Here is a 42067-nt window from a genome sequence, read left to right on the forward strand (position 1 = left end):
AGCCGAGCTGACCCAAGCCGAACCGGCCCAAGCCGAGCCGCCCTAAGCCGACCGGCCCAAGTCGAGCTGACCCAAGCAGAGCCGGCGCAAGCAGAGCCAAGCAGCGCCGAGCCTGGCCGAACCGAGTCTGGCCCTAGACCGCGTCCGAACAGCTCCTGGCGCTCAGACTTTCCGCACTTCAACCCCATAGACGGATTACGGACCCCCTCATGCTCGATCTCGAACTTCTCAGGACGCTCGTCTGCGTAGTGGATGAGGGCAGCTTTACGCGGGCCGCCGGCAGGGTGCATCGTACGCAATCGACCGTCAGCCAGCAGGTGCGCAAGCTGGAGCAGACGGTGGGCAAGACTCTGCTGCTGCGCGATCGTACCGGCAACCAGGTGGCGGCGACCGAGGAGGGCGAGCTGATGCTGGCCTATGCGCGCAAGCTGCTGGCGATGGCGGATGAGGCCGAACTGGTGTTGTCGGCGCCTCGACGGGCGCAGGTCATCCGGTTGGGCGTGCCGGAAGATTTTGATGTGTCGCGGCTGACGACGTTGCTGGCGGGATTTGCCGCCAGCCATCCGGATATACGCCTGGAGACGGGTAGCGGCATGAGCACCGACCTGAAGGCCAGGCTGGCCGCGGGCGAGCTGGACTTGGCGTTGATCAAACGCGAACCGGGCGACGGCGCGAGCCTGGCAGCCTGGCCGGAACGGTTGGTGTGGGTGGGCGACAAGCGCTTGTTGCAGGGGCAGGATGCCGTGCCGCTGGTGTTGTTTCCGCAGGGCTGCATCTATCGCAAGCGCATGGTCTATGCACTGGAAAGTGCGGGGCGGCCATGGCGCGCGGCCTATCACAGCCAAAGCCTGGCGGGCGTGCAGGCGGCGGTGGCGGCAGGGTTGGGCGTGTCGTTGTTGCCCGCCTTTGCTTGTTTGCCCGAACACGGGGTGCTGGGCGTGGAGCAGGGCCTGGCCGAGGCGCCACCGACGGAATTGGCGATCGTGGGCGATCTGCGGGCCGCGTCCGAGGCGCAGGCCAGCTTGGTGGCGGTATTGAAGGAGGCGGTGGGCGCGGATGCGGCGCCGCCGCCGCGGCGGCTGGTGTCCGCTTAGGCGTTGTCGGCGTCGGGTCAACGCCCGGCGCCAGCTCGGGTTGTGATCGACGTGGAAGCCGTGCGTGGTATCAGCTTGGATCTTGGTTGACCAGGAATCCGCGCCTGGTATCTGCTTGGATCCCTGTACGACGTCGTACTCGTGACCGGCGTCAACTCAGGTCGCCATCGACGTAATACCAGCGTCCGGACTCGCGTACGAAACGGCTGACTTCATGCAGGCGGCTGGCGCGTCCGGCCAGGCGGCTGCGGGCGACGAATTCGACGGTGGCGTGGTCGGCGTCCTGATCGCGGGCTTGCTTGACCGTCAGTCCCAGCCATTTCAAACCAGGCGGGTTCGGTTCGAGCGAGGCCGGACGGGTGCTGGGGTGCCAGGTCTCCAGCAGATAGGGCAGCTTGTCCAGGACGAAGGCGCTGTAGCGCGAACGCATCAGGTCTTGCGCGGTCGGGGCCAGCAAGGCTTGCGGGCCTTCGTGCCAGCGGCCGCAGCAAGCGGCATAGGATTTTGCGGAGCCACAGGGGCAGGCGGCGGGATGGAGCATCGGGTGCTAGGCCAGCAGGTCGTTGTATTCAGGATGGCGGCGCATGTAGACGGCGGCGTAGGAGCAGCTGGGGCGCACTTTCAAGCCCTGGGCGCGGGCGCTGTCGAGCGCGACGCGGGTGAGTTCGGCGGCGATGCCGCGGCCGCCGACTTCGCTGGGAACGCCCGTGTGGGTGATGGTCATCACGCCGTCTTGCAGGTGGTAATCCAGCACGCACAGCACACCGTCGACGGTGGCCGTGTAGCGGGAATGCGCGGTGTCGTGGGTCACGGAAATCATGGGGAAGAATCCTGTGCTTGAGGGGCCAGCGTGGCCGGATGATTCATAGAATACCAGCGGCGTGGCGCGCTTCCGATCGCGTGCCGGCACGCCAGGTCCGGCACGCAAACTGAAGAGACATTCAACAAGGGATATTCCGCAAGGGATATTCAGCAGCGCGATGGCAGATCACCGCCGCAGGATGCGCTGCGGTGTCAGCGGCTGAATGCGGGATGCGTTTCAGGCGTGCTGGAGCAGATCGGTGATCCGAGGGCTTCCTGCATGACCGCTCAGCGCTGCAGGACCTTGAGCAATGCAGTCAGTTGCGCGTCACGGGTCTGAACCAGGTCGGCGATGCTGCGTGAGCCGGCTTCGGCGTTGACGCCTTCGATCAGGCGGCGTTGCAATTCGGGGGTGACGTCCGGGCTACCCAGGTCGTCCCACCAGGTCTGCACGGGGCCGAGCAGGTGGTCCATGAAGTGCGCCAGGCCGCCGGCACCGCCGCCCAGGTTGAAGGTCATGTGCGGGCCGAACAGGGCCCAGCGCAATCCCGGACCTTGCGAGACGGCGGCATCGATGTCGGCGACGCTGGCGACGTTGTCGGCGGCCAGATGGATGGCCTCGCGCCACAGGGCGGCCTGCAGGCGGTTGGCGATGTGGCCGGGCACTTCCTTGTTCAGGCGGATGGGGTGCTTGCCCAACTGGCGGTAGAAGGCGATGCAGCGGTCGATGGTGTCGGCCGAGGTCTGTTCGCCGCCCACGACTTCGACGAGCGGGATGAGGTGGGGCGGATTGAAGGGGTGGCCGATGACGAAGCGCCCGGCGTGGCGGCAACGCGCTTGCAGGCGGGTCATGATGAGGCCCGATGAGCTGGATGCGACGATGACGTGAGGCGGCAGGATGGCGTCGATGCGGGCGAACAGGTCGGTCTTGAAGTCTTCGCGTTCGGGCGCGTTTTCCTGGACGAAGTCGACGCCTTGCAGGGCGGTGGCCAGGTCGGGTTCGAAGCGCAACGCGTCGGGATTGGCGCCGGGGGAGACGCGGCCGAGTTCGGTCAGCACGGGCCAGGCGGCGGCGACGCGGGCGCGCGTCTGGGATTCGGCGTCGGCAGCGGGGTCGCTGACCACGACGTCCAGGCCGTGCGCGAGGAACAGCGCGGCCCAGCTGGCGCCGATGGTGCCCGCGCCGACGATGGCGACGCGGCGGATGGCGGGATGAGAGGACGAGTCGGTCATGCGGCGCTCCGGAAGCAGGTCGGGGAAGGGCCATTGTGAAGCAAACGCGGCGGTGTTGCCACGCGGCGCGGCGGGCGGCAAGATGGGGCTCCTGACATGGACTGGAGCGGTGATGGACGATTCTCGATCGGGCGGGCAGCCAGCGGTGCCTTACTTTTGCCAGTGGGAATCCGCGCATCTGGCGGGCGAGATCATCCGCAAGACGATGCGCCTGGAGGAAGACCCCGCGTGGCGCGGCTCAGGGGCGAACAGCGTGGAGGAATATGCGCGCTGGGCCAGCCACGTCTGCGGCATGGCCTGCCTGAAGATGGTGCTGGCCGCGCGCACGGGCAATATTCATCCGACGCTGGAGCTGGCGCGCCGCAGCCTGCCTTATGGTGCGTATACGGACGTGGATGGCCACATCAAGGGGCTGATCTACGCGCCGTTCGTGCGTTTCGTGGCGCAAGACTTCGGCCTGGAGGCCGACGTGCGGGTGGGCGTGCGCGCCGCGGAACTGCCGGCGCTGATGGCGGGGGCCGAGTACTTCATGGCGTCGGTGCATCCGTGGATACGCTGGCCGGAGCGCGAACCGCCGGCCAAGGGCGGGCACCTGGTGCTGGTGACGCGCGCCACGGCGGATGGCGTGACCTTTCACAATCCGTCAGGCGAACCCGGTGTGCAGGCGGATGCCACGGTGCCGCTGCACGTGTTCGATACGTTTTTCGCGGGCCGGGGCGTGGCGATCCTGCCGCAAGGCGGTCGGCCTGGGCAGGACGCCTGACGCGCGGCCGCGCACGGAGAGCCGATCCGAGCCGCAACGCAATCAGGCGCAACGCGTGGTTGTCGCCGATCAGGCGTTGCGGGCGCGGCGTAGATGCGTCCAGACCAGCATCGCGGCTACCAGATAAGCCACGGCGATGATGCTGTAGGCGGCGGGCAGGCTGGCGTGCCAGTCGGGCAAGAGATGCAGCACGGTACCCATCAGGGCCACGCCGACCAGGGCGCCGGATTGGCGGTTGGCATTCAAGGCGGCCGCGGCGCTGTTGGCATGGTGCTTGCCGGACACTTGCATGACGACGCTGGTCATCGCGGGGACCGCGATGCCCACGCCCAGGTTGGCCAGGGCGACCACGATGGCAAAGGGCCAGTAGGCAATGTCCGGTGAAAACGCGGCCAGGCCGACTGCACTCATGAGGGTGGCGAGCGAGATGCCGCCCAGCAGCGAGGCCGACACGTTCCAGCGCGCGGACACGCGGCCCGAGATCAGGTTGCCGATTGAGAACACGGCCAGCATGGGCACGAGCTGGATGCCGGTCTGCAAGGCGTCGGCGCCGCGGGCGTGTTGCAGGAACAGGCTCAGCAGGAACAGCTGGCCGTACGACGCAAGGTTGATCAGGAAGCCGACGCCGTTGGCCGCGGCGAATTGCGAGGTCTGGAACAGGGCGCGCGGGATGATCGGTTCGGCGTGGCGCCGTTCGCGGCGCACCAGCAGGGCGGCGGTCGCGGCGCACAGGGCGACGGCGGCCAGGATGGGCGTCGACGACCAGCCGTAGGCGTTGCCCTGGATCAGCACGAAGCACAGCGAGGACAAGGCGATGACGCCCAGCAGATGGCTGAGCGGATTGAGCGCGCGCGGCCGGCGCGGGGCGGCCTGGATGCGGCGCCGGGCCAGCCACAGGCCGGCGAGGCCCAGCGGCAGGTTGATGAGAAAGATGCCGCGCCAGCCGAACTGGTGGATCAGCACGCCGCCGAGCAGGGGGCCGGCCGCACCCGCGACGGCCACGATGGCCGACCAGGCGGCCAGCATGCGGTTGCGCACGTGTTCGTCTTCGTAGGCATGGGTCAGCAGGCTGAGCGAGCTGGGCATGAACAGCGCCGCGCCCAGGCCTTGCAACATGCGGGCGGCGATGAGCAGGTCGCCGTTGGGCGCGATGCCGCAGAGCAGCGAGGCCAGCGTGAAGACGCCCAGGCCGGCCAGGTAGATGGTCTTGGCGCCGTAGCGGTCGGCCAGCGCGCCGGCCACGAGCAAGAGGGCGGCGAAGGTCAGGGTGTAGCCGTCGACGATCCAGACCAGGTCGGTGAGCGGCACGGTGAATTGCAGCGCGATGCTGGGCAGGGCGACGTTGACGACGGTGACGTCCAGCATGGCCATGACAAAGCCGATGGCCAGGGTGACCAGGGGCAACAGGCCCGTGGTGGCGGGCCGCAGGGCGGGCTCCGCGACGGCGGGAGTGACAGGGGCGGTGGGGCAGGCGGTGCGCATTGCAGGCATTCCGGGGGGACTTTCCGAGGTGCACAGCTTAGGAGGTTTGGCTGATGCAAAAAAGAGGAATAATTGCTTTATAGTGATGCAAAAATGCATCGATCGACGATCCGGGGGCTGTCATGATTTCGTCGTTCAGCGCCCTGCCTGGCGGGCCTGCGCGGGCATCCCGTCCCCGAAACACGCCGCGACGGCGGCTCAAGGAGCTGACCCATGGATTGGGACAATGCGCGGATTTTCCTGGCCATCTATCGCAACGGCACGCTGCGCGGCGCGGCGGCGTTGCTGCAGATCGACCAGGCCACCGCCGGCCGACGGTTGGCGGCGCTGGAAACCTCGCTGGACGCCCGCTTGTTCCTGCGCACGCCCAGCGGCTACGTGCCGACGGCGGCTGGCGAGCAGGCCTTTGCGGCGGCCGAGCGCATGGAGCAGGCCGCCGATCAGTTGCAGCGGCAGATGCAGGGGCTGGACCATCGGCTGTCGGGCGTGGTGCGGGTGGCGACGTCGGAGACGGTCGCCAGCTACTTCATCATGGAGGCCATTCGCCGGCTGCACACGCAGCATCCGGACATCCGCATCGCGCTGTCGACGTCGATCCAGTTGAGCAACCTGACGCGGCGCGAGGCAGACCTGGCGATCCGCAATATCAAGCCGGACAACCCGGACTTGATCCAGCGCCACCTGGCGCGCAAGGAAGTCGGGCTGTACGCATCCAAGTCGTATCTCAAGACGCATGGCGAGCCCAAGCCCGGCACGGCGTTCGCGGGCCATACGTTGGTGACCTACCAGCAGTCGGTGCTGCCGGGCTGGTCCGATACGTTCTGCGGCGAGCCGACCGGCAACGGCCATATCGCCATGGAGCTCAATTCCGGCCTGATGATCATCGAGGCGGTGGCGGCGGGGCTGGGCATTGGCGAACTGCCGGTGCATATGGCGCCGCAGTATCCGAATCTGGTTCGCGTCTGGCCGAACCGCAGCGAACCCTATGACCTGTGGCTGGTGATGCATGGCGACCTGAACCGCACGGCGCGGGTGCGTGCGGTGGCGGACGCGATCATCGAGGTCTTCGAAGACGAATGAGCCACATCGGCAGGGCCCGCCGCGGATTGGCGGCACCGGGCCGGCCCGGGTTGTGGCGGCGCGCGGCAGGCGCTAAGGTTGACCGTCCGGCGGCCGTGTGCCGCCGCAACGTCTTCCCTGACCTGGAACAAGGAGTTGCGTGTGTCCGAGCTTTGGCGTTTGTCCGCAGTTGAACTGGCCGCGCGTATCCGCCGGCGCGAGGTGTCCGCGGTCCAGGCCGCGCAAAGCGCGCTGGAGCGGTTGCAAGCGGTGAATCCGGCCATCAACGCGGTGGTCGATTACCGCCCCGAAGACACGTTGGCTCAAGCCGCCCAGGTGGACGAAGCCCTGGCGCGCGGCGACGCGCCCGGCCTGCTGGCCGGCGTGCCGGTGACGGTGAAGGTCAATGTGGACCAGGCAGGCTTTGCCACCACCAACGGGGTGACGCTGCAGAAGGACCTGATCGCTGCCGTCAACAACCCGGTGGTGGACAATCTGCGCCGCGCCGGCGCGGTGATCGTGGGCCGCACCAACACCCCGGCCTTTTCGTTGCGCTGGTTCACCAGCAATCAATTGCATGGCCACACTCTGAACCCGCGCAATCCGGCGTTGACCCCCGGCGGCTCTTCCGGCGGCGCGGCGTCGGCGGTGGCCGCGGGCATCGGCCACCTGGCGCATGGCACGGATATCGCAGGGTCGATCCGTTACCCGGCCTATGCCTGCGGCGTGCATGGCCTACGGCCTTCGCTGGGGCGGGTGCCGGCCTACAACGCGGCCTTGCCCGAACGCACCATTGGTGGACAGATCACCGCGGTGTCGGGGCCTTTGGGGCGCACGATTGCCGATGTGCGCCTGGGGCTGGCCGCGATGGCGGCGCCCGATCCGCGCGATCCCTGGTGGGTGCCGGCGCCGCTGACGGGGCCGGACGTGCCGCGCCGCGTGGCGTTGTGCCTGAACCCGGACGGCATGCAGACCGAACCCGCCGTGGTCAAGGCCTTGCAGGAGGCCGCCCGGCGCCTGAGCGAGGCGGGCTGGTCGGTGGACACGCTGGATGCCGTGCCGCCGTTGCAGGAAGCGGCGGACCTGCAGATTCGCATGTGGATGGCCGACGGCTACGCGGGCATGGTCGAGGCCGCCCGCAAGGAAGGCGATGCCGGGGCGATTGCGGCGTTGGCGGGCCAGCGCGAGCGTGCCGCCGGCATGGACCTGGCGCAGTTTTCGGCCATCCTGACGCGCCGCGCGACATTGACGCGTCTCTGGGAACTGTTCCTGGCCGATTATCCAGTGCTGCTGTTGCCGGTGTCCGCGGAATTGCCGTTTGCCGACAACCTGGACCTGCAAGGCGACGCGGCCTATGACCGCGTGTGGCGCGCGCAGATGACGCAGATCGGCCTGCCGTTCATGGGCTTGCCCGGCCTGACCGTGGCCATGGGCAGCGCGGGCGACAGCCCGGTGGGCGTGCAGGTGGTGGCGGGGCGCTACCGCGAGGACCTGTGCCTGGCGGCAGGCGAAGCGATTGAAGCGGCCGGGCCGCCGGTCGACATCGCGCAACCGCGGCCGCGCTGAACGTGTGATGGGTAGCGGGCACGACGCCCGCGGCGCTGTCTGACAGGCCCCGGCATCCGGGGCCTTGCCGTTTCTGGCGTTGTCAGGCGGCCGCCGCTTGGCGCCATTCCGCGCGCAGCAGGCCCATCATGCCCGTATCCCAGCGCACGTCGCCTGCCTGCGTGGACGAACGCCGCACGCCTTCGAACGTGAAACCCAGGGCCTGGTACAGGTGGATGGCGCGTTCGTTGAAGGTGTAGACGTTGAGTTCCAGGCGCTCGATGCCCGGCGTGCGGAAGGCTTCGTCGATCAGCAGCGTCACCATGGGGCGGCCCAGCCCCTGGCCGCGTTGGTCGGGGGCGATGACGACGCGGCCCAGGCGGGCGTTGCCGTCGCGCCAATCGTAGGCCAGTTGCGCATGGCCCACGGGGGCGCCGTCGCGACAGACCATCCAGCAGCGCCGCGAGGGCGGCTGCGTTTCACCTTCCCGCAACATGATGTCCAGGTCGGCCGGCGTGATCGGGTAGGCGACGTGTGATCCGCCCCATTGCACAACGTCGGGCAGGCTCGTGAACCAGCTGGCCAGGAGGGCGTAGTCGGACGGGGTGAACGGACGCAGGGTCAGCATGGAAGTCCTGAAGTCGGGATGCGAGTGAAACGCCGGGAGAATCAGGGAGCCGTGAAGCGCAGGCTCAAGACGCCAAGATCGCCATAGGCGATGTCGATGTCGCGGTTGGCGGGCACGTCCAGGAACCCCGCATACGAGCCCGTGATGACATGCTGGCCCGCTAGCAGGCCCAACCCCTGCTCGCGCAGGAAGTTCGCCAGCCAGTACAGCCCTGCCTTGGGATGGTCGTTGGGGTGGATGCCGGCGTGCTGTTCGACTTCGGCGCCGTCCACCGACAGGGTGAGCGTCATGGCGGCGGGGGCGTCATCGGGCGATGCCAGGCGCGGGCCCAGCACCAGGCCGCCGTTGAACATGTGGTCGGCCAGCAGTTCGGGCAGGCTGGCGTGTTCGGGGGCGGCGTAGCGGCAGCCCAGCACTTCCAGCGCCAGCCGCGCACCGCCGATGGCGGCATCGATCTCGGCGTGGCTGTAGGGCTCGCTGCGGGCAGGCAGGTCGCGTGCCAGTTCGAACGCGATTTCGGGTTCGATGCGCACGACCGGCGTGCGGCTGGCGATGACGCCGGCCTGGGCCACCGTCGAGGCGTAGATGGGGGCGACGACGGTTTTTTCGGGCGAGGGCAGCGCGCTTTTCCAGGCGGCGATGGCGTCCTGCCGGGTTTGCAGCAGCAATTGGGCCGTGCATTGCTGCACGGCAAGGGCCTGGCCCACCGTTTGCGGCCGGCAGGCCACGGGCAGGCGCGGACCGGCCACGCCGGATTCGCGCGCGGCAATCAGGGCGCGCGCGGCGTCGGCGCAGCCGGGATAGTCTTCGATCTGGAGATGCATGCGGGTCAGGCTCCCAGGTAGAGCAGGGTCCACAGCACGATCATGGCGATCAGGCCCAGCCAGCACGATCCCCAGAAGCCGACAATGGGCCATTTCAGGGCCAGCGGCGTCTTCTTGGGATCCACATGGGGGAGCAGGTCGTTGGCGTTGCCGATGAGCCAGAAGCGGGTGCCCGGAAACATCAGGCGGAAAAAATAGTCCAGCATGATCGCGGCCTGGATGGCCAGCGGATACGCCTTGAACGGGCGGTGCTGCAGGTAGGGATGCTTGAGCGCGGCGTTGATCTCTTTGCTTTTGACGAAGAACAACCAGATGCCGCAGAGCGAGCAGGTGATGAAGCACAGCACGAAAAGGCTGAAGGCCATGGCCATGGCGGGTGAATGCATGGAAATTCCGACAAGTGCGCGGCGCCGCCGCAAGGTCAAAGAAAAGGGTTAGCCGCGGGTCTGGCCTTCGCCGGTCAGTACCCACTTGAGGGTGGTCAGGCCCTCCAGGCCCACCGGACCGCGGGCATGCAGGCGGTTGGTCGAGATGCCGATTTCAGCGCCCAGGCCGTATTCGAAGCCGTCCGCAAAGCAGGTCGGCAGGTTGACGTAGACCGAGCTGGAATCGACTTCGCGCTGGAACCGCTGGGCCGAGGACAGGTCTTCGGTGACGATCGCGTCGGTGTGGCCGGAACCCCAGCGGGCGATGTGCTCGATGGCGTCATCGAGCGAGTCGACGATGCGCACCGCCAGGATCGGGCCCAGGTATTCGGTGCCCCAGTCTTCGTCGGTGGCCGGCGTGGCGTGGGGCAGCAGCGCCAGCGTGCGCGGGCAGCCGCGCAGTTCGACGCCGTGTTCGGTCAGGGCCGCCGCCAGGCGCGGCAGGATCGACACCGCGGCGACCGCGTCGACCAGCAACGTTTCCATCGCGCCGCAGATGCCGTACCGATAGGTCTTGGCATTGAAGGCGATGGCGTGGGCCTTGTCGGGGTCGGCGGCCGCGTCGATGTAGATGTGGCAGTTGCCGTCCAGATGCTTGATGAGCGGCACGCGGGCTTCCTGCGCCAGCCGGGCGATCAGGCCCTTGCCGCCGCGCGGCACGATGACGTCGATGTGTTCGGTCATGGTGATGAGCTTGCCCACCGCGGCGCGGTCGGCCGTGGCGACGACCTGCACGGCATCTTGCGGCAGGCCGGCGGCGGCCAGGCCCAGCTGCACGATGCGGCCCAGGGCCACGTTGGAATGCAGGGCTTCGCTGCCGCCGCGCAGGATGGCGGCGTTGCCCGATTTCAGGCACAGCGCCGCGGCGTCGATGGTGACGTTGGGGCGGGACTCGTAGATGATGCCGATCACGCCCAGCGGCACGCGCATCTGGGCCACGCGCATGCCGTTCGGGCGGACGGTGGTGGCGGTGACGCTGCCGATGGGGTCAGGCAGGGCGGCGATCTGGCGCAGGCCCTCGGCCATGTGCGCCAAGGTCTTTTCCGACAGGGTCAGGCGGTCGAGCAAGGCGGCTTCCAGGCCGTTGGCGCGCGCGGCGGCGACATCCTTGGCGTTGGCAGCCAGCAGCTCGTCCTGGTTGGCGGCCAGGGCATCGGCCATGGCCAGCAAGGCCTGGTTCTTGGCGGCGCTGTTGGCGCGCATCATGGCGCGCGAGGCCCGGCGTGCGTTCTCGCCCAGGGTCAGCATGGCTTGTTCGATGGAAGACGAGGACATGACGGCGTCGTTCATAGTGTTGGGGCGGTAGGGAGACCGCCAGCGGAATAGGGATAGTTTATCCGGCCGGGCGGCCGGATGGGACGGGTGGGGCGGCTAGGCCGCCTTCACGGTCGGCCGCCGGCAGCGGCCACGCGCAGGGCCAGGCGGGTCATTTCTTCCCAGGGGTCGGATAGTCGCCCGGGCACGGACAGCCCCTTGATGAGGCGATCGACTTCGTGGGCATGTTGCACCGCGGCAGGCCAGACGGCGGGGTGCACCCGCCCCAGCGCTTGCAGCGCCAGCCGTTCGTGGGCGCCGAAAATGCGCAGGCGGCGCATCAGGCCATTGGCATCCTGGCCCAGGCTGCGGGCTTCGGCGACGCGCGCCAAGAGGCGGATTTCTTCACCCACCGCCCACAGCACCAGCGGCAGGGCTTCGCCTTCGGCGCGCAGGCCGTCGATCATGCGGATGGTGCGGGCGACGTCGCCCGCGAGCATGGCGTCGCGCAGGCCGAATACGTCATAGCGTGCGACGTTGAGCACCGCGCGTTCGACGTCTTCGGCGGCCAGTTGGCCTTCCGGGTAGAGCAGGCCGAGCTTCTGGATTTCCTGGTGGGCGGCCAGCAGGTTGCCTTCGACCTTGTCGGCCATCCATTGCAGGGTGGCGTTGTCGGCCCGCTGGTTCTGGCGGGCCAGGCGCATGCCGACCCAGGCGGGCAGGCGGGTGCGTTCGATGTTGGCGATGTCGACCATCATGCCGCCGCGGCCCAGGGCCTGGACCCAGCGGCTTTCGCGGGTGGCCTTGTCCAGGCGCGGCAGGGCGATGAGGACGAGCGTATCGGGGTTGTCCGCCTGTTTCTCGGCCTGTTCGGCCAGGCGGGCCAGCGTGTCGGCGCCCGTCTTGCCGGGCTTGCCGGTGGGGATCTTGATTTCCAGGATGCGGCGGTCGCCGAACAGGGACACGCTTTGCGTGGCGGCAGTGACCGAGCTCCAGTCGCTGCGCGCGTCCATCACCATCGACAGGCGGTCGGTGTAGCCGGCGTTGCGGCCGGCGGCGCGCAGGGCGTCGACGGTTTCGGTGACCAGGAGCGGCTCGTCGCCGGACACCGTGTACAGCGGGGCCAGGCGGTTGCCCGCCCGCTGCAGGTGATCAGCCAGCCGATCCGCGTCCAGGGGTTGTGCCATCGGTCAGCGCAGGTTGGCCGGATCGGTGGTGGACGGCGTCTGCCACGGGGCCGGCGTGGCGCGTTGTGCCGGGGCGGTCGGGTCGTACAGCGGAATTTCGCCGTCTTCGCCGCGCTGTTCGCGGGTTTCGAACGCCTTGCGCACTTCGGGGGCGGTCATGCGGCGCAGCAGGCGCGCCACGAGATCGCGTTGCATGGAGTTGTACAGGGTTTCGATCTGGCCCTGCTTGGCCTGGACGATCTGGTCGTCGTAGGGCATTTCGCGGAAGATCGACAGCGTGGTGTCCGGGATCAGGGCGCGGCCCTTGTCGTCGATCAGGCGGAAGGTGTAGTTGATGCCGAGTTCGTATTCCTCGACACGGCCCTGGGCATTGAGCGACACCTCGCGCAGCGTGCGGTCGTTGGCGACCTGCTGCAGGATGGCCTGCGCTTCCTTGGGCGAGGAGACCAGCTTGGTGTTGGGCGAGGCCGCGCGCAGGGCGCGGCGCACGTCGGCGCCAAACAGGGTGTTGTCGGGAATGCCGATGTACAGCGTATCGAACGGCAGAGGCGTAACGCCCCGCAGCGTGAAGCCGCAGGCCGTCAGCAGCATGAACAGCGCCAGGCAGGCGCCGCGCAGCAGCCAGGATTGGCGGGGGGAGTGCGTTTGTTGCCCGGCGAAGTACATGCTTGACCTCATCAGCCTACGACGTTGACCAGTTTGCCCGGGACCACGATAACCCGCTTGGGCGGGCGGCCTTCCAGGTAGCGGGCGACTTCTTCCTGGGCGGCGGCGAGCTGTTCGATCTCTTCCTTGGCGGCCTTGGCGGCCACGCGGATCGAGCCGCGCAGCTTGCCGTTGACCTGCAGCATCAGTTCGATTTCGTCCGCCACCAGCGCGGCTTCGTCGACGTGCGGCCACGGCGCATCGAGCAGGTCGCCCAGCTCTTTGGCGTAGCCCAGGTCTTGCCACAGGTGCCAGGTGATGTGCGGCACCACCGGGTACAGCACGCGCAGCAGCACGCCCAGCGTTTCCGTGTAGGCGGCGTCGGCGTGGGCGCCTTCGGGCAGCTTGGCATCGTCGATGGCGTTCAGCATCTTCATGCACGCCGACACGACGGTGTTGTACTGGATGCGCTGGTAGTCGTAGTCGGCCTGCTTGAGCAGGTTGTAGACCTCGCGGCGCAGATCCTTCACGGGGGCGGGCGCGTCGGCCCAGTTGGCGCCGGCCGCCAGGCCGCGGGCGACCGTGTCGCGCTGCGCGTAGCTGATGGACCACAGGCGGCGCAGGAAGCGGTTCGAGCCTTCGACGCCGGAATCGGACCACTCGAGCGTCTGCTCGGGCGGGCTGGCGAACATGACGAACAGGCGTGCGGTGTCCGCGCCCAGCGTGTCGATCAGCGATTGCGGATCGACGCCGTTGTTCTTGGACTTGGACATGGTGCCCACGCCGCCATAGGTGATGTCGGAACCGTCGGACTTGAGCTTGGCGCCGGTGATGGCGCCGCGGGCGTCATAGACGTTTTCGACTTCTTCGGGCCAGAAGTATTCGATGCCGCCCTGGGCGTTCTTGCGCGAGTAGATGTGGTTCAGCACCATGCCCTGGCACAGCAGCTTGGTGAAGGGCTCGTCGAAATTGAGCAGGCCCATGTCGCGCATGACCTTGGTCCAGAAGCGGGCGTACAGCAGGTGCAGGACCGCGTGCTCGATGCCGCCGATGTACTGATCCATCGGCATCCAGTAGTCGTTGCGCGCATCGACCATGGCGGTGTTGTTGCCCGGCGACGTGTAGCGCATGAAGTACCAGGACGAGTCCACGAAGGTGTCCATCGTGTCCGTTTCGCGCCGCGCGGGTTTGCCGCAGCTGGGGCAGGCGCAGGACAGGAAGGCTTCGTTCTTGGTCAGCGGGTTGCCGCTGCCATCGGGGATCAGGTCGTCGGGCAGCACGACCGGCAGGTCTTTTTCAGGGACCGGCACGGGGCCGCAATCGGCGCAGTGGATGATGGGGATCGGGGTGCCCCAGTAGCGCTGGCGCGAGATGCCCCAGTCGCGCAGGCGCCAGGTGGTCTGCTTTTCGCCCAGGCCTTGCGCGCCCAGGTCGACGGCGATGGCGTCCACGGCTTCTTTGTGCGACAGGCTGTCGTACTTGCCGGAATTTATCGTGCGGCCGGCTTGTTTGTCGCCGTACCATTCCTGCCAGCCATCGGTGGAATAGGCCTTGCCGGCCACGTCCACGACCTGGCGGATCGGCAGGTTGTATTTCTTGGCGAAGGCGAAGTCGCGTTCGTCGTGGGCGGGCACACCCATGACGGCGCCGTCGCCGTAGGTGATCAGCACGTAGTTGCCGACCCAGACTTCGATCGCGTCGCCGGTGACCGGGTGGGTCACGGTCAGGCCGGTGGGCATGCCTTCTTTTTCGCGCGTGGCCAGCTCGGCTTCGGTGGTGCCGCCCAGCTTGCATTGCTCGATGAAGGCGGCCAGGGCCGGGTTGGACTGCGCGGCGTGCGTGGCCAGGGGGTGTTCGGGCGCCACGGCGCAGAAGGTCACGCCCATGATGGTGTCGGCGCGGGTGGTGAAGACGTACAGCTTGCCGTCCTGGATCAGCTGGCCGTCCTGGCCGGCGATCTGGTGCGGGAAGGCAAAGCGCAGGCCTTCGGACTTGCCGATCCAGTTTTCCTGCATCAGGCGCACGCGCTCGGGCCAGCCGGGCAGGTCGTTCTGGACGGCGCCGAGCAGTTCGTCGGCGTAGTCGGTGATGCGCAGGTAGTAACCGGGGATCTCGCGCTTTTCAACCGGCGCGCCCGAGCGCCAGCCGCGGCCGTCGATGACCTGTTCGTTGGCCAGCACGGTCTGGTCGACCGGGTCCCAGTTGACGACCTGGGTCTTGCGGTAGGCGACGCCCTTTTCGAGCATCTTCAGGAACAGCCACTGGTTCCATTTGTAGTATTCGGGGTCGCAGGCGCACATTTCGCGCGACCAGTCGATCGCCAGGCCCATCGACTTCATCTGCTTCTTCATATAAGCGATGTTGTCGTAAGTCCACTTGGCGGGCGGCACCTTGGACTTGATGGCGGCGTTCTCGGCCGGCATGCCGAAGGCGTCCCAGCCCATCGGCATCAGGACGTTGTAGCCCCGCATGCGCAACTGGCGGGCCATCATGTCGTTGATGGTGTAGTTGCGCACGTGGCCCATATGCAGCTTGCCGCTGGGGTAGGGCAGCATCGAGCAGGCGTAGAACTTCGGCTTCTCGGAGCCGTCCGGGTTCTTTGCGTGTTCTTGGACCAGATAGGCGTCGCGGGCCTGCCAGTCTTGGTGGGCGGCCGCTTCGACGGTAGTGGGGAGGTAACGTTCCTGCATGGGCTCGTGCGCGATGGCGAAAAAAGGGTGAGCCGCCTTCGCGCACGGGGCGCGGGGGCGGTCAAAACCCCTGATTATAGGAGGTGCTAGGCGCGGATAGGGGACGGGGCCGTTTCCGGGATGCGGGCACTGGCCGCCAGCATGCCATACGCCAGGGTGATGGCCCCGAGAACGGCGCCCGCGGTGACCACGCCGGGCCAGCCAAAATGGGAGTACAGCCAGGACGATACCAGCGATCCGGTGGCCCCGCCGATGAAATAGCTGGTCATGTAGCCGGCCGTCAGGCGGCTGCGGGCTTCGGGGCGCAGGCGGTACAGGGAACTGGTGTTGGTGACGTGAACGCCCTGGATCGCCAGGTCCTGGATCAGGATGCCGGCCAGCAGGGCGATCACCGAGGCCTGGCCGAAGGCCATCAGGCCCCAGGAGGCCAAGAGGAGCAGCAGGCCGACCCGGGTGGCCTGGTTGCCCAGGCCGCGGTCGGCCAGCCGGCCGAAGCGGTTGGCGGCATAGGCGCCGGCAGCGCCGGCCAGGCCGAACAGCCCGATCGTAGTGTTGTTGAACTGGTAGGGCGGGCTGGACAGCAGGAAGGTCAGGGGCGTCCAGAGCATGCTGAAGGCGGCAAACAGCAGAAAGCCCAGCAGCGAACGGCCGCGAAACAGAGGTTCTTCGGCGTACATGCGAAAGATCGAGCCCAGCAGCTGCGGGTAGCTCATGCCGGCCTGGGCCTGGTGGCGCGGCAGCACCTTCCAGAGCGCGCAGGACATGCCCAGCATCAGGATGGCGGCCACCCAGTAGACGGTGCGCCAGCTGCCCAGGTCGGCCAGCGCGCCGGCCACCGTGCGGGCCAGCAGGATGCCCAGCAGCAGCCCGCTCATGACGGTGCCCACGGCCTTGCCGCGCTCGTGCGGCGCGGCCAGCGTGGCCGCGAACGGCACCAGGATCTGCGCCACCACCGACAGCATGCCGGTGATGGCGGTGCCCAGCATCAGCGTCAGGATGTCCGGGGCGAAGGCGGACACCAGCAGCCCGCCGGCCGACAGGAAGCTCATCAGCACGATCAGGCTGCGCCGCTCGAACATGTCGCCCAGGGGCACCAGCAAGAGCAGGCCGACCGCGTAGCTGAGCTGCGCGGTCATGACGATGCTGCCGGCGGCGGCGGTGGACAGCGAAAACTGCTGGCTGATGGTGTGCAGCAGCGGCTGCGCGTAATAGTTGCTGGCGACGGCCAGGCCGGTGGCGACCGACATCAGCAGGATGACGGGCGCGGTGAGTGTGGCGGGCTGAGCGGTGCGGGAGGCGGAGTTCATGCGAAGTAATGCGTGGATGAAGATCCGGGCAAGCGGGGCCCGGTGGAAAAGCGCCGGTTCAGGCGCCGACGCCGCCAGGGGTTTCCTGGTCGTGCGGGATCAGCAGTTTTTTCAGCAGGCCGGCCATCTGGCGGCGTTCGGCGGCGGTCAGCGGCGCGAGCAGGGTGTCGAGTTCGCGCAGGTAGTCCTTGAGCACCAGCTTGATGACCCGCAGGCCTTCGGCGGTGAGCGCCACGATGACGCCGCGGCGGTCTTCGGGGTTGGGCGTGCGCGCCAGGAGGCCGGCCTGTTCCAGGCGGTCCAGGCGGTTGGTCATGGCGCCGGAGGTCAGGAGCAGCGCGTCCACCAGCTTTTGCGGATTCATCGCGTGGGGCGCGCCGGTGCGGTACAGCGTGGCCAGCACGTCGAATTCGCCCTGGTGCAGGTTGTAGCGCTTGAAGGCTCGGTTCACGTCGCGCACCGCGAAGGCGTTGAAACGGAACACGCGGCTGACGACGCTCATGGGGGCGGTGTCCAGGTTGGGGCATTCCTGGCCCCATTGCGACAGCACCAGATCGACCAGATCGTTCATGATGGTTTGATGTGAAGTTTCTTAACGTAAAGATAAATTCTAGCAGCTTGGCTCCGGGTCATGCAAAGCGAGGGGGGGACGGCGACAGCGCCCGGACGGCGCGCGGCGTCAGGGGCAGCGATCTGGCCGCGCAAAAAAAGAAAGGGCCCGCCCCTTGCGGAGCAGGCCCTTTCCGGCTTGACCGGATACTCGCGCGAGAATTACTGCGCGGCGTCCTTCAGCTTCTTGAGCGGGCGAACCTTCACCTTGACCGAAGCCGGCTTGGCGGGGAACCAGCGCTCTTCACCGGTGAACGGATCCTTGCCGAAGCGCTTGGCCTTGGCGGGAACCTTCTGCACGGCAACCTTGAACAGGCCGGGCAGCGTGAATTCGCCAGCGCCCTTCTTGTCCACGGAGCTCAGCACCGAGGTTTCCAGGCTGGCCAGGACGGCCTTGACCGACTTGGCTTCAACGCCGGACTGCTCGACGATGTAGGCGATCAGCTGGGTCTTGTTCAGAGCAGCCTTGATAGCCTTGGGGGCGGCAGCGACCTTCTTGGCGGCAACGACCTTCTTGGCTGCCGGCTTCACTGCGGGTTTGGCGGCGGTAGCCTTCTTTGCGGGCGCCTTGACGGCGGGCTTGGTGACTTTCTTGGCAGGAGCTTTTGCTTTCGTGGCCATGGTCAAAATCCGTATGTTGAGGACATTGGGGCAGCGCGCGCCGAATATCGGCGTTTGACGCTACGCGCCCGATGATAGCGGAACCTCGGCGGTTTTTGCGCCTTTCTACAGGCCTTTCGATCAATGTTTGTTGTTTTCCACGCAGAAAAACCCTTTCTGCAAGGGCTCGCGCAAAATGTCGTGACAATCACAGCGATTTTTTCAATGCCGCGCGCGGCGCGAAAAGTGCTTGATTGAAGGGGTTTTGAACCATCCGGGCGCAACGTGTTCCAATGCATCGCGGCGCGCATCGGCAGGATCGGGCGGCGGCCTGGCGGTTGCCGTCTGCCGGCCACCCTGCGCGTCATCCCCACCCCGCATGGAAGTGAAGCAGCTATATGTTGATGAAGAAGTTGGCGGCGAGCCTGCTCGTTGCGACCGCGTGTATGTCAGGCGCCATGGCGCAATCGATGCCCCAGCCGGCGCTGTCGGCCAAGGCCTGGCTGTTATTGGATGAGACCAGCGGGCAGGTGATCGCCTCGCAAGGCGCCAACACCCGGATCGAGCCGGCGTCGCTGACCAAGATCATGACGGCGTACGTGGTGTTCAGCGCGCTGCACGACAAGGAAATCTCGCCCGACCAGAAGGTGACCATCTCGACGCGGGCCTGGAAGGTGCCGGCGGGCAGTTCGAAGATGTTCCTGGAACCCGGGTCGAAGGTGTCGGTGGACCTGCTGCTGCGCGGCCTGATGATCCAGTCGGGCAATGATGCCGCCATCGCGCTGGCCGAAGCCGTATCGGGCAGCGTCGAGGCCTTCGTGGCCCGCATGAACGACACGGCCGTGAAACTGGGCCTGCACGGCACGCATTTCGCCAGCCCGCACGGCCTGCCGGACCCGGGCACGTATTCCACGGTCAGCGACCTGTCGATCCTGGCCACGCGGTTCATCCGCGACTATCCCGAGCTGTACAAGTCCTACGATTCGGCCAAGACGTTTACGTATAACAATATTACCCAGCCCAACCGCAATCGCCTGTTGTGGCTGGACCCCAGCGTCGACGGCCTGAAGACCGGCCATACCGAGGCGGCGGGCTATTGCATCGTGGCCACCGCGCGGCGCCCGAACGGCACGGACCCGCGGCGCCTGGTGACGGTGGTGGTGGGCACGGCGTCGGACAAGCTGCGCACGCAGGAAAGCCGCGAGCTGCTGGAATGGGGCTTCCAGGGCTTCAAGACCGTCAAGCTGTACGCCAAGGGCCACCCGGTGGCCACGCCCGAGGTCTGGAAGGGCCAGGCCGACACGCTGAAAGCGGGCTTTGCGCGCGATGCCTATGTGACGGTGCCGGCGGGCGCCAAGGTCGAGTCGGTCTGGACGCCGCAGGATCCGCTGGTGGCGCCCATCGCGGCGCAGGCCACGGTGGGCTCGCTGCGCGTGATGGTCGACGGCAAGCCGGCCATGCAATTTCCGGTGGTGGCGCTGGAGCCTGTGGCCGAAGCCGGATTTGTCGGCCGCACGTGGGATTCCCTTCGCCTGTGGTGGCGCGGCTAGCGGCAATATCGATGAGCGGGCGGGGCATTTAGTGTAAAAAATGCCTTGGCCGGGGCACTGTGCGCCGGATCTTCAGGTTGCCCCTCCATGTCCCGCAACGCCCGTTTTCGCCAGCAACTGCAGCATGCCACCCTGATGCACGCCATGTCGGCGCACAATCCCTTGTCGGCCAGGCTGGCGGCCGACGCAGGATTCGACGCGATCTGGGGCAGCGGCTTCGAACTGTCGGCCAGCTATGCGGTGCCGGATGCCAACATCCTGTCGGCCGGCCAGCATCTGGACATGATGCGGGCCATCGCCGCCGTCGTCGATATCCCCGTCATTGCGGACATCGACACGGGTTTCGGCAACGCCATCAACGTGGCCTATGCCGTGCCGCAATACGAAGCGGCGGGCGTGTCGGCCGTGGTGATGGAAGACAAGACCTTTCCCAAGGACACCAGCCTGCGCGCCGACGGCCGGCAGGAACTGGTGCGCACGGAAGAATTCCAGGGCAAGATCGAAGCGGCCTGCGCCGCACGCCGCGACCCGGATTTCTGCGTCATTGCGCGCACCGAGGCGCTGATCGCCGGCCTGGGCCAGGCCGAGGCGCTCGCGCGCGCCTCGGCTTATGAAGCCGCCGGCGCCGACGCCATCCTGATCCATTCCAAGCAGACCACGCCCGACGAAGTGCTGGCCTTCATCGCGGCCTGGCAGGGCCGCGTGCCGCTGGTGCTGGTGCCCACGGCGTACCCGCAATTGCGCGAGGCCGACATCCAGGCGCTGGGCAAAGTCGGGCTGGTGATCTACGGCAACCATGCGATCCGCGCGGCCGTGGGGGCCATGCGCGACGTGTTTGCCCGCATCCGGCACGATGGCGGCATCCATGCCGTGGATGCGGCGTTGCCGACGGTGCGCGATATCATCGCCCTTCAAGGTGACGCGGGCATGCGCGAGCTGGAACGCAAGTTCCTGCGGTGAACGCGTTGCCATTCGAAGAAAAACCAGGGGTGGGGCAATGGGGGCGGTAGGACGCAGGGCGTGGCTGGCGCGCAGGTTTGGCGATTGGGTGCCGGAAGTGGGCGCCGTGACGCTGCGCGCGGACCTGGCCGCCGGCCTGCTGGGCGCCTTGCTGGTGCTGCCGCAGGGCGTGGCGTTTGCCACGCTGGCGGGATTGCCGCCGCAATACGGCCTGTATTCGGCCATCGTTCCCTGTATTGTCGCGGCGCTGTTCGGCTCCAGCCGCCACGTCATGTCCGGTCCCACCAATGCGAATTCACTGGCGTTGTTCGCGGTGCTGACGCCGCTGGCGGTGGCGGGCAGCCCCGGCTATATCGAGCTGGCGCTGGCCGTGACGGTGCTGGTCGGGCTGATGCAGTGGCTGGTGGGCGCCTTGCGCCTGGGCTCGCTGGCGCACTTCATTTCACCGTCGGCGCTGTTTGGCTTCACCAGCGGTGCGGCGTTGCTGATCGCCGTACATGCGCTGAAAGATGCGCTGGGCCTGCCGGCGCCCGCTTCGCACGGGGCCGGCACGCTGCTGGCCAGCGTGGTGGCCAACGCCGATCAGATCCAGATTGGCGCGGTGCTGGTAACGGCCGTAACGCTGGCTGCTGCGCTGCTGGTCAAGCGCTGGGACAAGCGCAAGCCCTACATGCTGGCGGGCCTGGCGGCGGGCGCGCTGGCCGCGGCCGCGTTCAATGCCTTGACGGCGCAGCACGGCGCGGCGCCGGTGCCGGTGCTGGGCGACCTGGCGCAACCCTGGCCGCCATTCCATGTGCCCAGCGTCGACTGGCGCGCGCTACCCGACCTGCTCAGCCTGGCGTTTGCGTTGACCATCGTGGCCCTGGCGCAGTCGATTTCCATCGCCAAGGCGGTGGCCGCGCGCTCGGGTCAGCGCATCGACGCCAATCGTGAATTCGTCGGGCAGGGCCTGTCGAATGTGGTGGGGGGATTCTTTTCCTGCTATCTGTCCTGCGGTTCGTTGAACCGCTCGATTCCCAACTTCGAGGCGGGCGCCCGCACGCCGCTGGCCTCGGTGTTTTCGGCCTTGCTGTTGATGGCGCTGGTGGCGTTGACCGGACCCTTGCTGGCGCAGATTCCCCATGCGGCCATTGCCGGCCTGCTGTTGCTGGTGGCCTGGACCTTGCTGGACGTGCCGCGCTGGCGGCAGTTGATCCGCACGCAGCCGGGTGAAAGCGCGATTGCCGCGGCCACATTGGCCGCCACCGTCACCATTCGCATGGAAGTGGCCATCTTGCTGGGCACCGTGCTGTCGCTCATGGTGTATCTGCACCGCACCTCGCGGCCGGCGATGCGCACGATGGGCTTCGATTCGCGCGGGCTGGACCGCCGCTTCGTGGTGCTGGAGGCGCCGCGCCATGGCACAGGCAATGCGCCGCTCGATACGCTGCCGGAATGCCCGCAGCTCAAGCTGCTGCGCATGGAAGGATCGGTCTATTTCGGCGCCGCCGCGCATGTGGCGCAGCGCTTGCAGGAATTGCGCACGGGGCCGGATGCGCCACGGCATCTGCTGGTCATGGCCAAGAGCATGAACTTCATCGACCTGGCCGGCGCCCAGGTCTGGGACGACGAACTGGCGGCGCGACGGGCCATGGGCGGCGACCTGTATTTCCATCGGCCGCGGCCCGAAGTGCTGGCCATGTGGCGCCGCACGGGCTTTCTGGACAGGCTGGGCGCCGACCACGTGTTTCCCGACAAAGCCACGGCGCTGCACGCCATCTACGCCAAGCTGGATCGCGGCATCTGCGCAGGCTGCCAGGCCAAGGTGTACTGGGAATGCCAGCCGGACAGCCCGCAGTCTGGCGGTTGAGCGCAGGCGCGCCTCAAGCGTGCGGCGATTCGGTACCCAGGTAGGCGGCCTTGACCCGTTCGTCGGCCGCGATGGCGGCGGGCGGGCCTTCGGCCAGCAGGCTGCCGCGCACCAGTACCGCGATGCGATCGGCATGCTTGAAGACGACATCCAGGCTGTGTTCGGTGAACAGCACCGCCATGCGTTGGGTGTCGGCCAGTTCGCGTGTCAGGCGCATCAGCGCATGGCGTTCGTTGGTGGCCATGCCGGCGGTGGGCTCGTCCATCAGCAGCAGGCGTGGCCGGTGCGCCAGCGCCATCGCCAGTTCCACCCGCTTGACCTCGCCATAGGCCAGCACGCCGCAGGGCGTGGCGGCCTGATTGGCCATCTGCACCTGCGCCAGCAGGGCGTGGGCTTCGTCGACCGCATGTGCGGCGGCGCGTCGCCAGGGGCGAAACAGCAGGCGGTCGCGCGACAGCAGCGCGGTCTGCACGTTTTCCAGCACGGTCATCGAACGGAAGGTGGCGGCGGTTTGAAACGTGCGGCCCACGCCCAGCCGGCAGATCCGGCCGGCCGCCAGACCCACCAGTTCGTGGCCGTCCAGGCACACGGACCCGGCATCAGGGCGCAATTGACCCCCCAGCGCATTGAAGCAGGTGGATTTGCCGGCGCCGTTCGGGCCGATCAGCGCCAGCATCTGGCCGGCGTCCAGGTCGAACGAGACATCGGCCAGCGCGTCGATGCCGCCGAACGACTTGCGCAGGTGGCGCACCTGGAGCAGGGGGGCGCTCATGTGGACCTCCGGCGCAGGCGCCGGGCCGCGCCGGCCAGGCCTTCGGGAAAGAGCATGACCAGCGCCAGGATGGCCAGGCCCAATACCGCGTGCCAGTACTCGGTGCTGCGGGCCGCCACGTCCTGTAGCCAGGTGTAGGCCGCGGCGCCGACCAGCGGGCCGGCCAGCGTCTGCAAGCCGCCCAGCAGCACCATCACCAGCCCATCGACCGAGCGGCTGACGCTGAGCGCATCGGGGGCGATGCTGCCCTTCGAGAACGCATACAGCGAGCCCGCCAGCCCCGCCGCCAGCGAGGCCGCGACAAAGCCCGCCCATTGGATGCGGCGCGTATCCATGCCCAGCGCCTCGGCCCGCAAGGCGGAATCGCGCACGCCGCGCAGGGCGTAGCCCAGCGGCGCAAACGCCAGCCGCCGCAGCCACCAGACGCCCAGCACGCACAGCGCCAGCGTCACGTAGTAGAAGCCCGGCCCTTGGGTCAGCCAGCGCGAGGGCCACAGGCCGATCAGGCCGTTGCTGCCGCCAGTCACGTCGTCCCATTGATAGGCCGTTGCCCACAGGATCTGCGCCACCGCCAGGGTCAGCATGGCCAGGTACACGCCCGACAGGCGCACGCAGAACCAGCCGAACAGCAGCGCGCCCAGCGCGGCCGCGAAGGGGCCCAGCAACAGCGCGGCTTCCATCGGTAGCGCCGCCATTTTCAGAAGCAGCGCCGCACCGTAGGCGCCCAGGCCGAACCAGGCGGCGTGGCCGAAGGTGGTCATGCCGGCCAGCCCGGTCAGGAAATGCAGGCTGGCCGCGAACAGGGCGGCGATCAGCACTTCGGTCAAGAGAATGCCCAGGTAGGGCCACTGTGCCGCCGCCAGCGGCGCCAGCACCAACAGCGCCAGCAGCGCGCCATAGGCCAGCCGCACGCGGCGGCCGGCGGGGGCGAGGGGCGGCTCGGCGGCCGGGGCCTGCGACGACGGCGCGGGCGGCTTGCCGAGCAGGCCCCAGGGGCGGGCCACCAGCACCACCGCCATGACGGCGAATTCGGCCAGCAAGGTCAGCTTGGACAGGTTGAAGGCCCACGGCCCGATCTGCACCTGGCCGATGAAGACGAACACGGCCTTGACGCAGCAGATCAGCAGCGCTGCCAGGAAGGCGCCAGGAATCGAGCCCAGCCCGCCCACCACCACGACCACGAAGGCGCTGGCGATGATTTCCAGGTCCAGCCCCAGCGTGGCGGGCACGCGCGGCGCGGCCAGCGCGCCGCCCAGTCCGGCCAGGAACGCGCCCAGGGTGAAGGCGGACGTGAACAGCCAGGCCTGGTTGACGCCCAGCGCGGCCAGCATGTCGCGGTTTTCGGCCGCGGCGCGCAGCAGGCGGCCCCAGCGGGTGCGCATCAGCAGCAGCCACAGCAGGCCCAGCACCACGGGGCCGGCGGCGATCAGCAGCAGGTCGTATTGGGGAAAGCGGCGGCCCAGGATGTCGACGGCGCCGGACAGGCCCGGCGCGCGTGCCGAGAACAGGTCTTCAGGCCCCCACAGCGCCAGCGCGGCGTCGCCGATGACCAGCACCAGGGCAAAAGTGGCCAGCAGCGGAAACAGTTCGGGGGCGCGGTACAGGCGCTTGAGCACCAGCAGTTCGGCGGCCGCCCCGACCAGGCCGGTGGCCAGCGCCGCCAGCAGCAGGCCGGCCCAGTAGCCCGGGCCGTCGCCGAAGTAGCGAGTGAAGGTCCACGCCAGGTACACGCCCAGCATGTAGAACGAGCCGTGCGCGAAATTCACCACCCGCGTGACGCCGAAGATCAGCGACAGGCCGGCGGCCACCAGGAACAGCGCGCTGGCGTCGGCCAGGCCGTTGAGCAGCTGCGAGAGCAGCCCGGACAGGCTCATCGGGGCCGGCGCGTCAGTGGGCGGGGCGCATCTTGCGCACTTGTTCGTCCTGCGGCTGCAGGCGCGCGCCGTCGATATAGGCGAAGTCCTTCATGATGCCCTTGCCGTCTTCCACGGCGGTGACGCCGACGTACACGCCCATGGTCGACTGGTGGTCGATCTTGCGGTACTGGATGGGGCCGTAGGGGGTATCCACCTTCAGGCCGGCGAAGGCGTCGACGAGCTTTTCGGTGTCGACCTGGCCCGCGGCCTTCAGGCCCTGGGCGATCGACATGAGCGAGGCGTAGCCGACCACCGAGCCGACCTTGGGCGTTTCGTTGTAGCGCTTGCGGTAGGCCTCGACGAAGGTCTTGTTGGCCGGGGTGTCGATGGCGTACCAGGGGTAGCCGGTGACGATCCAGCCGGTAGGCGTGTCGGCGCCCAGGGGTTCCAGGTATTCGGGTTCGCCGGACAGCACCGAGACCACGGCGCGATTCTCGAACAGGCCGCGGGTGTTGCCTTCGCGCACGAAGCGCGTGAGGTCGGCGGCGAACAGCACGTTGAAGATCGCGTCCGGCTTGGCGTCGGCCAGCGCCTGCACCACGGCGCCCGCGTCCACCTTGCCCAGCGGCACGGCCTGCTCGGCGACGAATTCGACGTCGGACTGGAACGACTTCATCATGGCCTTGAAGGTGGCCACGGCGGATTGTCCGTATTCGTAGTTGGGGTAGACGATGGCCCAGCGCTTCTTGCGCAGCGCCAGCGCCTTGGGCGCCAGGGCCGCCACGTGCATCCAGGTGGATGGCCGCAGGCGATACGTATAGCGGTTGCCTTCCTGCCAGGTGATCTTGTCCGTCAGCGGCTCGGCGGCCAGGAAGAACACCTGCTGCTGCTTGGCGAAGTCGGTCAGGGCCAGTCCGGTGTTGGACAAAAAGCCGCCGAACAGCAGGTCCACCTTTTCGCGCGCCAGCAGTTCTTGCGCCGCGCGTACCGAGTCGCCCGGATTGCCGTTGTCATCGCGCGAGATCACTTCCAGTTTGCGGCCCAGCACGCCGCCTGCCGCGTTGACCTCTTCCACGGCCAGCTGCCAGCCCTTTTTGTAGGGGCCCAGGAAGGCGGGGATGGCCTTGTAGCTATTGATCTCGCCGATGCGGATCGGCGGTTCCGTGTCTTTGGCGGACGCGACCGGAGTCAGCGCCAGGGCCAGGAGCGCGGGGGCAAGCGCGCGGCGCAGCAGGGTCAGGCAGGGACGGAGCATGGCGGGTATCGCAGGCTGGAGGGCTTGAATGAAGCCGCGCTGGGCAGGGTGACGATGGCCGGCGCGGGGTCGGTTTCGGCCCAATTGAAGCATGGGCGACGCCGCTCGCCAAGGAAAACGGGCCATCCTGGGAAAAACGCCAAGGGGGCGCCGCGCCAGGCGCCAATGAAAAAGGCCCTGCGATGCAGGGCCTTTTCGACTTACGGAATACCGGCTGAATTACTTCAGCTTGGTTTCCTTGTAGTCCACGTGCTTGCGAGCGACCGGATCAAATTTCTTGATCAGCATCTTCTCGGGCATGTTGCGCTTGTTCTTGGTGGTCGTGTAGAAATGACCCGTGCCGGCAGTCGACTCGAGCTTGATCTTTTCGCGGATACCTTTGGCCATGTCGTGCTCCTAGTATGTCAGATTGGCGGGGGGCCGATTAGGCCAGTTCGCCGCGGGCACGCATGTCGGCCAGCACGGCGTCGATGCCGTTCTTGTCGATCGTGCGAATGGCCTTGGCCGAGACGCGCAGACGCACCCAGCGGTTTTCGCTTTCAACCCAGAACCGGCGCGATTGCAGGTTGGGCAGGAAGCGACGCTTGGTCTTGTTGTTCGCGTGCGAAACATTGTTGCCCACCATCGGGCCTTTGCCGGTCACTTGGCATACGCGTGCCATGGATGCACCTCTTTATGTCGTTCTTGCGCGCATCGCCGGGGGGGTAGACAGGGTTTCAGCCGCCGGGCTGTGGACGCTGCATGCTGCAGCATTCTGCCGGCCACCCAGTCTTAGTGGATGAGGGGGAATCTGGAAAACCGGGATTTCGCCCAGTGCCTGGGATTCCGCCCAGTGCTTATACCCGCTGCCTGCCATCCGCCTGCACAAAACGCGGTTTGGGGGTCAGAGTGTTGAACTACAAAGCATAGTAGTCCAGCACGGGAAACTTCATGTGAAGACGTAGATTCTAATACGAAAAAGCCAAACAAATCAAGCGGTAGGGCTAGGCGGTGTGCGATTGCGCCACGCGGCCGGAAATCCAGGACAGGCAGGCGCAGGTCGCCAAGGTGGTCGTCAGGGGCAGCGCGCTGTCGGTCTGCCAGGCGCTGACGGCAAAGCCCGCCAGGGCGCCGCAGGACAGTTGAAGCGTCCCCAATAGCGCCGATGCGGCGCCCAGGCGCTTGCCCTGGTCCGACAGCGCCAGCGCCGCCGAATTGGGATTGACGAAGCCCTGGCTGCCCATATAGCAGATCAGGCAGGCCATCAGCAGCGGCAGCGTCATCCAGCCGACCAGGGTCAGGCCGACCGCAGCCAGGCTGGCCGCGGCCAGCGTGGTCAGGGCGCGGCGCTGCAATTGGCGCGGGGTGTGGGTGCGCAGCAAGCGCGCGCTGATCTGCGAGCAGATGATGAGCGACAGCGCGTTGGTGCCGAACAGCAGGCCGTAGTACTTGGGATCGACGCCGTAGAGTTCGATGAAGACGCGCGGCGAGCCGATGATGTAGGCGAACATGCCGGCCTGGCCGAAGCCGCCGGCCAGGCTGTGCGACATGAAGCCGCGGTGGGCGAACAGCGACCGGTAGTTATGCAGGATGGTCTGCCAGCGCAGCGGCACGACGCGTTCAGGGGCCAGCGATTCCTTCATGATGAGGGTCACGGCAGTCATGAGCATGGCGCCGCCGGCCAGCATGACCCAGAACAGGCTGCGCCAGCTGGTGATGGCCAGCAGTTGACCGCCCGCCAGGGGCGCCAGGATGGGGGCCAGGCCCATGATGAGCATCAGCAGCGACATCGCGCGCGCCGCCTCGTGGGTTTCGTAGTGGTCGCGAATGACCGCGCGCGGAATGACGATGCCGGCCGCGCCGCCCATCGCCTGCACCACGCGCCAGCCGGTCAGCGCTTCGACCGAGCCGGCCAGGGCGCAGCCCAGCGACGCAATCATGAACAGCGCCAGGCCCACCATCAGCGGCGGTTTGCGGCCAAAGCGGTCGGCCATGGGGCCGTAGAACACCTGCGCCAGCGCCAGGCCGATCAGGTAGGCGGCCAGCGTGCGTTCGACATCGCCACGCGGCACCCCCAGGTTCGCCGCGATCGTGGGGAACGCCGGCAGGTACATGTCGATGGCGAAGGGACCGATTGCCGTCAGGGCGCCCATGAGAATGAGCCAGCCCGGCAGGGAGCCGCGGGATGAGAGTGTTGGGGGCATGTGGATCGCGAAGGGTCGCGCGGGGAACACGGCGCGAGGGACAGGGCGCGTCGGGCTTTATTGCACGATTTGCGCCAAGCCAACGACTGTATCACGGGGCACCTTACACGCAAATTGCAATAGATTTCCGATACAGTTCGACGTGTCCGTACGTATTTCAGAGGAGATGCTGTGAGTCCTTTGTTGTCTGTTGTGGAACGCAAGCTCCAGGCCTTGCCCGTGACCGTTCAGCTGGTGCTGCCCGACGGCACCGTGGTGGGGCCGCCGGACCCGCAGGTCCGATTCGTCACGCATGACAAGACGGCGCTGGCCCATCTGGCCGAAGGCGCGGTGGGCGTGCTGGGGCAGGATTACGTCGAAGGCCGCATCGATATCGAAGGTTCGATGCGCAACGTGATGGCGGCGGCGTCGGCGATGCTGCCGGGGTCGCCGGTGGATGCGGCGCGCGGCGGCTGGCTGACGGAACTGGTGCGCAAGGTGATGTCGGTGTGGCGCCATTCGGTCGAGCGCGACGCGCGCCAGATCGAGTTTCACTACGATCTTTCCGACGATTTCTACGCTTTGTGGTTGGACCCGCGCCGGGTCTATTCCTGCGCCTACTACCGCACGGCGGACATGAACCTGGCCCAGGCGCAAGAGGCCAAGCTCGACCACATCTGCCGCAAGCTGCGCCTGCAGCCGGGCGAGCGTTTCCTGGATGTGGGCGCCGGCTGGGGCGGGCTGCTGCTGTGGGCGGCCGAACATTACGGCGTGGATGCCACGGGCATCACGCTGTCGCGCAACCAGCACGCCCACGTGACCAAGCTGATCCAGGACAAGGGCCTGTCGGGCCGGGTGCGGATGGAACTGCTGGACTACCGCAAGCTGGACGAGGCGGCGCCGTTCGACAAGATTGCGTCGGTGGGCATGTTCGAGCACGTCGGCCGAGCCCAGCTGGAAAGCTATTTCGCCAAGCTGCGCCGCCTGCTCAAGCCGGGCGGGCTGATCATGAACCATGGCATCACCGCGGCCGGCGTCTACAACGCCGAGCTGGGCAACGGCATGGGCGAGTTCATCGAAAAGTACATTTTCCCGGGTGGCGAGCTGACGCACATCAGCGTGGTCATGGAAGCCATGACCAACGGCGGCCTGGAAGAGGTGGACGTGGAAAACCTGCGGCCGCACTACGCCCGCACGCTGTGGGCCTGGAGCGATGCGCTGGAAGCGCGCCTGCCCGAGGCCGCGCAGATCCTGAGCGGCGAGCAGGGCGCGCGTTCGCTGCGCGCCTACCGGCTGTACCTGGCCGGTTGCGCCATGGCGTTCGAGCATGGGTGGATCGCGCTGCACCAGATATTGGGTCAGCCGCCCGCGGGCGGACGGTCTGACGAACTGGACAACCCGGCCGACCTGGCCTACCCGTGGCGCCGCGACTATATGTACCGCAGCGAGGGCGGACAAAAGGCCTGAACCGCCGGTGTCGGGGCAGCGTCCGCGCCTCGATCCGTTGGCTTTCGAGGCCGGATTCGATCACGTTATTGATCGAATCCGGCCCGATTTGAAGGCTGATTTGATGCTGAATATGAGCTGAATCTGGCGTGTTTTGGGCCCGATCCGAGCACGATCCAGGGGCAATTCCGGCCCGGATTTGTCCCTCAAATGTATTTATACGAACAAAACATTAACTAAATGTATCTGCATTTTCGACAGGCGATTCCCCAGGGAAAAACGAGGAATCGCCTCTTGGGAATCCGGGTTGTCCCGCACGTTTTTTGCCCGGAATGTATCCGTTTCATTCAGGCTTGGGGTTGGGTCATGCATCAATTTCGTTTAAGATGCTGCCTTCTTCTTTCAGTTTGTTCACTTTCTGTGGGTTCTCGAAAACTCCGTTTTTGAGACTCCTGTCTTGCAAGACCCCGCACCCTGCGGATCCTCTTGTTGCTAGTGTCGGTTTGTATTGGCGGTTCTGCCCGTCTTCCGCACAACCCCCTTAGCTCCATGGCACGGCTGGTTTTCGCGCCGTCGTGTCCCTGAACCTATGGAGGCAAAAGCCAATGCGTTTCACCCCCGTCAAGACCCTGGCCGCCGCGGCCGTCTTGCTCGCCTTTGCTGGCACGGCCCAAGCCGCCGATGCCCCGCAATGCGAACTCAAGCGTCCGATCAACTTCGGCGCCATGAATTGGGAATCCAACCTGATTCTGGTCGATGTTGAACGATTCATCATGGAAAAGGGCTACGGTTGCAAAACCGAAACCCTGCCCACCGAGACCTTGCCCGCCCTGGCCGCGCTCGAGCGCGGCGACCTGGATATCAATACCGAGATCTGGCTGAACAGCGTTGCCGAACCCTGGGAGCGCGCTGAAAAGACCGGCCGCGTCAAGCGGATCGGTGACCTCTACATGGGCGGCGAGGCCTGGTACATCCCCCGCTACACGGCCGAGCGCCTGCCCGAACTGAAGTCCGCGGCCGACCTGCCGAAGTTCAAGGACAAGTTCAAGGACCCCGAGGAACCCGGCAAGGGCCGTTTCTACGGCTGCCCGGCGGGCTGGGGCTGCGAAGTCGCCAGCACCAACCTGTTCCATGCCTTGAAGCTGGATGATTCGTTCACGCTGTACTCGCCCGGCACGGGCGCGGCGCAGAAGGCGGCCCTGATGTCGGCCTACAAGCGCAAGCAGAACGTGGTGTTCTATTACTGGTCGCCCACGCCGCTGGTGGGCGCGATGGACCTGGTCAAGCTGGACCTGCCGCCCTTCGACGCCGAAAAGCACAAGTGCCTGACGTCGCCCAAGTGCGCCAAGCCCGAGCCCAGCGCCTATCCCGACAACCCCGTCTTCACGGCCGTGAACACCAAGTTCTCGCAGGAAGCGCCGGTGCTGACCGAATTCCTGTCCAAGGTCTCGGTGCCGCTGCCCGTGATGACCGAAACCCTGGCCCACATGGAAGAGTCCGGTGACGACGCTGCCGCCGTGGCCAAGTGGTTCCTGAAGACCAAGCCCGACGTCTGGAACAAGTGGGTTCCCGCTGACGTCGCCGGGCGCGTGCAAAGCGCGCTGTAACCGCCCGCCGCCATCCTCGGCGGCGCAGCCGCCCGGGCATCCTCCGCCCGGGCGCGCCGCCAGTTGGACTTTTTCCCCTTGGGATGCCCCCAAGGGGAAAAAGCCCTTCGGCCGGCACAGGGCCCGCATGCGCGGGCAATGCGCAGGAGCATTTTCTCCTGCGCCAGCGGCGCGCCCTTGCGGCGTACGCGCTGAAATGGAGTCGAAAGCATGTTTCCTGAAATTATTCCTGCCCGCCAAGTGCGGGGAGCCATCGACGGTTTCGTCGATCATCTCGTCACCAACTACGCCGACACGCTGGAAACGCTGTCGCAGCCCGTGCTGCACGCGCTGGTCTGGCTGGAGCAGCTGCTGCGCAGCTCGCCCTGGTGGGCGGTCGTGGCCGTCACTGTCGTCATCGCCTGGCTGGTCAGCCGCCGTATCGTGCTGAGCCTGGCCATGGGCGCGCTGCTGTGCGTCATCGGCGTGCTGGGCCTGTGGGACGCCGGCATGCAGACGCTGGCGCTGATGATCATGGCGGCCGGCCTGTCGGTCGTGATCGGCATTCCGCTGGGGGTGCTGATGGCACGCGTGAACTGGCTGCGTTCGATCATGCTGCCGGTGCTGGACGTGATGCAGACCATGCCCAGTTTCGTGTACCTGATCCCCGTGGTGATGCTGTTCGGCCTGGGCAAGATTCCCGCCATCATCGCCACCGTGATCTACGCCGTGCCGCCGCTGATCCGCCTGACCGACCTGGGCATCCGCCTGGTCGACCGCGAAGTGCTGGAAGCCTCGCGCGCCTTCGGCGCCAATCCGCGCCAGCAGCTGTTCGGCGTGCAGCTGCCGCTGGCCCTGCCCAACATCATGGCGGGCATCAACCAGACCACGATGATGGCGCTGTCCATGGTGGTGATCGCCTCGATGATCGGCGCGCGCGGCCTGGGCTATGAAGTCTTGCTGGGTATCAACCGTCTGGAGGTGGGCCGCGGCCTGCTGGCCGGACTGGGCATCGTGGTGCTGGCCGTGCTGTTCGACCGGATCACGCAATCGTATGGACAGCGCATGCGCATGGGAGGCCAGCGATGAGCAAGATCGAAGTCAAGAACATCTACAAGATTTTTGGACCGAATCCGAAGAAGTGGCTGAAGGCCGCCCAGGACGGCATGACCAAGGAAGCGCTGCTGGCCGAAAGCGGCCACACGCTGGGCCTGCGCGACATCAGCCTGTCGATCGACGAAGGCAGCATCTACGTCATCATGGGCCTGTCGGGCTCGGGCAAGTCGACGCTGATCCGCCACTTCAATCGCCTGATCGAGCCCAGCGCGGGCCACATCCTGGTCGATGGCGTGGACGTGGTGAGCCTGAACAAGCGTGACCTGGAGACCTTCCGCCAGAAGAAGATGAGCATGGTGTTCCAGCGCTTCGGCCTGTTTCCGCACCGCACCGTGCTGGACAACGCCGCGTACGGCCTGACCGTGCAGGGCGTGGGCCGCGCCGAACGCGAAAAGCGCGCTCGTGAATGGCTGGACCAGGTGGGCCTGTCGGGCTTCGAGCAGCAGTATCCGCACCAACTGTCGGGCGGTATGCAGCAGCGCGTGGGCCTGGCGCGCGCGCTGGCCACCGATGCCGAAATCCTCCTGATGGACGAAGCCTTCTCGGCGCTGGACCCGCTGATCCGCCGCGAGATGCAGGACCAGCTGCTGCAGCTGCAATCCAAGCTGAACAAGACCATCGTCTTCATCACGCATGACCTGGACGAGGCCCTGCGCCTGGGCAACCGCATCGCCATCCTGAAAGACGGCGAACTGGTGCAGGAAGGCACGCCGGAAGACATTCTGCTGAACCCGGCCAACGATTACGTGCAGTCGTTCCTGCAGGACGTGAACCGCACCAAGGTGCTGAACGCGACCCACGCGGTGAACCCGGCGCGCCTGACGCTGACCATGCGTTCGCGTCCCGCGCATGCCGTGGATCGCATGCGCGCGCTGAACTATGAATACGCGCCGGTGCTGGACGGCAAGCGCCTGGCCGGCGTGCTGACCCTGGTGGCGGCCGAACAGGCCGTGCGCGAAGGCGGACGCGACGTGTCGCGCTTTGTCGAGGACCTGGCGTCGGTGCCGGCCACGGCCGGGCTGGGCGAGGTGCTGGCGCAATTGGTGCACAGCGACCAGCCGGTGGCGGTGACGGGCGAGAACGACGAGTTCCTGGGCATGCTGTCGCGCAAGAAGGTGGTGGAGCTGGTGACGCCGGTGCTGGCGGAATCGTCCACCGAGGCGGCAGGCGACGCGGCGCAAGCCAGTGGCACGGGTCAACCCGGCTCGGGCGAACCGGCCTCGGGCCAGACCGTGGCAGGCGAGGGCGCGGCCAACGCTGCGCCGGCTGCCGACGGCACGCCCGCCAAGGCTGAGCTGGAAGGCCAGCCCCAGCCGGCCAAGCGGGGCGAAGCCGCCTGACGGCGTGGCGGCCGGCGATCCGGCGGCCGGCGACCCGGCGGCCGCTTGCCGCGCGCCAGGGCTTGCCCTGGCGCCGGCTCCGGATATGATGGCTGGCCGGCACGGATCGCCGGTTCGTCCCTATTCGGAACATCGGAACCCGTCATGCCTATTTTGAATGTCCAGATCATGCAGGGCCACTCGGCCGCCCAGAAGACCGCCTTGCTGAAGGCGGCCTCGCAGGCGGTAGTGGAAAGCATTGCCGCGCCGCTCGCCAGCGTGCGCATCGTCTTGCAGGAAGTGCCGGCCGAACACGTGATCGTGGCCGGCGAGATCGGCAAGGCCATGGCCCGCGTGGACGCCGCGCTGATCGAAGGGCGCGACGAGGCCAAGAAATCCGCCCTGATCGCGGCGCTGAACCAGGCCGTGTGCGACAGCATCGGCATTTCGGGCGAAGACGTGCGCGTGCTGATCCGCGACGTGCCCAAGACCGACATGGGCGTGGCCAACGGCCTGAGCGCCAAGGCTGCCGGCCGCTAAAGCCCAGGGCGCCGGTCCGGGCAGGCTCCGGCGCCGGACCGGCGGTATCTTGCCGGGCGTCTGCGCCCGACCCGATCGCCCGCCATTGCCCAGTGCTTCAATCCAGCTTGACGCCGGCCTCCTTGATGACCGCGCCCCAGCGCTGGATTTCGCTCTTGATATAGGCGCCGTATTCCTCGGGCGTCGACCCCAGGGCCTGCGCGCCCTGTACCTTCAACTGCTTCTGCATCTGTTCCGACTGCAACGCGCGGCGGATTTCGGCGTTCAGTTTCTGCACCACCGCGTCTGGCGTGCCGGCCGGCACCACCACGCCTTGCCAGGCCCCCATCTCGAACCCGGGCGCCACCGTTTCCGCCACCGTGGGCACATCGGGCAACTGCTCGCTGCGCGTGCGGCTGGTGACGGCCAGCGCCCGCAGCTTGCCTTCGCGGATGAAGCCCAGCGAATCATTCAACGTATTGGTCATCAACTGCACCTGGCCGCCGACCAGATCGGTCATGGCCGGCGCGCTGCCGCGGTACGGCACGTGCACGGCATCGATCTGCAGCGAACGTAGCAGCAGCAGGGCGCCCAGGTGCGTGACGTTGCCCGCGCCCGCCGAGCCATAGGAGAGCTTGCCTGGATGCTGGCGCGCGTAGTCCACGAAGCCTTGCGCATCCTTGGCGGGCACCGACGGGTGCACCAGCAACACCAGCGGAATCACGGCGGTGGACGAAACCGGCGTGAAATCCTTGACCGGATCGAACGCCAGCGAGCGGTACAGGTTGGGGCTGAGCGCGATGGACGAGGTGTTGTACAGCACGGTATAGCCGTCGGGCTTGGCGGCGGCCGCGTACTGCATGCCGATGTTGCCGTTGGCGCCGCCCTTGTTTTCCACCACCACAGTCTGGCCCAGTTGGTCGGTCAACTGCTTGGCCAGCACCCGCGCGACCAGGTCGGTGGGGCCGCCGGGCGGGAAGGGCACCACCATCGTGATGGGACGTTCGGGCCAGGCGGCCTGGGCGGCGGGGGCGCCGGCCAGCGCCAGGGCGGCCAGCAAGGCCGCGCGCAATGCGTGCTTCATGGTTGTCTCCTTGTGCTTTTCTTGGAATGAGGCCGTTGCCCGCGGCATGCCGCGTGGCGGGGCCTCAGCGCGGCAGCGTCCTCTGGGTGGGGCGCTTGTCCGCTGGGTGCCGGAAAAATGGGCGTTTCAGCCCGGCGTCTGATCCGGCCGGCCCGCCAGCATGCGCGTGGCGGTGTAGGTCATGACGGCCTTGCCGTGCTGGTTATAGACATCGATGGTGGACGAGACGACCGCGCGGTTGTGCTGCGAGGTCGGGCGCACGCCAGTCACTTCGATCTCGGCCCAGACGGTGTCGCCGGCCACGACCGGCGCCAACATCTTCTTGTTCACCTCCAGCAGCGCCAGCCCGGTGCCCTGCACCATGCCCTGCATGATCAGGCCTTCGATCAGGCCGTAGGTCAGCGCGCCGGGCGCGGGGCGGCCCTGGATGGCGCCGTGCGCATAGGTGGCGTCGATGAAGATCGTTTCCAGCATGCCGGTGACGCTGATGAAGTTGACGATATCGGTCTCGGTGACGGTGCGGCGGAAAGTGCGAAAGCGCTGGCCGACGGTCAGGTCCTGCCAGTAGAAGCCCTGGCCGAGCTGGGCGGGGGCGTTGCGGTCTGCGTTCATGCGGGGTCCTTGATGGAAGCGGAGTCGGAAGACGTGTCGGCCTGCTGCGCGGCGCCGCTGTGCAGCAGGGCGTCGATGCCGGCGTCGTCCAGGCCGGCCTGGCGCAGCACGTCGCGGGTGTGCTCGCCCAGCCGCGGCGGCATGGAGGGCGGCACCTCTGAACGTTGCAGCCGCACGGGGTTGCGGGTGAAGCGATAGCCGCTGCCGGATGCGCTTTGCAGCGGCTGGAAGAAATCCACGCTGCGCAGGTGCGGATCGTTTTCCAGGTCTTCCAGGCGATTGACGGGAGCGGCGGGAATTTCCAGCTGTTCGCACAGCGCCAGCCAATGGGCCGTGGGGTGCGCGGCCACGATGCCGGCCAGCAATTCGTACAGGGTTCCGATGTGGCGGGTGCGCGAGGTGATGTCGGCAAAGCGCGGGTCGTCGGCCAGGTCAGGGTGGCCGGTGGCGACAAACAGGTTGCGCCAATGGGCGTCGGTGTAGGGCATCAGGCAGACGTCGCCGTCGGCCGTGCGGCAGGGCTTGCGCCAGGGCGTCAGCACGCGCGGATAGCCGGGGTGGCCGTCGGGCGTATCGGCCAGGTGGCGGCCGTAGTAATGCTCGACCAGCACGTACGACGCCATGGTCTCGAACATGGGTACTTCCAGCTGCTGGCCCTGGCCGGTGCGTTCGCGCTGGAACAGCGCGGCCAGGATGGCGTGCGCGGCGACCAGGCCGCAGGTCTTGTCGGCGGCCACCGTGGGCAGGTAGCGCGGCGTGCCGGTCTGGCGGTCGGCCAGGTCGGCAAAGCCCGCCAGGCCCTGGATGATGTCGTCGTAGGCGGGCCGGCCATCGTAGGCGCCGCCCGCGCCAAAGCCGTACAGGCCCGCATACACCAGCCGCGGATTGCGGGCGCACAGCGTGGCCGGGTCCAGGCCCAGCGCGGCCATCTTGGCCGGCCGCATGCTGTGCATCAGCACGTCGGCCTGGTCCACCAGCGTCAGCAGGGCCTGGCGCGCGGCGTCCTGCTTCAGGTCCAGCACCACGCTGCGCTTGTTGCGGTTCAGGCCCAGGAAGATGGCGGCCAGGCCGGGTTCCTGCGCGGGGCCGGTGCGGCGGGTGGAATCGCCGCCCGGCGCCTCCACCTTGATGACGTCGGCGCCGTAGTCGGCCAGGATCTGCGAGGCGTACGGACCGAACACGACCGACGTCAGGTCCAGCACACGCACGCCGCCCAGCGCGGCGGCGTGGGCAAGGGAGGGGGAAGGGGAGGTCATGGCGGGAATCCTATCGGCGCGGCGTATACGCGTCTAATATGGCTTCGGTATTGCTTGATATGGAATCCGTTATGGCTATCGATCTACGGCAGTTGCGCCAGTTCGTCACCATTGCCGAACTGGGCAGCTACCGCCGCGCCGCCGACGCGCTGCACATCGCGCAGCCCGCGCTGTCGGTGTCGATCCAGAAACTCGAACATGCGGTGGGCGTGCCGCTGCTGGTGCGCGGCGCCAAGGGCGTGACGCTGACGCCCGCGGGCGATGCCCTGATGGCCGATGCCCGCCGCGCGCTGTTCCACACCGACCAGGCGCGCCAGGCGGCGCGCCGCGTGGCGCTGGGCGAGTGGGGCACGTTGCGCCTGGGCTTTGTCGGGTCGGCCACCTACATGCTGCTGCCGCGCTGCCTGCCGGCGTTTCGCGCGCAGTATCCCGACGTGCAGCTGGAACTGCGCGAAGACAGCACGGTGGGGCTGGCGGCAATGCTGCGCGCCAATGAGATCGACGCCGGCCTGGTGCGCGGCCCGCTGGCCGAGGGCACGGCGCTGGAATCCTGGGTGGTCGAGCGCGACGACCTGATCCTGGCGGTGCCGGCAGGGCATCCGCTGGCGGGCGGTGGGGCGGTCGACCTGGCTCGCGCGCGCGGTGAAAGCTTCGTGACGTATGCGCCGGCCAAGGTGCCGGGGCTGCACGGCGTGACGCAGGCGCTGTGCCGCAAGGCCGGCTTTTCACCACATATCAGCCAGGAGGCGATCCAGGTGCAGACGCTGGTCAGCCTGGTGGCCAGCGGCATGGGCCTGGCGCTGGTGCCGGGCGTGACGCGGGCCTATTCCACGCCGCACGTGGCGTTCGTGGCGCTGACGGATACGGAGGCGCGCAATGCGTTGTCGCTGTCGCTGGTGACGCATCGGGGCACCTCGTGCGCGTCGGTGCTGCGGTTGCGCGACAGCATGCTGGGGCAGGCCGCGTAAGGCGTCAGGCCGCTTCCTTGTCGAACAGCGCTTCACGCAGGAACGGCAGCGCATCCAGGCCGCTGGCCAGGGCCTGCGTGCCGATACGCTCGTGCCAGTACGACTCGGTGCCTGCCGCGAGGCGCCATTCGCGCAGCCGCCGCGTATACAGCTGCAGGTCGCATTCGTCGGTGATGCCGATGGCGCCGTGCACCGCATGCGCGATGTCGGCCACCCGCGCGACCGCCTGGCTGGCGCGGGCCTTGCCCAGCGCGGCCAGCAGCGGCTGCGGCAGGCCGCGGCGGGCAAGGCCCTGGAAGGCCAGTTGCGCCGCCATGCGCGCCGCCCAGACCTGCTCGGCCATGACACTGATCTGCTGCTGCACGGCCTGGAAGCGGCCGATGGGCTTGCCGAACTGGCTGCGCGTATTGGCGTAGTCCAGCGTCATCGCCAACACCCGGTCCATGGCGCCGGCGATCAAGCCGGCACAGGCCGTGGCGGCCAGGGTTTCCAATGCGGGCAGGCCGGCGGGCGCGTCGATGCGTTCGCCGTCGTCCAGCGACCAGCGCGCGGGGGCGGCCAGGCTGCCATGCACGCCGTCGGCAGCGATTGCGGCCCGGGCCACCGGCAAAAGCCAGGCCTGGCCGTCGATATGCGCCAGCACGGCATCGGCGCCGCGCACCCAGGGCACCTGGATGCCGGCGACCTCGCGGCCTTGCAAGGTCCAGCCATGCGGCGCCAGCGCGATCGATCCGCGCGATTGCGCGGCGCCCGCCTGCGCCAGCCAGGCGCGCGCCAGCATCGTGTCGACGATGGGGTAGGGGCACAGGTGACGGCCGGCGGCGGTGGCCAGCGGCAGGGCATCGGCCAGCGCCAGCCCCGCGCCGCCCTGCGCCTCGGGCACCAGCGCATCGGCAAAGCCGGCGGCCTCGCAGGCCTGCCAGGCGTCGGCGGGCGCCTGGCCCTGTTCGGCGCGGCGGATCAGGTCGGGGGGGCAGGTCTGGGCGAACAGGCGTTCGGCGGCGTCGCCAAAGAGGGAATCCATGGGGTGTCCTTATCGAAGGCCGAGGCCGCGCGCGATGATGCCGCGCAGGATTTCGCGGGTGCCGCCGCGCAGCGAAAACGTGGGCGCGGCCTGCTCCAGGTAGGCCAGCGTGCGTAAGAGCGGCGCGGGCGGCGGGCGGTCGGGGCGCCGGCCCAGCGCGTCGGCAATGAGGCGCGGAATGTCCTGTTCCAGCTCGGTGCCCAGGTCCTTCACCAGCGCCGCTTCGATGGCGGGGCTTTGGCCCGCGGCCAGCTTGCCCGCCACGGCCAGCGACATCGCGCGCAGCGCCGCCATCTGCGACAGCACGGACCCCAGCAGCGCGGCGTCGGGGCCGTCCGTGCTGCCCTCGCCGCGGCAGTGCGCCAGCCAGCATTGCAGCAGCGCGATGCTGGAATACAGGCGTTCGGGTCCGCTGCGTTCGAACGCCAGTTCGGCGTTGACCTGGGCCCAGCCCGCGCCTTCCTCGCCGATCAGCGCGTCGGGCGCCAGTTCGACGTTGTCGAAGAACACTTCCGAGAAATGCGCGTCGCCGGCCAGGTCGCGGATGGGACGGATGGTGATGCCCGGCAATGACAGGTCGATGATGAGCTGCGACAGGCCCTGGTGCCGATCTTCCGACGTGCCAGACGTGCGCACCAGCGCGATCATGTAGTGCGAGCGGTGCGCTTTGGTGGTCCAGACCTTGCTGCCGTTCAGGCGCCAGCCGCCGGCCACCGGTTCGGCCCGGGAGCGGATGCTGGCCAGGTCCGAGCCCGAGCCGGGTTCGCTCATGCCGATGCAGAAAAAGGCCTCGGCGCGGCAGATACGCGGCAGGTAGAAGGCTTTCTGCGCCGCCGTGCCCAGCTTGAGAATCAGCGGCGCGCTCTGGCGGTCCGCGATCCAGTGCGCCGATACCGGTGCGCCCGCACCCAGCAGTTCTTCAGACAGCACGAAGCGTGCGAAATGGCCGCGCGCCGCGCCGCCATATTCGCGCGGCAGGGTCAGGCCCAGCCAGCCGCGTTCGGCCAGCTGGCGGCTGAAGCCCGCGTCATACCCCATCCAGGAGCGGGCCCGCTGGTCCGGCGCCAGGCCGTCCAGGGCCTCGGCCAGGAAGGCGCGCACCTCGGCGCGCAGCGCTTCGTCTTGCGGGGGAATGGCGGTCAGGTCCAGCGTATCGATCATGGGGCGGGGTCCGGGTCGGGCGGGCGCCGGGCAGGCGCGGCGAGAGGCCACTATCTGCGAGCGGCGCGAGGCGTGTCCAATATTTTTTTCCAGGCGGGCGATATGAATCAGCGATCGCTGGATGTCTGTCCGATAACCGATCGGGGGGCCGGCAGTGCCCGGTAAGGCCCCCGGCCCCGCGGGTATGATGGAACGCATTACAAGGAGGAAACACCATGAATGAAGTCATCGTCGCGTCTGCCGTCCGTACCGCCATCGGCGATTTCGGCGGGGCGCTCAAAGACGTGCCGCCCTGCGACCTGGGCGCCACCGTCATCCGCGCGGCGCTCGAGCGCGCCGGGGTTTCGGGCGACGAAATCGGCCACGTTGCCGTGGGCCACGTCATCAATACCGAACCGCGCGACATGTACCTGTCGCGCGTGGCCGCGATGAACGCGGGCATCGCCAAGGAAACGCCGGCCTTCAACGTCAACCGCCTGTGCGGTTCGGGCCTGCAGGCCATCGTGTCGGCAGCGCAGACCATCCTGCTGGGCGATGCCGAGATCGCCATCGGCGCGGGCGCCGAAAGCATGAGCCGCGCGCCGTACATCGCGCCGGCCCAGCGCTGGGGCGCGCGCATGGGCGACAGCGTCATGCAGGACATGATGACCGGCGCGCTATCGGACCCCTTTGGCCGCATGCACATGGGCGTCACCGCCGAGAACGTGGCCGCCAAGTTCGGCATCAGCCGCCAGGACCAGGACGCGCTGGCCGCCGAATCGCACCGCCGCGCCGCCGCCGCCATCGAGGCCGGCTATTTCCGCGACCAGATCGTGCCGGTGGTGCAAAAGACGCGCAAGGGCGAAGTCGTGTTCGACACCGACGAACACGTGCGCCGCGACGTCACCGCCGACAGCCTGGCGGGCCTGAAGCCGGTGTTCCAGAAAGAAAACGGCACGGTCACGGCCGGCAATGCGTCGGGCCTGAACGACGGCGCCGGCGCCCTGGTGCTGATGAACGCGTCGGTCGCGGCCAAGCGCGGCATCAAGCCGCTGGCCCGCCTGGTGGCCTACGCCCATGCCGGCGTGGACCCCAGCATCATGGGCATCGGCCCGGTGCCGGCCACGCAGGCCGCGCTCAAGCGCGCCGGCCTGACGGTCGACCAACTGGACGTCATCGAAGCCAACGAGGCCTTCGCCGCGCAAGCCTGCGCCGTGAGCCGCGAGCTGAAGCTGGACCCGGCCAAGGTCAACCCCAACGGCAGCGGCATCGGCCTGGGCCACCCCATCGGCGCCACCGGTGCGATCATCACCGTCAAGGCGCTGCACGAGCTGCAACGGGTGCAGGGCCGCTACGCGCTGGTCACCATGTGCATCGGCGGCGGCCAGGGCATCGCCGCGATCTTCGAGCGCATCTGATCGCGCGGCGGGCGGGGCCGGCCCCGCCC

Annotated in this window: 39 protein-coding genes; 14 read left to right on the forward strand and 25 right to left on the reverse strand. The window is 67.7% G+C overall.

The window, feature by feature from the left end:
* Positions 1-209: 209 nt before the first annotated feature.
* Complete coding sequence (locus U858_RS0102450; RefSeq protein ID WP_025135606.1) at positions 210-1094, forward strand: LysR substrate-binding domain-containing protein; 885 nt, start codon at positions 210-212, stop codon at positions 1092-1094.
* A gap of 151 nt (positions 1095-1245) precedes the next feature.
* Here U858_RS0102450 and U858_RS0102455 read toward each other — a convergent pair whose 3' ends face one another.
* From U858_RS0102455 to U858_RS0102465, 3 genes are all read right to left on the reverse strand, one after another.
* The gene (locus tag U858_RS0102455; RefSeq protein ID WP_025135607.1) at positions 1246-1635 is read right to left on the reverse strand and encodes a YchJ family protein; all 390 of its coding nucleotides are present in this window, start codon (positions 1633-1635) and stop codon (positions 1246-1248) included.
* A gap of 6 nt (positions 1636-1641) precedes the next feature.
* On the reverse strand, positions 1642-1914 hold the full coding sequence (locus U858_RS0102460; RefSeq protein ID WP_025135608.1) for a GNAT family N-acetyltransferase: 273 nt from the start codon (positions 1912-1914) through the stop codon (positions 1642-1644).
* A 269-nt stretch (positions 1915-2183) separates the two neighbouring features.
* Positions 2184-3128 (reverse strand): 3-hydroxyacyl-CoA dehydrogenase NAD-binding domain-containing protein, encoded by a 945-nt coding sequence (locus U858_RS0102465; protein ID WP_025135609.1) that lies wholly within the window; start codon positions 3126-3128, stop codon positions 2184-2186.
* A 112-nt stretch (positions 3129-3240) separates the two neighbouring features.
* Here U858_RS0102465 and U858_RS0102470 point away from each other — a divergent pair, with 112 nt between their 5' ends.
* Complete coding sequence (locus U858_RS0102470; RefSeq protein WP_025135610.1) at positions 3241-3891, forward strand: hypothetical protein; 651 nt, start codon at positions 3241-3243, stop codon at positions 3889-3891.
* Positions 3892-3960: 69 nt separating this feature from the next.
* Here the strand turns inward: U858_RS0102470 and U858_RS0102475 are convergent, their stop codons facing one another.
* Positions 3961-5373 carry an MFS transporter gene (locus U858_RS0102475; RefSeq protein ID WP_025135611.1) on the reverse strand — a complete coding sequence of 471 codons (1413 nt, stop codon included), beginning with the start codon at positions 5371-5373 and terminating at the stop codon, positions 3961-3963.
* Positions 5374-5586: 213 nt separating this feature from the next.
* Here U858_RS0102475 and U858_RS0102480 point away from each other — a divergent pair, with 213 nt between their 5' ends.
* Together U858_RS0102480 and U858_RS0102485 are read left to right on the forward strand one after the other, a co-directional pair.
* Positions 5587-6453 (forward strand): LysR family transcriptional regulator, encoded by an 867-nt coding sequence (locus tag U858_RS0102480; protein ID WP_025135612.1) that lies wholly within the window; start codon positions 5587-5589, stop codon positions 6451-6453.
* Between the two features lie 141 nt (positions 6454-6594).
* Complete coding sequence (locus U858_RS0102485) at positions 6595-7998, forward strand: amidase family protein (RefSeq protein WP_025135613.1); 1404 nt, start codon at positions 6595-6597, stop codon at positions 7996-7998.
* Positions 7999-8080: 82 nt separating this feature from the next.
* Here U858_RS0102485 and U858_RS0102490 read toward each other — a convergent pair whose 3' ends face one another.
* The 10 genes from U858_RS0102490 to U858_RS0102535 all read right to left on the reverse strand — a co-directional run bounded on the left by U858_RS0102490 (position 8081) and on the right by U858_RS0102535 (position 18167).
* Entirely contained in the window at positions 8081-8605 is a 525-nt protein-coding gene (locus U858_RS0102490) for a GNAT family N-acetyltransferase (RefSeq protein ID WP_025135614.1), read from the reverse strand.
* A gap of 41 nt (positions 8606-8646) precedes the next feature.
* Entirely contained in the window at positions 8647-9429 is a 783-nt protein-coding gene (locus U858_RS0102495) for a 2-keto-4-pentenoate hydratase (protein WP_025135615.1), read from the reverse strand.
* Between the two features lie 5 nt (positions 9430-9434).
* A complete protein-coding gene (locus U858_RS0102500) occupies positions 9435-9815 on the reverse strand; it encodes a hypothetical protein (protein WP_025135616.1) in 381 nt (126 codons plus the stop codon).
* A gap of 48 nt (positions 9816-9863) precedes the next feature.
* Positions 9864-11144 (reverse strand): glutamate-5-semialdehyde dehydrogenase, encoded by a 1281-nt coding sequence (locus U858_RS0102505; RefSeq protein WP_025135617.1) that lies wholly within the window; start codon positions 11142-11144, stop codon positions 9864-9866.
* 92 nt (positions 11145-11236) lie between these two features.
* The gene (gene holA, locus U858_RS0102510) at positions 11237-12295 is read right to left on the reverse strand and encodes a DNA polymerase III subunit delta (RefSeq protein ID WP_025135618.1); all 1059 of its coding nucleotides are present in this window, start codon (positions 12293-12295) and stop codon (positions 11237-11239) included.
* Positions 12296-12298: 3 nt separating this feature from the next.
* Entirely contained in the window at positions 12299-12961 is a 663-nt protein-coding gene (lptE, locus tag U858_RS0102515) for an LPS assembly lipoprotein LptE (protein ID WP_025135619.1), read from the reverse strand.
* A gap of 11 nt (positions 12962-12972) precedes the next feature.
* On the reverse strand, positions 12973-15630 hold the full coding sequence (gene leuS, locus U858_RS0102520; protein ID WP_025135620.1) for a leucine--tRNA ligase: 2658 nt from the start codon (positions 15628-15630) through the stop codon (positions 12973-12975).
* Between the two features lie 86 nt (positions 15631-15716).
* Positions 15717-16937 carry an MFS transporter gene (locus tag U858_RS0102525; protein WP_025135621.1) on the reverse strand — a complete coding sequence of 407 codons (1221 nt, stop codon included), beginning with the start codon at positions 16935-16937 and terminating at the stop codon, positions 15717-15719.
* A 58-nt stretch (positions 16938-16995) separates the two neighbouring features.
* On the reverse strand, positions 16996-17508 hold the full coding sequence (locus U858_RS0102530) for a MarR family winged helix-turn-helix transcriptional regulator (RefSeq protein WP_025135622.1): 513 nt from the start codon (positions 17506-17508) through the stop codon (positions 16996-16998).
* 200 nt (positions 17509-17708) lie between these two features.
* The gene (locus U858_RS0102535) at positions 17709-18167 is read right to left on the reverse strand and encodes an HU family DNA-binding protein (protein ID WP_025135623.1); all 459 of its coding nucleotides are present in this window, start codon (positions 18165-18167) and stop codon (positions 17709-17711) included.
* A 377-nt stretch (positions 18168-18544) separates the two neighbouring features.
* Between U858_RS0102535 and U858_RS0102540 the strand changes: the two genes are divergently transcribed.
* The 3 genes from U858_RS0102540 to U858_RS0102550 all read left to right on the forward strand — a co-directional run bounded on the left by U858_RS0102540 (position 18545) and on the right by U858_RS0102550 (position 22505).
* Positions 18545-19696, forward strand: a complete 1152-nt coding sequence (locus tag U858_RS0102540; RefSeq protein WP_025135624.1) for a D-alanyl-D-alanine carboxypeptidase family protein — start codon at positions 18545-18547, stop codon at positions 19694-19696.
* 87 nt (positions 19697-19783) lie between these two features.
* Positions 19784-20656 (forward strand): phosphonopyruvate hydrolase, encoded by an 873-nt coding sequence (locus U858_RS0102545; protein WP_025135625.1) that lies wholly within the window; start codon positions 19784-19786, stop codon positions 20654-20656.
* A gap of 37 nt (positions 20657-20693) precedes the next feature.
* A complete protein-coding gene (locus U858_RS0102550; protein WP_025135626.1) occupies positions 20694-22505 on the forward strand; it encodes a SulP family inorganic anion transporter in 1812 nt (603 codons plus the stop codon).
* A gap of 13 nt (positions 22506-22518) precedes the next feature.
* Here U858_RS0102550 and U858_RS0102555 read toward each other — a convergent pair whose 3' ends face one another.
* From U858_RS0102555 to U858_RS0102580, 6 genes are all read right to left on the reverse strand, one after another.
* Entirely contained in the window at positions 22519-23277 is a 759-nt protein-coding gene (locus U858_RS0102555; RefSeq protein WP_025135627.1) for an ABC transporter ATP-binding protein, read from the reverse strand.
* Positions 23274-25151, reverse strand: a complete 1878-nt coding sequence (locus U858_RS0102560) for an ABC transporter permease (protein WP_025135628.1) — start codon at positions 25149-25151, stop codon at positions 23274-23276. The genes U858_RS0102555 and U858_RS0102560 overlap by 4 nt, the downstream gene beginning before the upstream one ends.
* A gap of 13 nt (positions 25152-25164) precedes the next feature.
* Positions 25165-26388, reverse strand: a complete 1224-nt coding sequence (locus tag U858_RS0102565; protein WP_025135629.1) for an ABC transporter substrate-binding protein — start codon at positions 26386-26388, stop codon at positions 25165-25167.
* A gap of 219 nt (positions 26389-26607) precedes the next feature.
* Complete coding sequence (gene rpmG / locus U858_RS0102570; RefSeq protein ID WP_003810296.1) at positions 26608-26775, reverse strand: 50S ribosomal protein L33; 168 nt, start codon at positions 26773-26775, stop codon at positions 26608-26610.
* Between the two features lie 37 nt (positions 26776-26812).
* Positions 26813-27049 (reverse strand): 50S ribosomal protein L28, encoded by a 237-nt coding sequence (gene rpmB, locus U858_RS0102575; protein ID WP_006390601.1) that lies wholly within the window; start codon positions 27047-27049, stop codon positions 26813-26815.
* Between the two features lie 322 nt (positions 27050-27371).
* Positions 27372-28520, reverse strand: coding sequence for a Bcr/CflA family multidrug efflux MFS transporter (locus tag U858_RS0102580; RefSeq protein ID WP_025135630.1), 1149 nt, complete (start codon positions 28518-28520; stop codon positions 27372-27374).
* A 222-nt stretch (positions 28521-28742) separates the two neighbouring features.
* Between U858_RS0102580 and U858_RS0102585 the strand changes: the two genes are divergently transcribed.
* From U858_RS0102585 to U858_RS0102605, 5 genes are all read left to right on the forward strand, one after another.
* Positions 28743-30017 (forward strand): class I SAM-dependent methyltransferase, encoded by a 1275-nt coding sequence (locus tag U858_RS0102585; RefSeq protein WP_025135631.1) that lies wholly within the window; start codon positions 28743-28745, stop codon positions 30015-30017.
* A gap of 584 nt (positions 30018-30601) precedes the next feature.
* Positions 30602-31603, forward strand: coding sequence for an ABC transporter substrate-binding protein (locus U858_RS0102590; RefSeq protein WP_025135632.1), 1002 nt, complete (start codon positions 30602-30604; stop codon positions 31601-31603).
* 210 nt (positions 31604-31813) lie between these two features.
* A complete protein-coding gene (locus U858_RS0102595) occupies positions 31814-32671 on the forward strand; it encodes a proline/glycine betaine ABC transporter permease (protein ID WP_025135633.1) in 858 nt (285 codons plus the stop codon).
* A complete protein-coding gene (locus U858_RS0102600; RefSeq protein WP_025135634.1) occupies positions 32668-34038 on the forward strand; it encodes a glycine betaine/L-proline ABC transporter ATP-binding protein in 1371 nt (456 codons plus the stop codon). Before U858_RS0102595 ends, U858_RS0102600 begins: the two co-directional genes overlap by 4 nt.
* A 144-nt stretch (positions 34039-34182) precedes the next feature.
* A complete protein-coding gene (locus tag U858_RS0102605; protein WP_025135635.1) occupies positions 34183-34557 on the forward strand; it encodes a tautomerase family protein in 375 nt (124 codons plus the stop codon).
* A 97-nt stretch (positions 34558-34654) separates the two neighbouring features.
* Here the strand turns inward: U858_RS0102605 and U858_RS0102610 are convergent, their stop codons facing one another.
* From U858_RS0102610 to U858_RS0102620, 3 genes are all read right to left on the reverse strand, one after another.
* Positions 34655-35620, reverse strand: coding sequence for a tripartite tricarboxylate transporter substrate binding protein (locus U858_RS0102610; protein ID WP_025135636.1), 966 nt, complete (start codon positions 35618-35620; stop codon positions 34655-34657).
* A 126-nt stretch (positions 35621-35746) separates the two neighbouring features.
* A complete protein-coding gene (locus U858_RS0102615; protein ID WP_025135637.1) occupies positions 35747-36232 on the reverse strand; it encodes a MaoC/PaaZ C-terminal domain-containing protein in 486 nt (161 codons plus the stop codon).
* Positions 36229-37488 (reverse strand): CaiB/BaiF CoA-transferase family protein, encoded by a 1260-nt coding sequence (locus U858_RS0102620; protein ID WP_025135638.1) that lies wholly within the window; start codon positions 37486-37488, stop codon positions 36229-36231. The genes U858_RS0102615 and U858_RS0102620 overlap by 4 nt, the downstream gene beginning before the upstream one ends.
* A gap of 71 nt (positions 37489-37559) precedes the next feature.
* On the opposite strand from U858_RS0102620, the gene U858_RS0102625 reads away from it, so the two are divergent.
* A complete protein-coding gene (locus U858_RS0102625; RefSeq protein ID WP_232786476.1) occupies positions 37560-38456 on the forward strand; it encodes a LysR family transcriptional regulator in 897 nt (298 codons plus the stop codon).
* A 4-nt stretch (positions 38457-38460) separates the two neighbouring features.
* Here U858_RS0102625 and U858_RS0102630 read toward each other — a convergent pair whose 3' ends face one another.
* Positions 38461-39480, reverse strand: a complete 1020-nt coding sequence (locus U858_RS0102630; RefSeq protein ID WP_025135640.1) for an acyl-CoA dehydrogenase family protein — start codon at positions 39478-39480, stop codon at positions 38461-38463.
* 9 nt (positions 39481-39489) lie between these two features.
* Complete coding sequence (locus U858_RS0102635) at positions 39490-40641, reverse strand: acyl-CoA dehydrogenase family protein (protein WP_025135641.1); 1152 nt, start codon at positions 40639-40641, stop codon at positions 39490-39492.
* 215 nt (positions 40642-40856) lie between these two features.
* Between U858_RS0102635 and bktB the strand changes: the two genes are divergently transcribed.
* Positions 40857-42038 (forward strand): beta-ketothiolase BktB, encoded by a 1182-nt coding sequence (bktB, locus tag U858_RS0102640; protein ID WP_025135642.1) that lies wholly within the window; start codon positions 40857-40859, stop codon positions 42036-42038.
* Positions 42039-42067 lie beyond the last annotated feature (29 nt).

The sequence above is a fragment of the Achromobacter sp. DH1f genome, from assembly GCF_000633435.1.
GTDB classification, from domain to species: Bacteria; Pseudomonadota; Gammaproteobacteria; order Burkholderiales; family Burkholderiaceae_B; genus Achromobacter; species Achromobacter deleyi.

Bases quoted from the DNA above. Each gene is read 5' to 3' on its own strand.
- holA (WP_025135618.1), bottom strand. From the start codon at position 12,295: ATGGCACAACCCCTGGACGCGGATCGGCTGGCTGATCACCTGCAGCGG.
- U858_RS0102595 (WP_025135633.1), top strand. From the start codon at position 31,814: ATGTTTCCTGAAATTATTCCTGCCCGCCAAGTGCGGGGAGCCATCGAC.
- U858_RS0102535 (WP_025135623.1), bottom strand. From the start codon at position 18,167: ATGGCCACGAAAGCAAAAGCTCCTGCCAAGAAAGTCACCAAGCCCGCC.
- U858_RS0102625 (WP_232786476.1), top strand. From the start codon at position 37,560: ATGGCTATCGATCTACGGCAGTTGCGCCAGTTCGTCACCATTGCCGAA.
- U858_RS0102580 (WP_025135630.1), bottom strand. From the start codon at position 28,520: ATGGGCGCCCTGACGGCAATCGGTCCCTTCGCCATCGACATGTACCTG.
- U858_RS0102505 (WP_025135617.1), bottom strand. From the start codon at position 11,144: ATGAACGACGCCGTCATGTCCTCGTCTTCCATCGAACAAGCCATGCTG.
- U858_RS0102565 (WP_025135629.1), bottom strand. From the start codon at position 26,388: ATGCTCCGTCCCTGCCTGACCCTGCTGCGCCGCGCGCTTGCCCCCGCG.
- U858_RS0102530 (WP_025135622.1), bottom strand. From the start codon at position 17,508: ATGAACGATCTGGTCGATCTGGTGCTGTCGCAATGGGGCCAGGAATGC.
- U858_RS0102470 (WP_025135610.1), top strand. From the start codon at position 3,241: ATGGACGATTCTCGATCGGGCGGGCAGCCAGCGGTGCCTTACTTTTGC.
- U858_RS0102620 (WP_025135638.1), bottom strand. From the start codon at position 37,488: ATGACCTCCCCTTCCCCCTCCCTTGCCCACGCCGCCGCGCTGGGCGGC.
- U858_RS0102635 (WP_025135641.1), bottom strand. From the start codon at position 40,641: ATGATCGATACGCTGGACCTGACCGCCATTCCCCCGCAAGACGAAGCG.
- rpmB (WP_006390601.1), bottom strand. From the start codon at position 27,049: ATGGCACGCGTATGCCAAGTGACCGGCAAAGGCCCGATGGTGGGCAAC.
- U858_RS0102475 (WP_025135611.1), bottom strand. From the start codon at position 5,373: ATGCGCACCGCCTGCCCCACCGCCCCTGTCACTCCCGCCGTCGCGGAG.
- rpmG (WP_003810296.1), bottom strand. From the start codon at position 26,775: ATGGCCAAAGGTATCCGCGAAAAGATCAAGCTCGAGTCGACTGCCGGC.
- U858_RS0102610 (WP_025135636.1), bottom strand. From the start codon at position 35,620: ATGAAGCACGCATTGCGCGCGGCCTTGCTGGCCGCCCTGGCGCTGGCC.
- U858_RS0102480 (WP_025135612.1), top strand. From the start codon at position 5,587: ATGGATTGGGACAATGCGCGGATTTTCCTGGCCATCTATCGCAACGGC.
- leuS (WP_025135620.1), bottom strand. From the start codon at position 15,630: ATGCAGGAACGTTACCTCCCCACTACCGTCGAAGCGGCCGCCCACCAA.
- U858_RS0102555 (WP_025135627.1), bottom strand. From the start codon at position 23,277: ATGAGCGCCCCCCTGCTCCAGGTGCGCCACCTGCGCAAGTCGTTCGGC.
- U858_RS0102590 (WP_025135632.1), top strand. From the start codon at position 30,602: ATGCGTTTCACCCCCGTCAAGACCCTGGCCGCCGCGGCCGTCTTGCTC.
- U858_RS0102600 (WP_025135634.1), top strand. From the start codon at position 32,668: ATGAGCAAGATCGAAGTCAAGAACATCTACAAGATTTTTGGACCGAAT.
- U858_RS0102540 (WP_025135624.1), top strand. From the start codon at position 18,545: ATGTTGATGAAGAAGTTGGCGGCGAGCCTGCTCGTTGCGACCGCGTGT.
- U858_RS0102545 (WP_025135625.1), top strand. From the start codon at position 19,784: ATGTCCCGCAACGCCCGTTTTCGCCAGCAACTGCAGCATGCCACCCTG.
- U858_RS0102550 (WP_025135626.1), top strand. From the start codon at position 20,694: ATGGGGGCGGTAGGACGCAGGGCGTGGCTGGCGCGCAGGTTTGGCGAT.
- U858_RS0102605 (WP_025135635.1), top strand. From the start codon at position 34,183: ATGCCTATTTTGAATGTCCAGATCATGCAGGGCCACTCGGCCGCCCAG.
- U858_RS0102615 (WP_025135637.1), bottom strand. From the start codon at position 36,232: ATGAACGCAGACCGCAACGCCCCCGCCCAGCTCGGCCAGGGCTTCTAC.
- U858_RS0102450 (WP_025135606.1), top strand. From the start codon at position 210: ATGCTCGATCTCGAACTTCTCAGGACGCTCGTCTGCGTAGTGGATGAG.
- lptE (WP_025135619.1), bottom strand. From the start codon at position 12,961: ATGTACTTCGCCGGGCAACAAACGCACTCCCCCCGCCAATCCTGGCTG.
- U858_RS0102630 (WP_025135640.1), bottom strand. From the start codon at position 39,480: ATGGATTCCCTCTTTGGCGACGCCGCCGAACGCCTGTTCGCCCAGACC.
- U858_RS0102495 (WP_025135615.1), bottom strand. From the start codon at position 9,429: ATGCATCTCCAGATCGAAGACTATCCCGGCTGCGCCGACGCCGCGCGC.
- U858_RS0102525 (WP_025135621.1), bottom strand. From the start codon at position 16,937: ATGAACTCCGCCTCCCGCACCGCTCAGCCCGCCACACTCACCGCGCCC.
- U858_RS0102490 (WP_025135614.1), bottom strand. From the start codon at position 8,605: ATGCTGACCCTGCGTCCGTTCACCCCGTCCGACTACGCCCTCCTGGCC.
- U858_RS0102560 (WP_025135628.1), bottom strand. From the start codon at position 25,151: ATGAGCCTGTCCGGGCTGCTCTCGCAGCTGCTCAACGGCCTGGCCGAC.
- U858_RS0102500 (WP_025135616.1), bottom strand. From the start codon at position 9,815: ATGCATTCACCCGCCATGGCCATGGCCTTCAGCCTTTTCGTGCTGTGC.
- U858_RS0102455 (WP_025135607.1), bottom strand. From the start codon at position 1,635: ATGCTCCATCCCGCCGCCTGCCCCTGTGGCTCCGCAAAATCCTATGCC.
- U858_RS0102460 (WP_025135608.1), bottom strand. From the start codon at position 1,914: ATGATTTCCGTGACCCACGACACCGCGCATTCCCGCTACACGGCCACC.
- bktB (WP_025135642.1), top strand. From the start codon at position 40,857: ATGAATGAAGTCATCGTCGCGTCTGCCGTCCGTACCGCCATCGGCGAT.
- U858_RS0102465 (WP_025135609.1), bottom strand. From the start codon at position 3,128: ATGACCGACTCGTCCTCTCATCCCGCCATCCGCCGCGTCGCCATCGTC.